Source organism: Humibacillus xanthopallidus (assembly GCF_006716675.1).
GTDB lineage: Bacteria > Actinomycetota > Actinomycetes > Actinomycetales > Dermatophilaceae > Humibacillus > Humibacillus xanthopallidus_B.
Genome location: NZ_VFPM01000001.1, coordinates 1,662,313 through 1,719,762 on the forward strand (window position 1 = coordinate 1,662,313; position 57,450 = coordinate 1,719,762).

At 72.1% G+C, this 57,450-nt stretch carries 50 protein-coding genes (2 of these 50 cut by a window edge); 22 read left to right on the plus strand and 28 right to left on the minus strand.

The window, feature by feature from the left end; all coding sequences use genetic code 11:
* Together FBY41_RS07265 and FBY41_RS07270 are read left to right on the plus strand one after the other, a co-directional pair.
* Positions 1-668, plus strand: the 3' portion of a protein-coding gene (locus FBY41_RS07265) for a GTPase (RefSeq protein WP_260439608.1). Its footprint begins 139 nt before the window's first position; the window shows 668 of its 807 coding nt (coding positions 140-807); its start codon lies off the left edge, out of view; it ends in the stop codon at positions 666-668.
* A gap of 154 nt (positions 669-822) precedes the next feature.
* Positions 823-1,386 (plus strand): GNAT family N-acetyltransferase, encoded by a 564-nt coding sequence (locus FBY41_RS07270; protein WP_141842679.1) that lies wholly within the window; start codon positions 823-825, stop codon positions 1,384-1,386.
* A 124-nt stretch (positions 1,387-1,510) separates the two neighbouring features.
* On the opposite strand, the gene FBY41_RS07275 is transcribed toward FBY41_RS07270, so the two are convergent.
* The 7 genes from FBY41_RS07275 to FBY41_RS07305 all read right to left on the minus strand — a co-directional run bounded on the left by FBY41_RS07275 (position 1,511) and on the right by FBY41_RS07305 (position 8,883).
* Positions 1,511-1,948 carry an iron chaperone gene (locus FBY41_RS07275; protein WP_141842681.1) on the minus strand — a complete coding sequence of 146 codons (438 nt, stop codon included), beginning with the start codon at positions 1,946-1,948 and terminating at the stop codon, positions 1,511-1,513.
* Between the two features lie 140 nt (positions 1,949-2,088).
* Entirely contained in the window at positions 2,089-3,981 is a 1,893-nt protein-coding gene (locus tag FBY41_RS07280; RefSeq protein WP_141842683.1) for an ABC transporter substrate-binding protein, read from the minus strand.
* A gap of 101 nt (positions 3,982-4,082) precedes the next feature.
* Positions 4,083-4,493: a hypothetical protein gene (locus tag FBY41_RS07285; RefSeq protein WP_141842685.1), complete on the minus strand. Its 411-nt coding sequence runs from the start codon at positions 4,491-4,493 to the stop codon at positions 4,083-4,085.
* A gap of 233 nt (positions 4,494-4,726) precedes the next feature.
* Positions 4,727-5,455: an esterase family protein gene (locus tag FBY41_RS07290; protein ID WP_141842687.1), complete on the minus strand. Its 729-nt coding sequence runs from the start codon at positions 5,453-5,455 to the stop codon at positions 4,727-4,729.
* 127 nt (positions 5,456-5,582) lie between these two features.
* Positions 5,583-6,734, minus strand: coding sequence for an alpha/beta hydrolase (locus tag FBY41_RS07295; protein ID WP_141842688.1), 1,152 nt, complete (start codon positions 6,732-6,734; stop codon positions 5,583-5,585).
* Positions 6,731-7,654 (minus strand): Type 1 glutamine amidotransferase-like domain-containing protein, encoded by a 924-nt coding sequence (locus FBY41_RS07300; RefSeq protein WP_260439609.1) that lies wholly within the window; start codon positions 7,652-7,654, stop codon positions 6,731-6,733. Before FBY41_RS07300 ends, FBY41_RS07295 begins: the two co-directional genes overlap by 4 nt.
* Positions 7,654-8,883: an ATP-grasp domain-containing protein gene (locus tag FBY41_RS07305; RefSeq protein ID WP_141842692.1), complete on the minus strand. Its 1,230-nt coding sequence runs from the start codon at positions 8,881-8,883 to the stop codon at positions 7,654-7,656. The genes FBY41_RS07300 and FBY41_RS07305 overlap by 1 nt, the downstream gene beginning before the upstream one ends.
* Before the next feature lie 226 nt (positions 8,884-9,109).
* Here FBY41_RS07305 and FBY41_RS07310 point away from each other — a divergent pair, with 226 nt between their 5' ends.
* The 3 genes from FBY41_RS07310 to FBY41_RS07320 are packed head-to-tail and all read left to right on the plus strand — an operon-like array spanning position 9,110 to position 15,383.
* Complete coding sequence (locus FBY41_RS07310; protein WP_141842695.1) at positions 9,110-10,765, plus strand: NAD(P)-binding protein; 1,656 nt, start codon at positions 9,110-9,112, stop codon at positions 10,763-10,765.
* Between the two features lie 6 nt (positions 10,766-10,771).
* Positions 10,772-14,362, plus strand: a complete 3,591-nt coding sequence (nifJ, locus tag FBY41_RS07315; RefSeq protein ID WP_141842697.1) for a pyruvate:ferredoxin (flavodoxin) oxidoreductase — start codon at positions 10,772-10,774, stop codon at positions 14,360-14,362.
* Positions 14,355-15,383 (plus strand): dihydroorotate dehydrogenase-like protein, encoded by a 1,029-nt coding sequence (locus FBY41_RS07320; protein WP_141842699.1) that lies wholly within the window; start codon positions 14,355-14,357, stop codon positions 15,381-15,383. Before nifJ ends, FBY41_RS07320 begins: the two co-directional genes overlap by 8 nt.
* Positions 15,384-15,407: 24 nt before the next feature.
* Here the strand turns inward: FBY41_RS07320 and FBY41_RS07325 are convergent, their stop codons facing one another.
* From FBY41_RS07325 to FBY41_RS07345, 5 genes are all read right to left on the minus strand, one after another.
* Positions 15,408-15,857 (minus strand): YciI family protein, encoded by a 450-nt coding sequence (locus tag FBY41_RS07325; RefSeq protein WP_260439610.1) that lies wholly within the window; start codon positions 15,855-15,857, stop codon positions 15,408-15,410.
* Between the two features lie 94 nt (positions 15,858-15,951).
* The gene (locus FBY41_RS07330; protein ID WP_141842704.1) at positions 15,952-16,566 is read right to left on the minus strand and encodes a response regulator transcription factor; all 615 of its coding nucleotides are present in this window, start codon (positions 16,564-16,566) and stop codon (positions 15,952-15,954) included.
* Between the two features lie 16 nt (positions 16,567-16,582).
* Positions 16,583-17,713 carry a sensor histidine kinase gene (locus FBY41_RS07335; RefSeq protein ID WP_141842706.1) on the minus strand — a complete coding sequence of 377 codons (1,131 nt, stop codon included), beginning with the start codon at positions 17,711-17,713 and terminating at the stop codon, positions 16,583-16,585.
* A complete protein-coding gene (locus tag FBY41_RS07340) occupies positions 17,710-18,456 on the minus strand; it encodes an ABC transporter permease (protein WP_141842709.1) in 747 nt (248 codons plus the stop codon). Before FBY41_RS07340 ends, FBY41_RS07335 begins: the two co-directional genes overlap by 4 nt.
* On the minus strand, positions 18,453-19,484 hold the full coding sequence (locus tag FBY41_RS07345; protein WP_141842711.1) for an ABC transporter ATP-binding protein: 1,032 nt from the start codon (positions 19,482-19,484) through the stop codon (positions 18,453-18,455). Before FBY41_RS07345 ends, FBY41_RS07340 begins: the two co-directional genes overlap by 4 nt.
* Before the next feature lie 187 nt (positions 19,485-19,671).
* Between FBY41_RS07345 and FBY41_RS07350 the strand changes: the two genes are divergently transcribed.
* From FBY41_RS07350 to FBY41_RS07410, 13 genes are all read left to right on the plus strand, one after another.
* Positions 19,672-20,148 (plus strand): META domain-containing protein, encoded by a 477-nt coding sequence (locus tag FBY41_RS07350; RefSeq protein ID WP_141842713.1) that lies wholly within the window; start codon positions 19,672-19,674, stop codon positions 20,146-20,148.
* A 66-nt stretch (positions 20,149-20,214) separates the two neighbouring features.
* Positions 20,215-20,658 carry an SRPBCC family protein gene (locus FBY41_RS07355; RefSeq protein ID WP_141843261.1) on the plus strand — a complete coding sequence of 148 codons (444 nt, stop codon included), beginning with the start codon at positions 20,215-20,217 and terminating at the stop codon, positions 20,656-20,658.
* 71 nt (positions 20,659-20,729) lie between these two features.
* On the plus strand, positions 20,730-21,377 hold the full coding sequence (locus FBY41_RS07360) for a hypothetical protein (protein WP_141842715.1): 648 nt from the start codon (positions 20,730-20,732) through the stop codon (positions 21,375-21,377).
* A gap of 51 nt (positions 21,378-21,428) precedes the next feature.
* Entirely contained in the window at positions 21,429-22,952 is a 1,524-nt protein-coding gene (locus tag FBY41_RS07365) for a molybdopterin-dependent oxidoreductase (RefSeq protein WP_141842717.1), read from the plus strand.
* A 110-nt stretch (positions 22,953-23,062) separates the two neighbouring features.
* Positions 23,063-23,731, plus strand: coding sequence for a fasciclin domain-containing protein (locus FBY41_RS07370; RefSeq protein WP_141842719.1), 669 nt, complete (start codon positions 23,063-23,065; stop codon positions 23,729-23,731).
* Between the two features lie 55 nt (positions 23,732-23,786).
* Entirely contained in the window at positions 23,787-24,386 is a 600-nt protein-coding gene (gene sigK, locus FBY41_RS07375) for an ECF RNA polymerase sigma factor SigK (RefSeq protein ID WP_260439611.1), read from the plus strand.
* Positions 24,383-25,246, plus strand: a complete 864-nt coding sequence (locus FBY41_RS07380) for an anti-sigma factor (protein ID WP_141842723.1) — start codon at positions 24,383-24,385, stop codon at positions 25,244-25,246. The genes sigK and FBY41_RS07380 overlap by 4 nt, the downstream gene beginning before the upstream one ends.
* Before the next feature lie 384 nt (positions 25,247-25,630).
* Entirely contained in the window at positions 25,631-26,041 is a 411-nt protein-coding gene (locus FBY41_RS07385; RefSeq protein WP_260439612.1) for a hypothetical protein, read from the plus strand.
* Positions 26,042-26,058: 17 nt separating this feature from the next.
* A complete protein-coding gene (locus FBY41_RS07390) occupies positions 26,059-26,712 on the plus strand; it encodes a vWA domain-containing protein (RefSeq protein ID WP_141842727.1) in 654 nt (217 codons plus the stop codon).
* A gap of 64 nt (positions 26,713-26,776) precedes the next feature.
* Entirely contained in the window at positions 26,777-27,400 is a 624-nt protein-coding gene (locus FBY41_RS07395) for a hypothetical protein (RefSeq protein WP_141842729.1), read from the plus strand.
* A 22-nt stretch (positions 27,401-27,422) separates the two neighbouring features.
* On the plus strand, positions 27,423-28,400 hold the full coding sequence (locus tag FBY41_RS07400) for a phosphotransferase enzyme family protein (protein ID WP_141842731.1): 978 nt from the start codon (positions 27,423-27,425) through the stop codon (positions 28,398-28,400).
* Positions 28,401-28,449: 49 nt separating this feature from the next.
* Complete coding sequence (locus FBY41_RS07405; protein WP_141842734.1) at positions 28,450-30,684, plus strand: heavy metal translocating P-type ATPase; 2,235 nt, start codon at positions 28,450-28,452, stop codon at positions 30,682-30,684.
* A 101-nt stretch (positions 30,685-30,785) separates the two neighbouring features.
* Positions 30,786-31,355 (plus strand): DinB family protein, encoded by a 570-nt coding sequence (locus tag FBY41_RS07410; protein ID WP_141842736.1) that lies wholly within the window; start codon positions 30,786-30,788, stop codon positions 31,353-31,355.
* Positions 31,356-31,367: 12 nt separating this feature from the next.
* On the opposite strand, the gene FBY41_RS07415 is transcribed toward FBY41_RS07410, so the two are convergent.
* The 13 genes from FBY41_RS07415 to FBY41_RS07475 form a co-directional block, all read right to left on the minus strand.
* Entirely contained in the window at positions 31,368-33,422 is a 2,055-nt protein-coding gene (locus FBY41_RS07415) for a dehydrogenase (protein ID WP_141842738.1), read from the minus strand.
* Between the two features lie 48 nt (positions 33,423-33,470).
* Positions 33,471-34,562, minus strand: a complete 1,092-nt coding sequence (locus FBY41_RS07420; RefSeq protein ID WP_221629216.1) for an SDR family oxidoreductase — start codon at positions 34,560-34,562, stop codon at positions 33,471-33,473.
* A gap of 116 nt (positions 34,563-34,678) precedes the next feature.
* Positions 34,679-35,920, minus strand: coding sequence for a uroporphyrinogen-III C-methyltransferase (gene cobA / locus FBY41_RS07425; RefSeq protein WP_141842740.1), 1,242 nt, complete (start codon positions 35,918-35,920; stop codon positions 34,679-34,681).
* Complete coding sequence (locus FBY41_RS07430) at positions 35,908-37,227, minus strand: sulfate adenylyltransferase subunit 1 (RefSeq protein ID WP_141842743.1); 1,320 nt, start codon at positions 37,225-37,227, stop codon at positions 35,908-35,910. Before FBY41_RS07430 ends, cobA begins: the two co-directional genes overlap by 13 nt.
* Complete coding sequence (cysD, locus tag FBY41_RS07435; RefSeq protein WP_185748932.1) at positions 37,227-38,225, minus strand: sulfate adenylyltransferase subunit CysD; 999 nt, start codon at positions 38,223-38,225, stop codon at positions 37,227-37,229. Before cysD ends, FBY41_RS07430 begins: the two co-directional genes overlap by 1 nt.
* Positions 38,222-38,971 carry a phosphoadenylyl-sulfate reductase gene (locus FBY41_RS07440; protein WP_141842745.1) on the minus strand — a complete coding sequence of 250 codons (750 nt, stop codon included), beginning with the start codon at positions 38,969-38,971 and terminating at the stop codon, positions 38,222-38,224. Before FBY41_RS07440 ends, cysD begins: the two co-directional genes overlap by 4 nt.
* Entirely contained in the window at positions 38,968-40,695 is a 1,728-nt protein-coding gene (locus FBY41_RS07445; RefSeq protein WP_141842747.1) for a nitrite/sulfite reductase, read from the minus strand. The genes FBY41_RS07440 and FBY41_RS07445 overlap by 4 nt, the downstream gene beginning before the upstream one ends.
* A gap of 195 nt (positions 40,696-40,890) precedes the next feature.
* Complete coding sequence (locus FBY41_RS07450) at positions 40,891-41,880, minus strand: lytic transglycosylase domain-containing protein (protein ID WP_260439613.1); 990 nt, start codon at positions 41,878-41,880, stop codon at positions 40,891-40,893.
* Positions 41,881-41,973: 93 nt separating this feature from the next.
* Positions 41,974-44,961, minus strand: coding sequence for a glycoside hydrolase family 32 protein (locus FBY41_RS07455; protein ID WP_141842750.1), 2,988 nt, complete (start codon positions 44,959-44,961; stop codon positions 41,974-41,976).
* A 163-nt stretch (positions 44,962-45,124) separates the two neighbouring features.
* On the minus strand, positions 45,125-45,523 hold the full coding sequence (locus FBY41_RS07460) for a universal stress protein (RefSeq protein WP_141842752.1): 399 nt from the start codon (positions 45,521-45,523) through the stop codon (positions 45,125-45,127).
* Between the two features lie 146 nt (positions 45,524-45,669).
* Complete coding sequence (locus tag FBY41_RS07465; protein ID WP_141842754.1) at positions 45,670-46,476, minus strand: ATP-binding cassette domain-containing protein; 807 nt, start codon at positions 46,474-46,476, stop codon at positions 45,670-45,672.
* Positions 46,473-47,495 carry an ABC transporter permease gene (locus tag FBY41_RS07470; protein WP_141823901.1) on the minus strand — a complete coding sequence of 341 codons (1,023 nt, stop codon included), beginning with the start codon at positions 47,493-47,495 and terminating at the stop codon, positions 46,473-46,475. Before FBY41_RS07470 ends, FBY41_RS07465 begins: the two co-directional genes overlap by 4 nt.
* Positions 47,496-47,499: 4 nt before the next feature.
* Positions 47,500-48,624 carry a substrate-binding domain-containing protein gene (locus FBY41_RS07475; protein ID WP_141842756.1) on the minus strand — a complete coding sequence of 375 codons (1,125 nt, stop codon included), beginning with the start codon at positions 48,622-48,624 and terminating at the stop codon, positions 47,500-47,502.
* 103 nt (positions 48,625-48,727) lie between these two features.
* On the opposite strand from FBY41_RS07475, the gene FBY41_RS07480 reads away from it, so the two are divergent.
* Positions 48,728-49,894, plus strand: a complete 1,167-nt coding sequence (locus FBY41_RS07480; protein ID WP_260439614.1) for a substrate-binding domain-containing protein — start codon at positions 48,728-48,730, stop codon at positions 49,892-49,894.
* 170 nt (positions 49,895-50,064) lie between these two features.
* Here FBY41_RS07480 and FBY41_RS07485 read toward each other — a convergent pair whose 3' ends face one another.
* Positions 50,065-51,414, minus strand: a complete 1,350-nt coding sequence (locus FBY41_RS07485) for a 6-phospho-beta-glucosidase (RefSeq protein WP_141842758.1) — start codon at positions 51,412-51,414, stop codon at positions 50,065-50,067.
* Positions 51,415-51,572: 158 nt separating this feature from the next.
* Between FBY41_RS07485 and FBY41_RS07490 the strand changes: the two genes are divergently transcribed.
* The 3 genes from FBY41_RS07490 (at position 51,573) to FBY41_RS07500 (ending at position 56,338) form a co-directional block, all read left to right on the plus strand.
* Complete coding sequence (locus FBY41_RS07490) at positions 51,573-52,691, plus strand: carbohydrate kinase family protein (protein ID WP_141842761.1); 1,119 nt, start codon at positions 51,573-51,575, stop codon at positions 52,689-52,691.
* A 139-nt stretch (positions 52,692-52,830) separates the two neighbouring features.
* Complete coding sequence (locus FBY41_RS07495) at positions 52,831-55,884, plus strand: glycine--tRNA ligase (protein WP_260439615.1); 3,054 nt, start codon at positions 52,831-52,833, stop codon at positions 55,882-55,884.
* A gap of 76 nt (positions 55,885-55,960) precedes the next feature.
* Entirely contained in the window at positions 55,961-56,338 is a 378-nt protein-coding gene (locus FBY41_RS07500; protein ID WP_141842784.1) for a hypothetical protein, read from the plus strand.
* A gap of 175 nt (positions 56,339-56,513) precedes the next feature.
* Here FBY41_RS07500 and FBY41_RS07505 read toward each other — a convergent pair whose 3' ends face one another.
* Positions 56,514-57,365: a carbohydrate ABC transporter permease gene (locus FBY41_RS07505; protein ID WP_141842787.1), complete on the minus strand. Its 852-nt coding sequence runs from the start codon at positions 57,363-57,365 to the stop codon at positions 56,514-56,516.
* Positions 57,365-57,450, minus strand: the final stretch of a protein-coding gene (locus FBY41_RS07510; RefSeq protein WP_260439616.1) for a carbohydrate ABC transporter permease. Its footprint extends 790 nt past the window's final position; 86 of the gene's 876 nt are visible here — the last part of the coding sequence; its start codon lies off the right edge, out of view; the stop codon is at positions 57,365-57,367. The genes FBY41_RS07505 and FBY41_RS07510 overlap by 1 nt, the downstream gene beginning before the upstream one ends.

The window sequence follows — 57,450 nt, forward strand, 5'->3', positions numbered from 1 at the left end:
ACCCCATGGTCGCCGTCACCGGCATGACCGGCGTCGGCAAGAGCCAGCTCGTCGACCGGCTGACCCGCCGCTCCACCGACGACGCCGTCGCGCAGGTCGGCTCGGCCGTCATGGAGCGGCGCACCCGCAAGGGCGCCAAGCTGCACGGCTTCCGCTTCCTCGTCGTGCCGGGTGACAACGCCGCGACGCGGCTCGGCGCGCTCGACGAGGTCTTCCACGACGAGCCCGTCGACGGCGTCATCCACGTCGTCGCGAACGGCCACGCCACCCCGCGCCGCGCTGCCGGCACCACGGGCGCGGCCACCGGCACGCGCGAGGAGCAGCTCGCAGCCGAGCTCGAGGACTGGACGATCACCTCGCACCGCATCGCCTCGATGGCCGTGCGCCGCAACAAGCCGATCTGGCTCATCATCGCCGTGACCAAGACCGACCTCTACCCCGACGACATCGACGAGGTCGTGCGCTACTACTCCCCGGGCAGCGGCTCGCCCTTCGCCGAGCGGGTCGACGCGCTGCGCGCCCTGGCCGGCGGCGCCAAGCTCTCGATCGACGTGCTGCCCGTCTCGAGCAGCGGGGGCGACCGCAAGTCCGCCTTCCCCGAGAAGCGCGCCGGCGCCATGGTCGACGCCCTCGCCGACCGGCTGGGCCAGCTGAGCGGCCACGCCTGACGGCATGCGCGGCACGACGGCGTATGCCGTGTGCTGACCTCCCGCGCGCGCCTCCGTTCCATTCGGCCCGGTCGCGGCCCCCGATTCGACCGCCCCGCGGGGCATGCTGGACGAAGAGGCGACGACCGGCCGCCACCGTCGGAGGAGGGGACCGTTGACGGCATACGAGGTCAAGGCGCTGACACCGGAGACGTGGGAGGCCTTCGCGGCGTTGATGGAGCGGCACGGCGGCGTCTTCGGCGGGTGCTGGTGCACGTGGTTCCACACGATGTCGGCCGAGAAGGAGCGCACCTACGAGGCGAACCGGCGGCTCAAGCAGTGCCTCGTCGACGAGGACCGCGCCCACGCCGCGCTCGTCTTCGACGGTGACGAGGCGGTCGCGTGGGCGCAGTTCGGCTCGCCGGCGGAGCTGCCCAACATCCGGCACCGCAAGCAGTACGAGGAGGAGACCGACGTCTTGCCCGACTACCGGGTGACGTGCATCTTCGTCGACAAGCGCCACCGCCGGAAGCACCTCTCGGACGTCGCGCTGCAGGGCGCGGTCGACCTCATCGCGGCGGCTGGCGGCGGCACCGTCGAGGGCTACCCGCACGACAAGGGCGGCAAGCGCGAGGCCGTCCTCTACAGCGGCACGCGCACGCTGTTCGAGCGGGCCGGCTTCGACTACGTCCGCCCGAAGGGACAGTTCAACTGCGTCATGCGGCGCACCGTGCCCTGAGGCTGCGTGGCGCCGGCAGGCCGCTCATCGGACTCACGAAGTCGGCGCCTGCCCCGGTTCTCGTGCTGGGGCAGGCGCCGCGATGGGGGTTTGTGGGTCTGACGGTCGACAGGGCCTGCGCGCGTCAGGAGACGGCGGCCTTGACGAGGGCAGCGACCTTCTTCTCCACGGCCGGGCTCCACTTCACGAGCGCGAACGAGGCCGGCCACATGTCGCCGTCGTCGAGGTTGGCCGCGTCCTGGAAGCCGAGCGTGGAGTAGCGGTACTTGAACTTGCCGGAGTCCTGGAAGAAGACCACCACCTTGCCCTCGGAGTTCGCGTAGGCAGGCATGCCGTACCACGTCCTCGGGATGAGCTCGGGAGCGTTCCGCGTCACCGTCACGTGCACCCGCTCGGCCAGTGCGCGGTCGTCGGGTGCCATCTCGGCGATCTTGTCGAGGACGTCCTGGAGACCGTCGGCCTGCTTGGCGCCCTTCTTGCCCTCGGCGCGCAGCTCGGCCGCGCGCTCCTTCATCGCCGCGCGCTCCTCGGCGGTGAAACCGTCGGACGTGTTCTCGGGCATGCTCGGGATCCTTTCGACGCAGCTGGGCTCGGCACCGGTGCCGACCGCAGACAGGCTAGGCCCGACCGGCCCCGGGGCGCCTCCCGACTCGCGGCCCCGATCACCCAGCAGCCGTATGCCGCTCGCCCCGCAGCCGGCGGTCAGCTGACTCCGGCGAGGTCGAGGGTCCAGACCGGGTTGGTCGGCAGCTCCGTCACCCGCGGACCGTGGGCGAGGTGGCTCGAGGGCTGGAAGAGCGGCACGAACGGTCCGGCCGTGTTGAGCGCGCGCTGCCACGCGGCATACGCGTCCGGTCGGTCGTCGCCGACGGAGGCTCGCGCCGCATCGGTCAGGGTGTCGATGTCGGCGTCGGCGCCGACCGACCACCCGGCCCGCTGGCCGACGAGGCCGCCGGGTGCGAAGGCGAGGTAGTTCTCGGGGTCGGTGTAGTCGGGGTTCCAGCTCCAGAGGCTGAAGGCGTCGCGGCCGGCGCGATAGCGCTCGAGCGCCTGGGCCGCGGGCAGCGGCGTCGGGACGACGTTGATGCCGACGGAGGCGAGCTGGGTCTTGACGATCGCAGCGACCGAGGAGGTCGGCACGCCCTGGATCGGCAGGTCACGCGCGAAGGTCAACGGGATCGGCTGGCCCTTGTAGCCCGAGCGCGCGAGCGCGGCGCGCGCTCCGGCCAGGTCACGCTCCGGCACGATCGGGGCGGGGGTGGCCTCGGGGGTGGCACCGGGTGTCGGCGGGAGGTCGTCCGGCCCGGGCTCCGTCGTCGGAGGTGCGACCGGCGTGGCCAGCGTCGTCGCCAGGGTGGGCGGGACCGTCACGGTGCCGGCGGGCGTGCCGGTGGGCGCGAGGAGCGAGCCGACGATGCCAATCGGGATGACTCCGGCGGCCGGGATCGCGTCGCGGACGGCCGTGCTCACGGCCTGCCGGTCGATGCCGAGACGCACGGCCTCCTCGAAGTCGGGGTTGGCGGTCCAGGCGTTGACGGCCGGGTCACGGTGCAGCATGAGGAAGGCGGTCGTCGACGAGAGGGCCGCCATCACCGCCACCGGTGAGGTGGTCGGTGAGGTCGCTCCCGGCGTGGCCGGCGTGGCCGGAGTCGCCCCCGCCGCCCCCGTCGGCCCGGCGGCCCCCGTGGCTCCCGTGGCCGGCGACGTGCTCGCACTAGCCCCGGTCGCCGCCGCGGCGATGCGGTCGGCCTGCGCCGGCGAGAGGTCGAGCGCGACGTCGGCCCTGCCGGAGGTCAGGTCGGAGACCTGCCGGCCGGGGTCGGCGTCACGGACGATGACCTCGGGGAAGGCGGGCGCGGCGCCGGTCCACGTGGGGCTCACGGTGAGGCGCACCTCGTTGCCGTTGGCGCCGGAGAGGACGTAGGGCCCGGAGCCGGCCGAGTGTGTCGACAGCCACCGGTCGGCCGTGTCACCGGGGCCGATCGCGCCGCCGTTGGCCTTGACGGCCCGCGAGTTGAGGATGCCGAAGGCCGGGTTCGCGAGCATCGCCGGCAGCGCGAAGTTGGCGTCGGGCGAGGTCAGCGTCAGCGTGCGGTCATCGACCTTGCGCGCGGTGACGTTGCCGAGCATGGAGGCCGCGGGTCCCCGCAGGCCCTTGACCCGCTCGAGCGTGAAGACGACGTCGTCGCTCGTCACCGGGGTGCCGTCGGAGAAGGTGCGGCCGCTGCGCAGCCGCAGCGTCAGCCACTTGCCCTCGGGCGACATCGTGTACTCCGCCAGTCCCGCCTGGGGCTTGGTCTGGTCGGCTCCGTCGTAGGTCGTCAGGGTCTCGTAGAGCGCCTTCGACAGGAGGGCGCCGCTGCGGTCGTACTGCCGCGTCGGGTCGAGCGTCGAGTGGTCGAACACGGTCTCGACGACGAGCGGCGCGGGGCCGGCGCTCGACCCCGTGGCCGTCGGCGTCGCCGTCCCTGTCGTCGTCGCGGGCGTCATCTCGGGTGCGGTCGTGCAGGCCGCCGTGCCGAGCACAGCCGCCACCGCGAGCAGGCCCATCGTCCGAGCCGCGCGCTGCGCACGTCGGGCGACGGGACGACGCATGGGGCTCCTCACTGGGCGAGCGCCCCTCGGTCATGAGCGGCGCGACTGGTGCCGGCTGACCACCCGGACGCGTCGAGCGCGCTCCCAGCCGTCGCCGCATTCTATCCAGCAGAGCCCGCGATGCTCGCTGCGCGCTCGACCCCCGGCGCCAGCACGAGGTAGCCCTGCGCCACGAGGACGACGCCGATGGCCACCCACTTGCCCGCCGGCAGCTCGACGCCGTAGCGCCAGCGGTCGATGAGGACGAGCCCCACCTGGAGCATGACGACCCACCCCATCGTGACGAGGGCGAGCTCGGCGTACTTCAGCGACGACGCGTAGACCCAGAAGAGCACGAGGAAGGCCCCGGCACCGAGCACGAGGGCGCGGACGTTGCCGTTCTCGGCCCACTCCTTGGCGAAGAGGGCGCCGGCGAGGTCGAGCCCGGCGAGCAGCACCATCGCCAGCGTCGCGACGACGGGCACGGGCCAGGCCTCGGGGGCCTTGATCAGCAAGACGTCGGAAGTGCTCATGACGGGGACCTCACGGAAGGGGGCCCGCTCAGCGCGAGCCTGTTCCTCTCAGAGCAGCCACGGCCCCGGCGTGATACCCCAGCCCCTCACAGCGCGAGGGCGCCCGGTTCCCCGGGCACGCGGCATACGCCGTCGGGGTATGCCGTCTGGCCGGGTTCCCCAGACCAGGCGGCACCGCGACGCCCGCGGGACACCTGGTGCGGCACCGGTCCCACCGAGCCCGCGGCGGCCGGTCAGGGCAGCAGGTCGTCGAGATAGAGGGGGAGCATCTCCCACCAGGTGGGCCAGTCGTGGTCGTAGGCGGGGCCCCAGTCGTCGACGCGGTTCGGGATGCCCTTGCTGCCGAGCAGGTCGGCAACGGCCCACGACTCCCCGGCGTCCTCCCAGCGGCCGCTGCCCGTGGCGAGCACGATCATCCGGGTGCGCAGGGTGTCGAGCTGCGGGCCCTCGAGGCCGCGCAGGAAGTGCAGCGGGGAGCTGAAGTAGAGGTCGTCGTTGACGTAGCCACCGAGGAACTGCTCGATGGCGTAGGTGCCGCTCATGCAGAGCGCGGACCGCACGAGCTCGGGGTAGCGGCAGGTGATGGCGAGGGCGTTGAAGGCGCCGATCGACGCGCCAGCGACGGTGACGGGGATCTGCTGGCCCCCGAGGTCGGAGTGGATCGCCGGGATGACCTCGCGGGCGATCGCCTCGTGGAAGGCGTTGAACAGGGCGAGCTGGTGCTCGGCAGAGCCCTGGCGCTCGGCCAGGGCGCGCCCCGCGATGCTGTCGACGGAGTAGAGCTTGGCCCGCCCGGCCGCGATGAGCGGCTCGACGTGGGAGATCATCTGGCGTCGCTCGGCCTCCTCGGCGTCGCCACCGGCCGTGGGAAAGAGGAGCACGGGACTTCCGTAGGAGCCCCACCGTGCCACGGTGAGGTCCTGGCCGAGGCGGTCGGAGTACCACCGGTCGGTCACCTTCATCGCGCTACCTGCCTCTCTGTCGCTGGGGCTCACTCAACCACGGGTCATTCCGAGGGTCCACGGGGGTCCACGGGCGTCCACGGGGCTGCGGGCGGGCTCGCGGCCGTGAGCCACGGCGTTGCGTGGACTACTCGTAGACGAACTTCTGGGGGCCGGGGAAGAGCCACGACAGCCCGTCGCCGAGGCGGTCGCGCCAGTTCTCCCAGTTGTGGCCGTCGCGCGACTCGACGTAGCGCACCCGCATTCCGGTGTGGCGGAAGACCGGCACCATCGAGCGGTTCGGCGTGATGAGGGGCTCGTAGACGCCGCACGTCATGAAGATGCGGTCGACGACAGCGGTGGGCCGCTGACGGTAGCGGTTGACGAACTTCACGACCGGGTCGAAGGCCGGCCCCCCGCCGTGGTCGAAGCCGATGTCGGTGAAGACGAGCGAGGCCGACTGGAGCAGCAGCGAGCCGAAGTAGCCGGGGTAGCGCACTGCCGTCGACAGCGAGGCGACGCCGCCGAAGGAGCTGCCCATGAGGCAGCGCGCCTCGGGGGTGTCGATGAGGGGCAGCCGGTCGTTGAGCAGCGGCACGAGCTCGCGCGCGATGAAGCGGGCGTGCGGGGCGTGGTGCGGATACTCCTTGAGCCGGTCGCGTGGCGGCACGAACACGGCGACGAGCGGGTCGACGTCGAGGCGGTGGATGAGGTTGTCGAGCACCGTCTTCATCGCCGCGAACTGGAGGTAGTCGGTGCCGTCGTGGACGATGAGGAGCGGGTAGCGCTGGGCGCTGTTGAAGCGGGCCGGCAGGTAGATCTGCACGGGCTGGTCGCGGCGCAGCGCCTTGCTGCGGATCTGCTCCTCGACGAGCGTGCCCGGGCGGGCCTCGGGGTCGAAGAGCGCCCACTCCGGCACGCGGTAGCCGATCGCGGCGCACACCGACGACGAGCCCATCGGGCTGTGTGCGAGACGGCTGTTGAGCGGGTCGTTGAAGCGCTCGTAGTGCTCGCCCTTGCGGATCTCGATCTGGTACTCGACGCGCGACCCCTCGGGCAGCACCGTCGTCACCGACCACAGGTCGGACTCGCCGATGCGCTTGAGCGGCAACGGATCCGGCAGGCCGACGACACGGTGGCGCACCCAGGCCTCGTCGACGTCGCCGCGGTAGAGGAAGGTGGCGCGCTCGCCCTCGATGATCGGCGATCCGAAGCGGGTGACGAAGCGGTCGATGGCCGGGCCGTCGAGCGGCAGGCTCTCGCGCAGCCGGTTGACGGCGAGGCGCTGGGGCGGGCTCATGCGGCACCCACCACGGCGACGTGGCCGTCGAGGCCGATGTAGCGCGCCCCGGCCGGCAGGTCGGTCGCCCCGTCGGGGAAGCGCACGACGGTGCCGTCGTCGAGCAGGGTGAGGCGGTGGTCGGGGAAGCGCCTGGCCATGATGCTCATCCGGTCGTGCTCCTCGAGCCGCAGCCGCCGCTTCGCGTGGGGCAGGGCGATGATGCCCGGCAGCCGCCCCAGGCCCCGGTCGAAGACCTCGGCCGCGGTGACGCCGTGCGGCGCGTGGTCGTGGAAGAGGACGACCTCGTCGGTGAGCGCCATGGCCCCCGCCGACCAGGCGACGACCGGCAGCTCCGGCCTGATCTCGACGTTGAAGACGCGCAGCGTGCGCAACAGGGTGCGCACGTTGCCGCCGGCGATGACGACGCCGGCACAGCCGTCGAGGACGGCACCGATCTCGCCGCGGTGCCAGCCGATGGTGCCGCTCTCGTCGGGAGGCGCCGTGGCACGGACCGAGCGGTAGAGGTCGTCGAGCTCGGCGGCATACCAGGCGTCGACCGCACGCACCGCCTCGACGGCGGACTCGAGGGCCACCGGCCCGATGGCGTGGAGCGACGAGCGGTGCGCGACCGCCTGCACCGCGTCGATCGCCGCCTGCAGCCGGATGCCGTAGAAGGCGCGCAGCTCGTCCTGCCGGTCGCGGAAGAGCAGTGCTGCCGCGGCGAAGTGCTCGTCCTTCTCGAGGACGTCCATCATCCGGTGGTGCAGCCGGAGGTTCACGCCGCGACCGTCGAGGTGCCCGGCGAGCTCGGCGTCCTCGCTCTCGCGCTCCTCCCACCCGGAGTTGATCATCGCGATCGGGCCGTCGAGGCCGAGGGAGCGCACCGTGGCACCGACGGTCGTCGTGAACCGTTGCGGCCCGAGAAGGATCGTCGTCATCAACGCGCGTGCATGCGGATCGTCTGCCCGACGTCGTCGAGGATGGCCCGTGCGGTGTCGTAGTCGTGGTGGCGCACCCGCACCCAGGCGTTGGCCATGTAGCCGGCCTCGACGGCCTGCGTGCCGTGCCCGACGGGAGGGAAGTGGGCGTCGATGATCGAGGCGCCGTGCCGGGCCTGGATCTCGTCGATGCCGCTGTAGCCCGTCACCACCCCGTCGTGGTCCGGGCGCAGCGCGACGATGCCGGCGGCATACGTGCGTCTCATCGGCTGCTCGGGGCGGCCGTGCGTGATGACGTGCGCCCACTCGCGATAGACGTCGACCTCGTTGGCGGCGGAGTAGAGGTCCCACGCGCCGACGCCGGGCGGCCGGGCGCCGATCTCGCTGAACTTCAGGCCCTTCGGGCCGTAGAACCACTCCATGTGCGTCGCCGACGTCTCGATGCCGAGGGCGTCGATGACGCGGTGGCCGAGCTCACGCACCTCGCGGTAGAACGCGTTGGAGGGATCGTCGATGCGGTTCGTCGTGATGAACTGCGGCGAGATCCAGCGGTGGCGCATGGCCTCGAGGACGTTGGGGTAGTAGTGCGTCGCCCAGTCGTGGGCGACCTCGCCGTCGACGGTGATCGTGTCGTAGAAGCCCTCGTGGCCCTCGACGAACTCCTCGATGGCGATGGAGGTGGCGCCCTCGCGCGCGTAGCCCTGCAGCGCGTGGAGCAGCTCGTGCTCGTCATTGACGCGGACCGTGCCCTGCGCCCCGGCGCCCGCGCGCGGCTTGAGGATGAGGGGGTAGCCCTCGCGGTCGGCGAACTCGTGCGCCTCCGCGGCGGAATCGACCGCAGCGCTCGCGGCAGTCGGCACGCCGGCCTGCCGCAGGGCCTCCTTCATCGAGGGCTTGTCGCGGCACAGCCACGTCGTGCGCACACTCGTGCCGGGGATGCCGGTCGCCTCGCGGACGTGCGCCGCGGGCATCGTGTGCGCCTCGACCGTCGCCTCGAGCCCGTCGATCCACACGCGGCCCTGGAAGTAGCGCACCGCCTCGGTCATCTGGTCGACGTTGGTCACCGAGCCGACGCGGTAGTAGCCGCTCAGCTGCTCGCGCAGCTCGCCGTCGAGGTGCCCCTCCTCCGTCTCGCCGATGCCGTAGACGTTCGCCCCGACGGAGGCGAGCGCGTGCACGAAGCGCCGCTGGTTCGCGGGGAACGAGGGCTCCACGAAGATGATGTTCACGGGCTCGACGCTATCGGTCGACCCGCGGCGACGCCACGGAACGCCGGCGGCGCACCCCGCGCGGTCGTATGCCGTCCGCCCCCTGCGGCCTACCGGTTGAGCCGTGCGTCACGACCGTCACGAACGGCCCCTCATGGTCAACTACCTCTCGTAGTATTCGAAGGACACAGCCGAGCCCTCGGCGTCCCGGCCGGGGACCACTTCGCGGACCACCCAGGAGACGCCGGTGTCCGGACCGCAGCGCGACCTCACCCCGCTCGCCCCGCTCGGGCTCGGTCGCCTCCGCTCCGGGCCGGTGCGCACCCAGCGACCGGTCTACGTCGACCTCCTGCCGCCGTGCAATGCCGGCTGCCCTGCCGGGGAGAACATCCAGGCATGGCTGGCCCTCGTCAAGGCCGGCGACCACGAGGGCGCCTGGCGCCAGCTGACCCGCGACAACCCACTCCCGGCCATCCACGGGCGGGTCTGCTACCACCCGTGCGAGGCGGCCTGCAACCGGGCCGAGCTCGACGGTGCCGTCTCGATCCACGGCGTCGAGCGCTTCCTCGGCGACCTCGCGATCGAGCGGGGCTGGACGTTCGAGCGACCCCCGGCGAGCAGCGGCAGACGGGTGCTCGTCGTCGGCTCCGGACCGAGCGGCCTCTCCGCCGCCTACCACCTGACCCGCCTCGGCCACGCCGTCACGGTGCGCGACAGCGGCGAGCTGCCCGGCGGGATGATGCGCTACGGCATCCCCTCCTACCGTCTGCCCCGCGAGGTGCTCGACGCGGAGGTGGGTCGGCTGGCCGAGCTGGGCGTCACCTTCGAGCAGGGGCATCGCGTCGAGGACCTCGACCTGGAGCGCCGGGAGGGCCGCTTCGACGCGGTCTTCGTCGCCGTCGGCGCACACCTGTCGAAGCACGTCGACATCCCCAACGCCGACGCCGCGCGCGTCCTCGACGCCGTGTCGTTCCTGCGCGAGGTCGAGACGGGCGAGCGCGCCGGTCTCGCCGGACGGATCGCCGTCTACGGCGGCGGCAACACGGCGATGGACGCGGCGCGCGTCGCGAGACGACTCGGCGCCGACGACACGATCATCGTCTACCGCCGAACCCGCGAGCAGATGCCGGCGCACGAGGAGGAGGCCCACGACGCCGAGGAGGAGGGCATCCGGATCAACTGGCTGCGCACGATCTCGTCGATGGGCGAGCACGACCTCACCGTCGAGCTGCAGGAGCTCGACGCGCACGGAAAGCCCCACGGCACAGGGCGGTTCGAGACGCTCGAGGCCGACACCGTCATCCTCGCGCTCGGTCAGGCGAGCGACACGACGTTCCTGCGCGGCATACCGGGGGTGGAGTTCGACGACGACACGGTGCGCGTCGACAAGCGCACCCTCATGACGGGCGCCCCGGGCGTCTTCGCCGGGGGCGACGCGGTGCCGAGCCAGCGCACGGTGACGATCGGCGTCGGGCACGGCAAGCGGGCGGCGCACACCATCGACGCCTGGCTGCACGACACCGAGTGGGCCCCCGCGCCCAAGCACGAGCGCGCCGACTTCGACAAGCTCAACCTCTGGTACTTCGGCGAGCACGAGCGGCGGGAGCAGCACGAGATCGACGCCGCCCTGCGCAGCCGCACCTTCGACGAGGTGCTGACCGGGCTGACCCCCGCCGAGGCCACCTACGAGGCCGGGCGCTGCCTCTCGTGCGGCAACTGCTTCGAGTGCGACGGCTGCCTCGGGGCGTGCCCGGAGGAGGCCGTCATCAAGCTCGGCGTCGGGCAGCGCTACGAGTTCGACCTCGACCGGTGCACCGGCTGCAGCGCCTGCTACCGCCAGTGCCCCGTCCATGCCATCGAGATGGTCGCCGAAGTGGCCCCCGAGCCGGAGCCGGAGGGCTGAGCGGCCATGCGCGTCACCATCGACGGCAACGAGGCGGCGGCCGACGTCGCCTACCGCCTCAACGAGCTCTGCGCGATCTACCCGATCACCCCGTCGTCGACGATGGCCGAGCTCGCCGACGAGTGGTCGAGCCACCGGCGGCCCAACGTCTGGGGCACGGTCCCGACGGTCATGGAGATGCAGAGCGAGGGCGGCGCGGCCGGTGCCATGCACGGCGCTCTGCAGGGCGGCGCTTTGAGCACGACCTTCACCGCGTCGCAGGGCCTGCTGCTCATGATCCCGAACATGTACAAGATCGCCGGCGAGCTGACCTCGACCGTCTTCCAGGTGGCCGCGAGATCGATTGCGGCTCAAGGACTCTCGATCTTCGGTGACCACTCCGACGTGATGGCCGTGCGACAGACCGGCTTCGCCCTGCTGTCATCGGCGTCGGTCCAGGAGGCGCACGACCTCGCCCTCGTCGCCCAGGCCGCGACGCTGCGCACCCGGGTGCCCTTCATCCACTTCTTCGACGGCTTCCGCACGTCCCACGAGATCAACACGGTCGAGCTGCTGCCCGACGAGGTGCTGCGCTCGCTCGTGCCGGAGCAGCTGGTCCGCGAGCACCGGCTCCGGGCCCTCACGCCCGAGCGCCCGTTCGTGCGCGGCACGGCCCAGAACCCCGACGTCTACTTCCAGGCGCGCGAAACGGTCAACCCGTTCTACAGCCGCACCCCGGGCGTCGTGCAGTCCGTCATGGACGAGCTCGCCGCCCACACGGGCCGGGCCTACGGTCTCGTGGAGTATGCCGGCCACGACGCTCCCGAGGTCGTCGTCGTCTGCATGGGCTCGGGTGCACAGACGGTCCGCGAGACCGTGACCCACCTCGTCGGCGGGGGCGCGCGGGCGGGTGCCCTGCAGGTGCGCCTCTACCGGCCCTTCCCGGCGGCCGAGCTCGTCGCCGCGCTACCGGCCAGCGTGCGGCGGATCGCTGTCCTCGACCGGACGAAGGAGCCCGGCTCGCAGGGGGAGCCGCTCTTCCTCGACGTGCTGACCGCGCTCTCGGAGGCTCACCAGCGCGGGGCGATCGAGACGATGCCCCAGGTCATCGGCGGCCGCTACGGCCTCTCGTCCAAGGAGCTGACCCCGGGCATGGTCTGCGCGGTCTACGACGAGCTCTGGGAGGAGCGGCCGCGGTCGCGCTTCACCGTCGGCATCACCGACGACGTCGGCGGCACGAGCCTGCCGTGGGACCCCGACATCGTCGTCGAGGACCCGGCGATGCTCCGGGCCGTCTTCTACGGCATCGGCTCCGACGGGACGGTCGGGGCCAACAAGAACACCATCAAGATCCTCGGCTCGGACCCGAAGGTGCACGCCCAGGCCTACTTCGTCTACGACTCGAAGAAGTCGGGCGGCCTCACGGTGTCGCACCTGCGCTTCGGGCCGCACCCGATCCGGGCTCCCTACCTCGTGTCCAAGGCCCACTTCGTCGGCTGCCACCACCTCGGCCTCCTCGAGAAGATCGACGTGCTCGCGAGCGCCGGCGAGGGAGCGACGCTGCTGCTCAACGCCCCCCAGCCGGCAGACGAGGTCTGGGACGCGCTGCCCCGGCCCGTCCAGCAGGCCGTCATCGACAAGAAGCTGACGGTCTGGGCCATCGACGCCGACGCCGTCGCGCGCGAGGCCGGGCTGCCCGGTCGCACCAACACCGTCCTGCAGACCTGCTTCTTCGCGATCTCGGGCGTGCTGCCGCGCCGGGCCGCCATCGAGAAGGTCAAGGCGGCGATCCGCAAGACCTACGGGCGTCGCGGCTCGGAGGTCGTCCGGCGCAACGAGGCTGCGGTCGATGCGACGCTCGCGGCCCTCCACGAGATCCCGGTGCCCGCCGCGGTGAGCACCGACCGCGAGCCGGAGCCGGCGGTGCCTGCCGACGCACCGGACTTCGTGCGCACCGTCACGGCGGCGATGATGGCCGGCCGGGGCGACGAGATCCCGGTCAGCGCACTCCCGGTCGACGGGACGTATCCCAGCGGCACGACGGCATACGAGAAGCGGCGGATCAGCGACGTCGTCGCCACGTGGGACCCCGACACGTGCATCCAGTGCGGCACCTGCAGCTTCGTCTGCCCGCACAGCGTGCTGCGCGCCAAGTACGTCGGTGAGGACGGCTTGGTGCAGGCGCCCGCGAGCTTCGCCACCGCGCCCCTCGATGCGGTCGGGCTGCCCGACACCCGCTACACGCTGCAGGTCTACGCCGAGGACTGCACCGGGTGCGGGCTCTGCGTCGAGGCCTGCCCCGTCAGCCCTGTCGGCGAGCCGCACCGCAAGGCGATCAACCTCGAGCCGCTCGAGCCGCAGCTGGAGGCGCAGCGAGACAACGTCGCCTTCTTCGAGTCGCTGCCGATGAATGCGCGCTCGCGGGTGGACTTCGGCACGGTGCGCGGCACGCAGTTCCTCCAACCCCTGTTCGAGTTCTCCGGAGCCTGCGCCGGCTGCGGCGAGACCCCCTACCTCAAGCTGCTCACCCAGCTCTTCGGTGAGCGGGCCACGGTCGCCAACGCGACGGGCTGCTCCTCGATCTACGGCGGCAACCTGCCGACGACACCGTGGACGAAGAACGCCGCCGGCCGTGGGCCGGCCTGGTCGAACTCGCTCTTCGAGGACAACGCGGAGTTCGGGCTCGGGCTGCGCCTCGCTGCCGACCTGCACACGCGGCTCGCCCGCGAGCGGCTGCGCGAGGTGCGCGACGTCGTCGGAGCGGAGCTCGCCGACGCGATCCTCGACGCCCGGCAGGTGCGGGAGTTCGAGCTCACGGCCCAGCGCGAGCGGGTCGCCGAGCTGCTGCGACGTCTCGCCGACATCGGCGACGTCGGGGGCCCGGCCGTCGCCGACCTGCGCAGCGTCGCCGACCACCTCCTGCGGCGCAGCGTCTGGATCGTCGGCGGCGACGGCTGGGCCTACGACATCGGCTCCGGCGGCCTCGACCACGTGCTCGCCTCGGGCCGCGACGTCAACGTGCTCGTGCTCGACACCGAGGTCTACTCCAACACCGGCGGCCAGTCGTCCAAGGCGACGCCCCTCGCAGCGGTGGCGAAGTTCGCCTCGGGCGGCAAGGCCACCGCCAAGAAGGACCTCGCTTTGCAGGCCATCGCCTACGGCAACGTCTACGTCGCGCGCGTGGCGATGGGGGCGGACCCGCACCAGACCCTCACGGCGTTCCGCGAGGCGGAGGCCTACGACGGCCCGAGCCTCATCATCGCCTACAGCCACTGCATCGCCCACGGCATCGAGATGAGCAAGGGCCTCGACCAGCAGTACCGCGCGGTCGCGTCGGGGCACTGGCCGCTCGTCCGCTACGACCCGACCGTGCGAGCCCGGGGCGGCAACCCGTTCCAGCTCGACTCGCCGCGGCCGCGCATCCCGCTCAGTGACTACGTCTACAACGAGCTGCGCTACCGGATGCTGCGCAGCTCGGACCCCGCGGAGGCCGAGCGCCTCCTCGGGCTCGCCCAGGAGGCCGTCGACCAGCGGTGGGCGACCTACGAGGAGATGGCAACCCGACCGTCCGAGCGGTATGCCGCCGACGCCCGGAGGAGCCGTGAGCCGCATGCCTGACCTGACCAGCCACTACCTCGGGCTCGCCCTGCGCAACCCAGTCGTCGCGAGCGCCTCACCCCTGTCGCTGCACCTCACCGGCGTGCGGGCCCTCGCTGACGCCGGAGTCGGCGCGATCGTGCTCTACTCCCTCTTCGAGGAGGAGGTGCACCGCGAGCAGCTGCGCGACCTGCAGATCGTCGAGGCCCACGAGGACTCCTTCAGCGAGGCCCTCAGCTACTTCCCCCGCCAGCACACGCCGGAGCCGGGCGCGGCGCACCACTACCTCCGGCAGATCGAGCGCGCGGTCGCCGCCGTCGACGTGCCCGTCATCGCGAGCCTCAACGGCAGCACTCCCGGCGGCTGGTCGACCTTCGCGGCGTCGATGGAGTCGGCCGGCGCGGCCGCGATCGAGCTCAACGTCTATGCCGTGCCGGGCGATCCGCACACCTCGGGCCGGGCCGTCGAGGACCGGCACGTCGAGATCCTCCACGCCGTGAAGGCCGCCGTGACGGTTCCCGTCGCCGTCAAGCTGAGCCCGCACTTCAGCTCGGTCGGCGAGATGGCCCTCCGGCTCGACCAGGCCGGAGCCGACGGACTCGTCCTCTTCAACCGCTTCCTCCACCCCGACATCGACCCCGAGACCCTCACCGTCGAGCCCGGGGTCACCCCGTCGACCACCGCGGAGGCCCGCCTGCCACGGGCCTGGATCGCCATCCTGCACGGCCACGTCACCGGGTCGCTGGCCGCGACGACCGGGGTGGAGTCGGCGGCCGACGTCGCCGCCTACCTCCTCGCCGGCGCCGACGTCGTCATGACGGCCTCGGCCCTGCTGCGCCACGGGGTCTCCTACGCCACCACCCTCGTCGACGGACTCGGCGCCTGGCTCGAGCGCAAGGGCTTCGCGAGCGTCACCGAGGTGCGCGGCCGGCTCGCCGTGCCCCGCCAGGCCGACCCGACGGCATACGAGCGGGCGGGCTACGTCGCCGCCCTCGAGCGGGGACGGGCGGCATACGGCTCCCTCACGGGTCAGGACGGCTAGCTAGCCGGCCGACCTCCAGCGCGCTCAGGGGCGCAGGCCGCCCTGCACGGCCTCGATGTCGTGCGAGCCCTGCTGGGTCTGCACGTCGTCCGGGAGGTCCTCGAACTCCATGACGCGGCGCACCTCGACCGAGACCTCCTCGAAGAGGCCGGCGAAGCGCTGGCCGAGCTCGATGGCCTGCTCGCGCGAGTCGACCTGGAGCACGGCGAAGCCGCCGATGACCTCGCGAGCCTCCGTGAAGGGACCGTCGGTGACCGACGTGCCCGACCCGGTCTTGCGGATGATCGCCCCCTCGGAGCTGTCGTGCACGCCCTCGGCCGCGAGCAGCACGCCGGACTCGGCGCACTCGGTCATGAACGCGCCCATGGCCTCGATGAACTCAGGGCTCGGGTTCCAGGCCTCGGGGCGGCTCTCGTCGAGCTTGTGGATGAGCAGGTAGCGCATGTCGTCTCCTCGGACGGTCGATGGTGCCATGGTGGCCGATCCCAATCGAAAGAGCAGTTCGTCGCCGTCGAGCGGCCTCGCACGCCTACGCGAAGGGCGACGAACTGCTCTTTCGATTGGCGGGTCAGAGCCAGCCGCGCTCCTGTGCGACTCGGGCCGCCTCGGCGCGGGTCGACGTGCCGGTCTTGCCGATGGCCGAGCTGAGGTGGTTGCGCACCGTGCCGGCCGAGAGGTGGACGACGCCCGCGATGGCCGCGACCGTGCCACCGCCGAGCGCCACGGTCAGCACCTCGCGCTCGCGCTCGGTCAGGGGGTTGGCGCCGTCGAGCAGGGACTCGGTGGCGAGCGACGGGTCGACGACCCGCAGCCCGGCGTGGACCTTGCGCACCGCCTCGGCGAGCTGCCGTGCTGGCGTGTCCTTCACGACGAACCCCGAGGCGCCCGCCTCCAGGGCTCGCCGCAGATAGCCGGGCCGTCCGAAGGTCGTGACGATGAGGGTGCGCACACCCGGCAGCGCATCGCGCACGGCAGCCGCCGCCGTGATCCCATCCGCACCGGGCATCTCGATGTCGAGGAGGCAGACGTCAGCCCGGCTCTCGCGCGCCCGCGCCACCACCTCATCGCCGCGCCCCACCTCGGCGACGACTTCGAGGTCGCTCTCGAGGGCGAGGAGCGCGGCGAGCGCGCCACGCACGAGCGCCTGGTCGTCGGCGAGCAGCACCCGGATGCTCGGGCTCACAGGACCATCGCCGGCCTCACAGGACCACCTCCACCACCGTGCCGTGCCCGTCGTCCCCGGACGCGAGCGACAGTCGCCCACCGGCGGCCTCGACCCTCTCACGGATGCCGCGTATGCCGTTGCCCTCCGGCCGGTCCTCCAGGCCACGTCCGTCGTCGCGCACGACGAGCCGGTTGCCCTCGAGCTCGACCCGGCACTCGTCGGCGTCGCTGTGCCGCACGACGTTGGTCACCGCCTCGCGCAGCACCCAGGCGAGCACCGTGCGGTGACGCGGGTCGACGACATCGACGGCGTGCTCACCGTCCGGCAGGTGAGCCTCGATGCCTGCCCCAGCGAGCGCCCTTGCCGCAGAGTCGATCTCGTCACCCAGCCGGGCCACTCGCAGGCCACCGACGGTTGCCCTGATCTCGGCGAGCGCCTGCCGGCTCAGCGCCTGGATCTCAGCGAGCTCCGCCTTGGCGCGCTCCGGGTCGAGGTCGACGAGTCGCTCGGCGAGCTCGGCCTTCACGCTGACGACCGTCAGGGAGTGCCCGAGCACGTCGTGGACGTCGCGCGCCACCCGCTCGCGCTCGGCGACGAGCACGAGCTCTCGCGACATCGCCTCGTACTGCCCGCTGCGGTCGCTGACGACGCGGATGCCGGCGGTCATCGCACCGACCGCGAAGACGATGATGACGACGACCCACGTGCCCTCGCCGTCAGCGACGAAGAGCGCAACGGCAACTGCCGCAAGGACGCTCGCCACTCCGAGGCCAGTCGCCCAGCGCAGCGGCAGCGCGAACATCCCGAACGACACGACGAAGGGCAGGAAGCTGAGCGCCCCGACCCCGATGAGCGGCACCGTGGCCAGGGCGCTGACGACGAGGGCCACCGTGTAGGCCGCGCCCCACCGCACGTCGGGCTCGCAGTGGCGGCGCCGGCGACGGTCGAGGTGCTCGGTCCCCAGCACGTAGACCGCACCGAACCCCGCGACGAGCAGCAGACCGAGCGCGACCTGCCACCACGGCAGGCCCGAGCCGACGACGGCGATGAGGGGAAAGACGAGGAAGACGAGCCAGACGGCGCGGATGCCCCACCCGTAGCGCTCCCAGGGGTCGCGTCCGTGGGACCCCTCGCGGGTCGCCACCGCCGTCGCCGCCTCGGTCACTGCCGCTCCCGCCCCCGGCGCACGAAGTGGACCGCGCCGAGGCCGAAGACCGTCAGCCACGCGACGACGTTGAGCACCGGCACCCACAGCGGGTCCTGCGACCCGTCGGTGAGGTAGCCCTCCGTCAGCGGATAGCGCGCCAGCGCGGCATACCCGTAGAGCGGGGTGAACTTCGCGATCGTCAGCAGGACGCCGGAGAGCGGGATGAAGAGGTTGCCGAGGAAGGCGAAGATCACCATGGTGCCGCTCGTGGCGCCGACGGCGGCCTCGGATCGGAAGGCCGTGCCGATGAGCAGGCCGTAGACGGCGAAGACGGCCGAGCCGACCAGGCACAGCAGACCGCTCAGCAGCCAGGCCGACGCGGTGCCGCGGGCGCCGGTGGCCACGCCCAACGCATACGTGAGCAGGATGGGCACGGCGGCCACGGTCATCGCGATGAGCGCCTTCATCGCGATATAGGAGGAGTCAGGCAGGGGCGTGAGCCCGAGCTGGCGCCCCCAGCCCTGCTGGCGCTCGAGCGCCGCCTGCCCGCCGATGCTCGTCGTCGCGGTGACGGCGCCGTAGGCGGCCATGCTGATCATGACGTACATCGCGACGTTGCCGTTGCCGATGCTCTCGCCCTTGGCGTCGACCGTCGCGCCGAAGATGAGGTAGAAGAAGGCCGGCAGCACCGCGGTGAAGAACATCCCGCTCCAGTCGCGGGTGATCCGGCGCATCTCGAGCAGGGTGAAGGTCGCGTTCATCGCACGACCTCCGCGGGCACGGCGCCCCGCCGAGCCGGTATGCCGTCCGGCGGGCTCCCGGCGGACGGCTCCCCGGGCGACCGGCCGGTCAGCGCCATGAACGCCTCCTCGAGGCCGGCCGTCGTGATCTCGAGATCGCGGCCGCCGAGCTCACCGAGCAGCAGTCGGGCGACGGCGTCGGAGTCGCTCGCGGTGACGACGAGGCGCTCGCCGCGGCGCTTGACGTCGGTCACTCCCGGCAGGCGGAGGAGCGCGGCGGTCGCCGGAGCCGCGGCGTCGTCGGAGACGACCGCCGTCACCGTGCGGCCGCTGGCCCGCGACCGGATCTCGGCCGTCGGGCCGTCGGCGACGACGCGACCGCCCGCGACGAGCACGATCCGGTGGGCGAAGGCGTCGGCCTCCTCGAGGTAGTGCGTCGCGAAGAGGACGGTGCGCCCGGCACTCGCATCGGCGTGCATCGTCTGCCAGAACTCGTGCCGTGCGGTGACGTCCATCCCCGCGGTCGGCTCGTCGAGCACGAGCAGTCGCGGGTCCGGCAGCAGGGCGAGGGCGAACCGCAGCCGCTGCTGCTCGCCGCCCGAGCACTTCGAGACGCGACGGCCGGAGAGCGCAGCCAGCCCGGCGCGGTCGATCACCTCGTCGACCGGGGCGGTGGCGGCATACGTCGACGCGATCATGCGGACGGTCTCGCGCATGGTGAGGTCGCGCAGCAAGCCGCCCGTCTGGAGGACCGCCGAGACGTGGCCGCCGATGACGGCGCTGCGCGGCGGCCGGCCGAAGACGCGGGCGGTTCCGCTCGTCGGCTCGGTGAGGCCGAGCACCATGTCGAGCGTGGTCGTCTTGCCGGCGCCGTTGGGGCCGAGGAAGGCGACGACCTCGCCGTGGCCGACCGTGAGGTCGATGCCGTCGACGGCGGTGACCACCGTGTCGGTGGACCCGCGCAGCGGTTGGAAGGTCTTGACGAGGTCGCGCAGCTCGATCGCCGGCTCCCCCGAGGAGTCGGCGGTCGGGGACGGTGTGGTGTGCATGCGACCAGCCTGCCCGGCGACGCCCCTCCGTGTGGGGCGCAGACGTCACGACCCGCCCATGACAGGTGTCACGGCCACGCGGGTCCGCGGGGATGTGGTGGATCGCCAGACCGCAGGGCAGGAGCGCCGCTAGTGTCCCGACCAACCTCCCCGTCGAGCAGTCCTCTACCCCGATCGAGAGAGCGCCATGACCCGCAACCTGCCCGAGGCACGCACGACGTCGACCGCCCCGACTGGTCGTCGACGACCTGGGGCGCTGCTCTGGGTGCTCGTCGCCCTGGTGGCCGGCCTGCTGCTCGGCGGCTGCGGGAGCTCGAGTGGCGCCGGCGGCACGCCCGACCTCGCCGGAAAGACGTTCACCTCCACGGAGGTTCGCGGGACCGAGCTCGTCTCCGGGAGCTCCGTGACGCTGTCGTTCGAGGACGGGCGCATCTCCGCGAACGCCGGGTGCAACACGATGAACGGCGCGGCGACGTGGGACACCGGCAAGCTCGTCGTCACCGGGCCGATGGCCTCGACGATGATGGGCTGCAGCGAGGCCCTCACCACGCAGGACCAGTGGCTGAGCTCGTTCCTCACGTCGTCGCCGGCGCTCACGCTCGACGGCGACACGCTCACGCTGGGTGACGCGACCTCCGGGATGACGCTCACCGCGAAGACGTAGCAGCAGGTCATCCGCTGCCACGGGCTGCCCCTGACGATCGCTCGGCGGAGGGGCATGATGTGGCGCATGGCGGCCTTCGACGTGCATCTCGAGACGGACCTGCCCCCCGCCGAGGCGTGGCGGCGGGTGCTCGACCTGCGTGCGCACAGCGAGGTCATCCCGCTGACCACGGTGACCGGCGACCATCTCGAGGCCGCAGCCCTCGCACCGGGCTCGCGCTTCGTGGCCCGCACGGCGCTGGGCCCGATCGGCTTCGACGACGTCATGGTGATCGACTCGATCGAGCAACCGGTGGACGGCTCTGGTGCTCGAGCCCGAATCCACAAGGAGGGCAAGCTGATCGGCGGCACGATCGACTTCCGGGTGACTCCCACGACCTCGGGCTCGACCGTCGACTGGGTCCAGCAGATCAGCGTGCGAGGGGTGCCCCGGGCGGCCGACCCGGTGGTCGCCCGAGTGGCGCGGACGGCATACGGCAAGGCTCTCCGCGATCTGTTGCGGCGCGGCTGACGCCTCCGAAGGGCGAGGGCGTTTCGCCCGAAACGGCCCGGTCGACTCTGCGGCGCTGCCACGATGGGCGGATGAGCGACGACTCCGTGGAGGGCGACCGAGCCATCGTCCGGTTGGGCCAGGGGGCCGGCGGGCAGGGAGACCCGGCAGCGCCGCCGGGCGCACCGCCTGCCGGGCCTGCTGCGCCTCCCGCACCTCCTGCGCCCCCGGCGGCACCGCCTGCGGCGCCTCCAGCCGCACCCCCGGCCGCGCCGTCGGAGCCGGCGTCCATCTGGCACAAGGGTTTTGCCATCGTGGCAGCCATCGTGCTCGGGGTGCTGCTCGTGGCCTTCGTGTTCGTGTCGCAGCTCTTCGCCGACAACCTGGGGCTCGACGCGGCCCAGTCCGCGAGGCTCGACGGCCGGGCGCTCATCGGCGCGCAGGTCATCGGCCCGGTCACCGTCGTCGGCGTCGCGGTGACGCTCATCGGCGTCTGGATGGCGGCGACCGAGTGGCGGGGACGCTTTGCCACACCGGTGGACACGACGGGTGAACGCGAGATCCCCGACCCGACCAAGATCATCGAGGCGCTCGGCAAGCTGCGCGGCGCCGCGCTCGTGCTCGTCAGCGGCGTCGTCATCCTCCTCGGCGTCGCGTGGATGACGAGCGCGACCGCCTCCGCGCCACCGGCGCCCACACCGAGCTCGACCCCGACCTCCACGGCCAGCCCCACCACCTGAGGCTGGGCGGCAAACCCAATCCGCCGGGCGGCGGGGCGACGAACCCCGCCCATGATCCGCATCAGACTCGCCCTGAGCGGCATCCTCGCCGCCGTCGCCGGGATCGCTGTCGGCCACCTCGTGGCCGGCTTCGTCGATCCTGCGACGTCGCCCGTGCTCACCGTCAGCTCGACCGTCATCGACCTCACACCCACCCCGGTCAAGGAGTGGGCGGTCGCGCGCTTCGGCACGGCCGACAAGGCCATCCTGCTCGGCTCGGTCGTGCTCGTCACGCTCGTGGCGGCGGGGGTCATCGGGCTGCTGGCCCGCCATCGGCGCACCCTCGCGACGGCACTGCTCGGCGTGCTCGTCCTCGCCACGGTGGCTGCCGCCGTGACCCGACCGGCGTTCGCCGCGGTCGACGTCCTGCCCTCGCTCGCGACCCTCGTCGTCGGGCTCGCGGCCTTCTGGTGGCTGACCGGCCTCGCCCTCGCGGCAGACCCTGAGGGAGAGCACGGCGCTGCCCGACCGGCGCGTGTGGGCACGGCGCGGCGCGAGTTCATCGGCGGCGCCCTCGGTGTCGCCACGCTGTCGGTGCTCGCCGCCGTGGGTGGCCAGCTTCGCGCCGGCGCCCAGGCGGCCAGGCGGCTGGTCCTGCCCCGACCGGCGGACCCGGCGCCCGCCTTCCCCGCGGGTCTCGAGGCGACGGTGCCCGGCATCACGCCGCTGCGCACCCCCAACGACACCTTCTACCGCGTCGACACCAACCTCGCCGTCCCGCGGGTCGACGTCGACCGCTGGACGCTCGAGGTCGACGGCATGGTCGAGCGGCCCTTCAGCCTCACGTTCGACGAGCTCGCCGCCATGCCTCTCATCGAGCGGGACATCACGATGACTTGCGTCTCCAACGAGGTGGGCGGAGGCTACGTCGGAGCCGCCCGGTGGCTCGGCGTCCGCCTGAGCGACGTCCTCGACCGGGCCGGCATCACCGGCGCCCCGGACCAGGTGCTCAGCACGGCGGTCGACGGCTTCACCATCAGCACGCCGCTCGACGTCGTCCGGGACGGGCGTGACGCGATGATCGCCATCGGCATGAACGGCACCCAGCTGCCCGAGGCGCACGGTTTCCCGGCTCGCCTCATCACCCCCGGCCTCTACGGCTTCGTCGGCGCGACGAAGTGGCTGACCAAGCTCACCCTCACGACGTATGCCGCGGAGCAGGCCTACTGGACCAGGCGCCAGTGGGCGACCGACGCCCCCATCAAGACGAGCGCCCGTGTCGACACGCCTCGGCCCCTGTCGACCATCGCGGCGGGCAGGACCGCCATCGGCGGGGTCGCCTGGGCGCAGCACCGGGGTGTCGGCAAGGTCGAGGTCCGCATCGACGGCGGCGACTGGCAGCAGACCGAGCTCGGGCCTGACGTCGGCATCGACTACTGGCGTCAGTGGTACCTGCCGTGGGACGCGAAGCCCGGCCTGCACCGCATCGCGGTCCGCGCCGTCGACCGCTCCGGGCGACCGCAGCTGAGCGAGCGCGCCACGCCCTTCCCGAGTGGCTCGAGCGGCATCCAGGAGGTCGTCGTCACCGTCGAGTGACGGCGACCTCGGTCGCGAAAATATCTGTCCCCCAATCCAATCCGGGTCCTGGTTCGCTCCGAACCACTGATGACCGTGAACACACCAGCCGCACACAAGGAGTGACTGACATGAAGAGCATGAAGACGCGCACCACCTTTGTCGCCCTCGCGATTGCCCTGCCCCTGAGCCTCGCCGCCTGCGGCAGCTCGTCCGACACGACGACCACTCCGGCGGCCGGCTCGACGCCTGCGGCCACGAGCTCCGACTCGATGACGAGCTCCATGCCGTCCGACACCATGACGTCGTCGGAGTCGATGGGCGCCGCCTCGGCCGTCTTCGGCGAGGGCTGCGCGGCGGTGCCGAAGGACGGCAAGGGCTCGTTCACCGGCATGGCGACCGACCCGGTCGCGACCGCGGCGAGCAACAACCCGCTCCTGTCGACCCTCGTCACGGCCGTCAAGGAGGCCGGACTCGTCGACACCCTGAACTCGGCCCCCGAGATCACCGTCTTCGCGCCGACGAACGACGCCTTCGCCAAGATCCCGGCCGCCGACCTCAAGAAGGTCCTGGCCGACAAGCCGACCCTCACCAAGATCCTCACGAACCACGTCGTGGCCGGCAAGCTCTCGCCGGACCAGCTCGCGGGCGACCACAAGACGCTCGCCGGCACGACGATCACGGTCAAGGGCTCGGGTGAGAACTTCACGGTGGGCACGATGGACGCCAAGGTCATCTGCGGCAACGTGCCCACGGCCAACGCGACCGTCTACATCGTCGACTCCGTGCTGATGCCCTGATCACCGGCACCCCTCACTGACGCAGACTGACGGCCTGGGCGACACAATGGATCCCATGTCACGGTTCTCGGTGGTCCCCTCCGGCGACACCTCGCCGGAGGGGCCCGCCCGCATCGACCTCGAACGGCTGCTGCGGCGGTCGGCGGCGGGCGACGAGGATGCCTTCGCGGAGCTCTACGACGCAGTCTCGTCCCGGCTCTACGGCCTGGTTCGCCGCGTGCTGCGCGACCCGGCCCAGTCCGAGGAGGTGGCCCAGGAGGTCTTCCTCGACATCTGGCGCCAGAGCGCCCGCTTCGACCCGGCCCGTGGCAGCGCGCTGTCGTGGATGCTGACCATCGCGCACCGCAGGGCTGTCGACCGGGTCCGCTCGGCGGAGGCCTCCCGGCAGCGCGACGACACCTATGGCACGAGCAACCAGGACGTCGACCACGACTCCACGTCGGAGGCCGTCGTCGAACGGCTGGATGCGGAGCGGGTTCATCGGGCCCTCGCGACCCTGACCGAGGCGCAGCGCCAGGCCCTCGAGCTCGCCTATCTCTCGGGATACACGCACACGGAGGTGGCAACGATGCTCGACCTCCCCCTCGGCACGGCGAAGACCCGCATCCGAGACGGACTCATCAGACTTCGGGACACGTTGGGGGTGACCTCATGAGCGACGACATCCACGCGCTCTCCGGCGCATACGCCGTTGACGCCCTCGACGACGGCGAACGGGCCCGGTTCGAGCAGCACCTCGCCGGCTGCTCCGCCTGCCAGGCCGAGGTGGCCAGCCTCGTGGAGGCAGCCACCGCCCTGTCGTCGCTGAGCGACACGGCACCGCCGCCGGCCCTGCGGGCCAAGGTACTCCAGGGCATCAAGACCGTCCGTCCGCTGCCGCCCATCGTGTCCCGCGACGGCGAGCCGGGCGATGACGCCCGACGCGCACCGGCTCCCTCGGCCGCCCCTGCGCCCGTGCCCTCCGAGACGACGGCCCCCGCGGTCGCTAACCCGCCCGCGGCGCCGCAGGCGACACCCGACGAGCTCGCTGAGCGTCGAGGCGGTCGTCACGCCGACACCCGCCGAGGGGGCCCGCTGCGCTGGCTCGTCGCGGCGGCCACGGCTGCCATCCTCGCCATCGGGGGCTTCGCGGTCTGGCGCAGCACCGACACCGGGTCGACGACGCCCCCCACCGTCGCGGAGCAGGTGCGCAACGCACCCGACGCCAAGACGTCCTCGGACGTGGCGCTCCCGGGAGGTGGCACGGCGACCGTCGTCCGGTCGGCCTCGCTGGGCAAGGCGGTCGTCATCACGTCCGACCTGCCGAGCGCCCCGGCGGGCAAGGTCTACCAGCTGTGGCTGCAGGACACGTCCGGTCACTTCACCTCGGCCGGCCTCATGGCCGCGTCGGGCGACCAGACGGTCGTGCTCCAGGGCGACGCGGCCGACGCCCAGGCGGCCGGCATCACGATCGAGCCGGCCGGAGGCTCCGAGCAGCCGACGTCCAACCCGATCGCGTTCTTCTCCTTCGCCTGACCGTCGCCCCACCCCCGTCGAGTGCCCAGTTCCCCACGCCGTATGCCGTCCCGAAAGTGGGCACTCGACCTTCCCTTCCCGTCGAGTGCCCAGTTCCCCACGCGTATGCCGTCCCGAAAGTGGGCACTCGACCTTCCCTTCCCGTCGAGTGCCCAGTTCCCCACGCCGTATGCCGTCCCGAAAGTGAGCACTCGAGCTTCCCTTCCCGTCGAGTGCCCAGTTCCCCACGCCGTATGCCGTCCCGAAAGTGGGCACTCGACCTTCCCTTCCCGTCGAGTGCTCACTTTCCGACGATCGGGGCGTCGGGAACTGGGCACTCGATGAAGCGGGGGGAGGGGTGCGCGGGTATTGCGTTGCCGCAGTTAGTGCGGCACGATGGATGGCATGGAAACCGCGCACGAGAGCACGCGAAGCACGATCGACGCCGCCATCGCAGCGGCGTCGGCGGCGCTCTCGGCTGCCGACCCTGCGGCGCCCGCCGCAGCGTTGCCGCTGCTGCGCGAGGCCCAGCAGCACCTCACCGTCGCCATCGACGAGGCCATGGCCGCCGTCCTCGTGACCGAGGGCGGTTCGATCCGCACGACCGGGGCCCTCGCGGGCCTCTCGGAGAACGCCGTGGGGCCGCGCCTCGCCCGCACGAGGCTGCTCGCGGCATACGGCTCGGAGACGGGGCGCGTCACCGCCGCCGGCGTCGAGCGGGCCCGCTACGACCTCGAGGAGGGCCGCCACCGCGACGGCACCGACCTGCCCGAGCCACCCCCGCCGATGCGCTTCCGCGCCCGGCGGCCCACCTGAGCGAGAGAGGCACCCCCATGACCGACCCGAACCTCACGCACCTCTACTTCCTGCTCGACCGCAGCGGCTCGATGCAGTCGATCAAGGACGACACCGAGGGCGGCTTCGACGCCTTCATCGCCGAGCAGCGCTCCCAGCCGGGTGAGTGCCGGGTCACGCTGGCGCAGTTCGACGACACCTACGAGCAGGTCTACGCCGACCTCCCCGTCGCCGAGGTGCCGCCGCTCCAGCTGCACCCCCGCGGCACGACGGCACTGCTCGACTCCATCGGCCGCCTCATCGGTGAGGCCGGCGCGCGACTCGCGGCACTCCCCGAGGAGCGGCGCCCCGGAGTCGTCATCGTCGGCATCATGACCGACGGTCACGAGAACGCCTCACGCGAGCTCACGCACCCCCAGGTCAAGGCCCTCATCGAACGCCAGACCCACGACTACGCCTGGCAGTTCCTCTATCTCGGAGCCGACCAGGACGCCATCGAGGTCGGCGCGAGCATCGGTGTGGCAGCGGCCAATTCGATGACCTACAGCCGTGGCAAGGTTGCTGCCGCGATGGCGGCGACGTCGCGCAACATCGGGCGCACCCGCTCCGCCGTCGCGGCCGGTGCGACGCCCGCCGAGGCCGCCAGCCAGATGGCCTTCGACGACGACCAGCGCGCCGCAGCCGCGGAGTGAGCCACGTGGACGCCGCGCCGCGAAGTGCGGTGTGGCCGACACCGGGCGGGGGTACGTTGTCGCCATGAGCGACGACGCGGGCCTGCGCCCCGACCCGACCTCGGACGAGCAGCAGTTCACCGTGCCCATCCCCAGCATGCCTGCGCCCCAGTCGGTCTCGGGTCCCGCCCCCTCGGCTCCGCCCGTGGCCGCCCCGCCACTGTCCTACCCGCCGCCGACCTCGCCGCCGGTGCCACACCCCCCGCGCTCCGTCGACCGCCAGCAGACGCAGGTCCTGCCGGTGTCCGAGCCGACCCGCGCGCTGCCGCCACCCCCGTGGGCAGGCGGCCCGGCGCCCGTCCAGCCGTATGCGCCGGCCCCGCCCCCGACCGCAACGCTCGAGGCTCCTCCCGACCCGCTGCTCGCCCAGATCGGCGCCGCCCTCTTCTGGATCACCGTCGGCTGGTGGGTCACGGTCCTCGTGCGGCTGCTCGGCACGCTCGTGCGCGAGGGCGCCATCTCGACCCTCTTCCTCGAGAGCCTCGGCCGGTGGCCCGAGGAGACGATCGTCGCCGCCGTCATCTCCGTGCTCGCAGCGCTCGTCCTCCTGCTCGGCCGCGGCTCCCGGGGCCGCGACCTCCTCGGGTGGGCGTCGGGCGCCCTCGCACTCGTCACCGTCGCCGTCGCGATCTGGCGCATCCTGCCGTGAGCCCCGGCCGCCACCGCAGCCCGTGCTGAGTCCCACGGACGCCGACGCGGTCGCTGCCGCCTACGGGTTGAGCCGCCCGGCAACCCTCACCGGCCCGGTCGCCCGCGGCCAGCTCGGTCAGGTGTGGCGACTCGACACCCCTGAGGGGCCGTATGCCGTCAAGGAGTGGTTCGCCGAGCCCGACCTCGCCGACGTGGCCCGGGATGCCGACCTCGTGGTGGCCGCGCGCGCCCAGGGGGTGACCACTCCAGAGATCATCCGGACGCCCGACGGTGCCGTCGCGACCGTGCTTCCCGGCCGAGGTGACTCAGGCGGCTCAGGCAGCTCAGGGGGCACCGCGATCCGTGTCTTCGAATGGGTCGACCTCCGGCCGCGCACGCGCCTGCTCGACCCGGCCGCCGTCGGCGCGATGCTCGCCGGGCTGCACCGCGCGGGTGCGCCCACTCGCGAGTCCGTCGACAACTGGTTCTCGACCGGTGTCGGCGAGACGACCTGGGTCGCCTTGCAGCAGAGGGTGGCCCGTGAAGGGGCACCCTTCGCCCCCGTACTCGGGTCCTTGCTCGGCGACCTCGTCGCCGTCGAGTCGGTGATGGAGCCGCACGAGGCACCGATCGTGTGCCACCGGGACCTCTGGGCCGACAACGTGCTCGGCACCGTCGACGGTGACGTCTGTGTCATCGACTTCGAGAACCTCGGGCCCGCCGATCCGAGCCAGGAGCTCGCCATGGTGCTCTTCGAGTTCGGTGACGACGACCCCGCGCGGGCACGGACGATCCATACGGCATACCTCGACGGGGGTGGGCCCGGACGGGTCACGCGGCGCGGCCACTTCACGATGCTCGTCGCCGAGCAGGCGCACATCGGCCAGCTCGCGTGCTCGCGCTGGGTGGGCGCCTCCGACGAGGCGGAGCGCGAGCGGCTCGCAGCGTGGTTTCTCGAGATCCCCGAGGACCCGGTGACGCTCGCCCGCATCGACCGGATCCTCGCTGCCGTCACCTGAGGCGCGATTCCTGGGAATACCCCATGGGGGTATGTACGTTGACGGCTTCATGGACACGTCACTGCAGCACTCCGGTCACGCCCACCCGGACACCGACCCCGGCTCGACGCACGCCGCCGACGGTGCCCACGGAGCCCACGCGGCTCACTCCACCCACGCGAGCCACGCCCCCACAGGGCAGGACGCCCACCAGGACCACCAGAACCACGGGGGCCACCAGAACCACGGGGGCCACGGGGGCCACGGGGGCCATGGCGGCCACGGGGGCCATGGCGGCGACCATGCCGCGATGTTCCGCCGGCTCTTCTGGCTGATGCTCGTGCTCGCCGTGCCGGTCGTCGCGACCTCCGGGATGTTCGCGATGGTCGCCGGCTACTCCGTGCCCGACACCGGCTGGGTGCCGTGGGTCTCCCCGGTGCTCGGCACCGTGATGTATCTCTGGGGCGGCCGGCCCTTCCTCAGGGGCGCCGTCAGCGAGGTCCGCGCGCGCCGACCGGGGATGATGCTCCTCGTCGGGCTCGCCATCACGGTCGCGTTCGTCGCCTCGTGGGGCGCCACCCTGGGCGTGCTCGACCACCAGCTCGACTTCTGGTGGGAGCTCGCCCTGCTCATCGTCATCATGCTGCTCGGCCACTGGCTCGAGATGCGCTCGCTCGCGCAGACCTCCTCGGCCCTCGACTCCCTGGCGGCGCTGCTTCCCGACGAGGCGGAGCGTGTGGAGGACGGCCAGATCGTCAGCGTGCCCCCGACCGCGCTGCGCGTCGGAGACGTCGTCGTCGTGCGCCCGGGCGGCAGCGTGCCGGCCGACGGCGTCGTCGTCGACGGGCGCGCCGAGATGGACGAGTCGATGGTGACGGGCGAGTCGCGCACGGTGCTCCGCAGCGCCGGCGACCGCGTGACCGCCGGGACCGTCGCCACGGACTCGGGCCTGCGCCTCGAGGTCACGGCCGTCGGCGACGAGACCGCCCTCGCCGGCATCCAGCGACTCGTCGCGGCGGCCCAGAGCTCGTCGTCGCGCGCCCAGCGGCTCGCGGACCGGGCCGCGGCCTGGCTCTTCTGGTTCGCCCTCGGCGCCGCGGCCATCACGGCCCTCGTCTGGTCGGTGGCGGGGAGCCCGGACGACGCCGTCGTGCGCACCATCACCGTGCTCGTCATCGCCTGCCCCCACGCCCTCGGCCTCGCGATCCCGCTCGTCGTCTCGATCGCGACCGAGCGAGCCGCCGCGGCCGGCGTGCTCGTCAAGGACCGGCTGGCACTCGAGAGCATGCGCACCGTCGACGTCGTCCTCTTCGACAAGACGGGAACGCTGACCACCGGCGAGCCCACGCTCACCGAGATCGCGGCCACCGACCCGGTGCACCTCGACGACTCAGCCGTGCTGGCCCTCGCCGCCGCGGCGGAGACCGACAGCGAGCACCCGCTCGCGAGGGCGATCGTCCGAGCAGCCCGCGAGCGCGGTGTCGCCGTGCCCGAGGCGACCGGCTTCACGTCGTCGCCCGCCGTCGGCGTCAACGCAGTGGTGGACGGACGCGAGGTGCGGGTCGGCGGGCCCCGGCTGCTCGAGGAGGCCGGCGCCGCCGAGGTCGCAGCGGCCGAGGCCTGGCGCAGCCACGGCGCGATCATCCTCCACGTCCTGCGCGACGGAGCGGTCGTCGGGGCACTCCGCCTCGAGGACGGCATACGGCCCGAGTCGCGTGAGGCCGTGGCAGCGCTCCACGGGCGCGGGGTCGAGGTCGTCATGATCACCGGGGACGCCGAGGCGGTCGCGCGCTCGGTGGCCGAGGAGGTCGGCGTGCGCCGCTGGTTCGCCGGAGTCCGCCCCGAGGACAAGGCCGCGACGGTCGCGCAGCTGCAGTCCGAGGGCAAGCGTGTCGCCATGGTCGGCGACGGCGTCAACGACGCGCCCGCCCTGGCCCAGGCCGACGTCGGCATCGCCATCGGGGCGGGCACCGACGTCGCGATCGCCTCGGCGGGTGTCATCCTCGCCAGCGACGACCCGCGCTCGGTGGTCTCGGTCATCGACCTGTCGACGGCGAGCTACCGCAAGATGGCGCAGAACCTCTGGTGGGCAGCCGGCTACAACCTCGTGTCGGTGCCGCTCGCAGCCGGTGTCCTCGCTCCTGTCGGCTTCGTCCTGCCGATGTCGGTCGGTGCCGTGCTCATGTCGGTCTCGACCATCGTCGTGGCCCTCAACGCCCAGCTCCTGCGGCGCCTCGACCTGCGACCGGGGGCACGCCCGTCGTCCGAGCGGTCGCGCCCGTCCAAGGCGGCGTCGAATCGCTGATGAGCCGGCGATGAGCCGGCGAGCCGAGACGGCATGAGCCGGCCGTGCTCCGCCCGGAAATGCCCGGGCGGAGCACGGCCCATGGCTGAGAAGGTGACTGCATGGACATGAAGGCGACCCTCCACGGCTACCTCGACGGGCAGCGCCAGACGGTGCTCTGGAAGGTCGACGGACTCTCGGAGCGCGACCAGCGCATGCCGCTGACGGCCTCGGGCACCAACCTGCTCGGGCTCGTCAAACACCTCGCCAGCGTCGAGGCGGGATACTTCGGCGACTGCCTCGGCCGCCCATGGCCCGAGCCGATGCCGTCCTGGGACGACGACGCGGAGCCCAACGCCGACATGTGGGCGACGGCGGACGAGTCACCCGCGGACATCGTCGACCTCTATCGCCGCGTCACTGCTCACGCCGACGCCGGCATCGCCGAGCTGTCCCTCGATGCGCCGGCGACCGTGCCGTGGTGGAACCCGCAGGACACGAACCTGCACCGGCTGCTCGTCCACGTCATCGCCGAGACGGCCCGTCACGCCGGGCACATGGACATCCTCCGCGAGGGCCTCGACGGTCAGCGCGGCATGCTCGCGGGCAGGCCCAACCTGCCGGACGTCGACGCGGCCTGGTGGAGCGCCTACGTGGAGCGCCTCCGGCTCGTGGCCGAGCAGTCGGGGTGACCCACGTCGGGCTCAGGGCCGCGCCGGCCCCCCGGCTCGCGCGACGAGCGCCAGCTCGCGGATCTTCGCGATGTCGTCGTCGGTGAAGACCCCGCCCACGCCCGAGATGGTCGCCAGCTTCATCCCGTGCTTGCGGCCGAGCTTGTAGATCTCCTTGACCTTGGGCCACTCGATGTTGCGCCCCACCGTGAACGACTCGTAGCGGCCCTCGAGGGCGAGCACGACCGTCTCGGCGAGGCACGCATACGCGACGCCCTCGGGCAGGCCGATGTTGCGCATCCTCACCTCGCCCGGCAGCTCGATCTCGCCGGACTGCACGACGAGGACGTCGGGGCGCCTGGCCACGTCGTCCGCGGAGAGGTCGAGCGGCCGGGCCACGTCGGTGATCACCGCCCCCGGCTTGACCGCCATGATGTCGAGGACCCTCTTGCCCGCGCCCGAGGTGGCGGTGACGACGAGGTCCATCTCGCCGAGGTGCCCGTCGGGGGTCGCCGCGACGTGCACCTGCGCCCGGGGGTGCTCGCGCTCGATGTCGTGCTTGAGGTCGAGCAGCTTCGCGGCCTCGGGCGAGACGAGCCAGAGCTCGTCGCTCGACAGCGCGAGGAGGCGCGCGCAGACCGAGCCGATCGCTCCGGTCGCGCCCACGACCATCGCGGCGCCCCGGAGCCGACCACCCTCGTCGACCTCGACGAGACCGAGCCGCTCCAGCGCGTCCTGGGCCGCCCAGAGCGCCCCCGATGCGCTGTAGCTGTTGCCCGTCGTGATCGGCAGCGGCGCGCGCTTCGCGACGGTGACCCCGGCATCACCGACGACCTTGGTGAAGGCTCCGAGGCCCATGACCTGCGCCCCGAGCTTGCGGGCGGTCTCGGCAGCTGCGAGCAGCCGTGAGTAGGTGAACTCCGGGCTGTGCGCCATGAGCTCCTTCGGCGTGCCGCCCACCGTGATGAGCCAGCCCTCAGCCTCGGCGCCCGTCGGCGAGCGTATGCCGGTCACGTGGCTGTAGGTGAAGGGCGGGGTGTAGGCCATCGCCTTCTCGAGGACGTCCATCACCGGCCCCGGGGCCACCTTAGAGATCGTCGCCAGCGGCTCGACCTTGCGGAAGTACTGCTGCGACAGCGGGTGGATGACGAAGGCGAAGCGACTCTTGCGGCGAGGGCCGTTGGGGTAGAGGAGACGCGGCTCCAGCCCGGCGGCGATGATGAGGTCGAGGAGGTCGTCGTCGGCGAGGCGACCCGACCGGTCGACGGTCGCAAGCATCATCGCCTCGAGCGCCGCCGCCTCCACCGTGACGTCGAACGGCTGGGGTGTGGCGTCGAGGACGAGGTCGACGCCGCGGCTGCCGAGCTCTGCGAGCTGCTCGTCCGAGATCGCCGACGTGACGACCGTCTTGCCGGCGAGGTCCTCGAGGCCGAAGCCGGTGAGCTCGTCGTAGGTGGCCACGACGACGTCGCAGTCCCGAGCCGCGCGTCGGGCAAAGGCGCGGCTCACCGGCCCGGGCGCCTTGAGCAGCGACTGCACGCTGTCGGGCAGCTGTCGCACCGGCCACAGCCCCAGGTCTGCGGCCTTCCCCACGAGCGGGACGGACACGAGCCGCTCCAGGAGGTCGAGCAGGGCCGGGTCCGCGGACTCCATGTTGGGAGTGAACTCGCGCAGGATGCGGATGGAGCGGGCGTGGTTGAGGCCGCCGAGCACGACGGTGCGCGCGTTGTTGAAGAAGCCGGGCATCTCCGTCTGGACACGGCGGATCGCCCACTCCTGCAGCACGTTGCGTAGTGCGACACCGTCGGTGACGGGAACCGTCGGGATGGCGCGCTGGATCCTCTCGAGCAGCTGGGGGTCGCCGTCGTAGAGCCCGAGCACCTGGGCCTCGTGGACGCCGGTGACGGCGATGGCCGCGGCCTGCTCCGACCAGGCCTTGGCGAGCGACTCGGCCGCCTCGGCGTCACCGCTCGTGCCGACCCGCACGATCCGGAAGCGGCGCTCGAGGAAGGTCACCTCGGCGTCGTAGTCCCGCTCGGGCCCCATGAGGCTCACGTGGACGACGACGAGTGGCGCTTGTCGTGCCATCAGGCCTCCTCTGTCTCAGGGGCCGGTTGCCCGGCCCTCGGGCCGCGCTCAGACCATGGCGGCCGAGTCGACCTCGGGGTGGTGGGTCATGAAGTCGAGCAGTCTCCCCGCGTAGGACTCGAAGGGCGGGCACTCCAGTCCCGTGCCCTCGAGGTCGGCAAGGGTGTTGCCGGTCGAGTAGGTCGTCGGCGACGCGAAGTAGTCGAGGGCCTCGGCGGGCAGTCCGAGGAGGCGCTCGGCTCCCGGCACGTGCCCGACGGCGACCCGGGTCATCCCGAGCGGCAGCCTGGCCCACACGACGCGCCGACCGAGGTGCCGTGCGAAGGTGTCGACGAGCTCGCGGACCGTCGGCGGCGCCGGGTCGGTCAGCGCATACGTCCGGCCGAGTGATCGCTCGAGACCGGAGAGGACGTCCATCGCGTCGATGACGAAGTCGCGCGGGACGAGCGAGACCCGCACCCGGTCCACGTCACCCACCGCGGGCACGATGGCGACGCCGAGCTGCCGGCGCAGGAAGGCCGCGAGGAAGTAGGGCCCGTCGTACTTCTGTGTCTCACCGGTCGTCGAGTCACCGACGACGATGCCGGGGCGGTAGACGGTGGCCGGCAGGCCGCCCGCCATCGCCGTCCGGACGAGGGCTTCGGCGTCGAACTTCGTCGCCTCGTAGTGGTTGAGGAAGGTCTGGCCCTCGTCGAGGTGCTCCTCGGTGAACTCCCCCTCGTAGCGGCCGCTGACGTAGCACGTGCTCACGTGGTGCAGTCGCTGCAGCGCGGGCCGGGTGGCGCAGAAGTCGAGGACGTTGCGCGTTCCCTCGACGTTGACCCGCCGTGCGAGCCCCTCCTCGACGGCGAGGTCGTAGACGGCGGCAAGGTGCCAGATCTCGTCGACGGCGGCGAGGGCATCGGAGTGCGCCGGGTCGAGGCCGAGGTCGGGCACGGTGATGTCGCCCTCGACGAGCCTGACCCGGCCGGCCGTGTGCGGGTGCGCGGCCTCGATCTCGTCCACGCGGCGTCGCGCCGTCTCGAGGTGGCGGCCCTGCACGAGGCAGAAGGCCTCGTCGCCCTCGCGCCGAGCCAGCAGCCGGGGCAGCAGGGCGGAGCCGAGGAAGCCGGGGAATCCGGTCAGCAGGAGTGCACGCACGCGAACCGCCTCATCGAGTCGGCCCGGTCGCGTCGCCGTCGGGCAGCCTCTCCGGGTCCGACCACTTCATGGTGGACACCTCGACTCTATCGACGGTCGGTGCGATGCCCTACGGATCAGGAGGCTGCGGGGGTGTGACGTTGGCGCCACTCCGGGCTGAGGCGCACGACGTCACCGACGACGATGACAGCCGGCGACTCCACACCCCGCTCGACGGCCAGGTCGGCGATCGTCGCGACGGTGCCGAGGGTGATCCGCTGGTCGGGCGCGAAGCCGCGCTCGATGATCGCCACCGGGGAGTCGGCACTGCGCCCGTGCTCCATGAGCAGGGTCGCGGTCCACCGCAGTCCGCCCACCGCCATGAGCAGGACAAGCGTGTGGTCGCCTCCCGTGGGCAGCACGGGGATCTCCTCGTGGCCCGTGACGACGGTGAAGCCGCGCGCGACGCCGCGATGGGTGACGGGGATACCCGCTGCCGCCGGCACGCTGACCGCGCTCGTCACGCCGGCCACCACCTCCACCGGTATGCCGTGTGCCTCGCACGCGTCGCGCTCCTCGCCTCCGCGCCCGAGCACGTAGGGGTCACCCCCCTTGAGCCGCACGACGCCGAGACCGAGCTGGGCCTGCTCGACGAGGATCTCGTTGATCCGCCACTGGGGCACGGGATGGTGACCCGAGGTCTTGCCGACGTCGATGACCTGCACAGAGGCCGGCAGGCGGTCGACCGCCGCGCGGGGCGCGAGCCGGTCGAGCACGACGACGTCGGCCGCCGCGAGCAGCTCGCGGCCGCGGGTCGTGAGGAGGCCGTCGGTGCCGGGACCGCCGCCCACGAGGGCGACCCAGCCGCGGCGGTCGTGGGAGCGGGTGCGACGCAGGTCGAGCGCCCCGGACCCGATGGCCCTCTCGACCCCGTCGACGACGGTCGCGGCAGTGCCGGGGTCGCCGGCGGCATACGCCGCGATGGTGACCCGGCCGTCGGGGGTCGTGACGTCGGTGCGGGCGGCCGCGGCGGCCGAGGAGGCGGCGGGGTCGGTCGCGTCGATGCACCAGAGGCGCCGGGCGTCGGCGTCGGCGGCGACCTCGCGGTCGACCGACGGCTCACCGGAGGCGGTGTGGACGAGCCAGGCCCCGTCGAGGTCGGAGCCGCCGACGTAGTCGCGCTGGACCCACTCGATGCGGCCTGCGGCAACGAGCTCGCGCAGGTCTTCGCAGAGCCACGGCGCGACGACCCTCACGACGGCACGCTCGTCGAGGAAGGCGCGCACCTGGCGGGCCGAGACGGGCCCACCGCCGACGGCGACGACGAGCCGGCCGCTCAGGTCGAGGACGACCGGCAGCGTCGACCTCAGATCTCCCATTCCTCGTCACCTTCCGGCTCGGTGGGCGCGGGTGCTCCGCTCGGCAGGGTCGCCCCGACCATTCCGGCGGCGACGGTGCGCCCGTCGTGCGCGTCGATGAGCAGGAAGGAGCCTCCGCGCCGCGAGACCGAGTAGTTCTCGACGGGCAGGGGAGCGGCGAGCCGCAGCGTCACGAGCCCGATGTCGTTGAGCGACAAGGAGTCCGCCGGCACGGCGTGGAGGTTGTCGAGGTCGAGCGCCCCGTTGAGGGAGCGCACCGCGGTCTGCACCGTGCGGGAGCCGTGCTTGAGGAGCAGGCGCTGCGCGGGCCGGAGGGGGGCGTCGCCCAGCCAGCAGACGACGGCCTCGATGTCCTGCGTGGGCACGGGCGCGTCCGCGGCGGCAGCGATGACGTCGCCCCGGGAGATGTCGATCTCGTCGGCGAGCCGCAGCGTCACCGACTGGGGGGCGAAGGCCTCGTCGAGCGAGCGCTCGCCGAGGTCGATCCCGACCACGGTCGTGCGGCGGCCCGACGGGAGCGCCACCACCTCGTCACCGACGCGCACGACACCCGAGGCCACCTGGCCGGCATACCCCCGGTAGTCGCGGTGCGCCTCGTCGCGGGCGGCACCCTGCGGGCGGATGACGAGCTGCACCGGCAGGCGGAAGGACTCGTGCGCGGGGTCGTCGGAGGGCGGCAGCGCCTCGAGCAGCTCGAGGAGGCTGGGGCCGGCATACCAGGGCGTGCGCTCGGAGCGCTCGGCGATGTTGTCGCCGTCGAGCGCACTGACCGGGATGGTGGTCGCGTCGACGACGCCCAGCTCGCGGGCGACGGCCCGAACCTCGGCCTCGACCCGCTCGTAGACCTCCTGCGAGAAGTCGACGAGGTCGATCTTGTTGACGGCGACGACGACGTGCGGCACGCGGAGCAGGGCCGTCACCGCGAGGTGGCGACGCGTCTGCTCGAGCACCCCCTTGCGGGCGTCGACGAGGAGCACGACGACGTCGGCGGTCGAGCTGCCGGTCACCGTGTTGCGGGTGTACTGCACGTGACCGGGGCAGTCGGCGAGCACGAACGAGCGGTTGGCGGTCGCGAAGTAGCGGTAGGCGACGTCGATCGTGATGCCCTGCTCGCGCTCGGCCCGCAGGCCGTCGGTGAGCAGCGCGAGGTCGGCGGCCGTGAGCCCGCGGTCGCGGCTCACCCGCTCGACGGCGGCGAGCTGGTCGGACAGGACCGACTTCGTGTCGTGCAGCAGGCGGCCGACGAGCGTGGACTTGCCGTCGTCGACGGAGCCGGCCGTCGCGAGGCGGAGCAGCGTGGCAGCCATCAGAAGTATCCCTCTTTCTTGCGGTCCTCCATGGCGGCCTCGGAGATCCGGTCGTCGGCGCGGGTGGCGCCGCGCTCGGTCAGGGTGGACGCGGCCACCTCGAGGGCGATCTCGGCGTTGGTGCGCGCCGGAGACTCGACGGCCCCCGTGCACGACATGTCGCCGACGGTGCGGTAGCGCACGAGGCGCGTCTCGACCGGCTCGTCGTCGCGCGGCTGGCTCACCGGGCCGACCGCGAGCCACATGCCGTCGCGGCGGAAGACCTCGCGCTCGTGGGCGTAGTAGAGCGGCGCCAGCGGGATGTCCTCGCGGTCGATGTAGCGCCAGATGTCGACCTCGGTCCAGTTGCTGATCGGGAAGACTCGGACGTGCTCGCCGGGACGGTGCCTGGGGTTGAAGAGGTTCCACAGCTCGGGGCGCTGGTTCTTGGGGTCCCACTGGCCGAACTCGTCACGGAGGGAGACGATGCGCTCCTTGGCGCGCGCCTTCTCCTCGTCGCGCCGCCCCCCACCGAAGACGCCGTCGAAGCGGTTGTCGTTGATCGCGTCGAGCAGCGGGAGGGTCTGGAGCGGGTTGCGCGTGCCGTCGGCGCGCTCGCGCAGCCGGCCGTCGTCGATGTAGTCCTGCACGCTCGCGACGACGAGGCGCAGGCCGAGCCGCTCGACCGTCTCGTCGCGGTAGGCGAGCACCTCGGGGAAGTTGTGCCCCGTGTCGACGTGCAGCACCGGGAAGGGGATCGGCGCCGGCCAGAAGGCCTTCGTCGCGAGGTGGAGCATGACGACGGAGTCCTTGCCGCCGCTGAAGAGCAGCGCCGGCCGCTCGAGCTCTCCCGCCATCTCGCGGATGACGAGGATCGCCTCCGCCTCGAGGGCGTCGAGCTGGCTCAGCCGTCGGTCGTCGGAGTCGTCGCCGCTGCGGTGTGCCGCAAGGCCCGTCGCGCCCTCGTCGCCAGTCGTCGAGATGGCTTGGGCCGCAGTCACGTTCGTCGTCGTGGTCATGTGTGGAGTCCGCACTCGGTCTTGGCGAAGCCGGCCCAGCGGCCGGCTCGGGGGTCCTCACCGGGCTCGACCCGGCGCGTGCACGGCTCGCAGCCGATGGACGGGTAGCCGTCGGAGAGAAGGGAGTTGACCTCGACACGGTGCTCACCGGCATACGCGAGGACCTCGTCGAAGGTCCACGCTGCGAGCGGGTTGATCTTGACGAGACCGTTCTTGGCGTCCCACGTGACGAGCGGGGTGTCGGCCCGGGTCGGACCCTCGTCGCGCCGCACACCCGTCACCCACGCCTCGTAGAGCGGCAGCGTGCGGGCGAGGGGCTCGACCTTGCGCATCTGGCAGCAGAGCGCCGGGTCGCGCTCGTAGAGGCGGGGGCCGTACTTCTCGTCCTGCTCGGCGACCGTGAGCTCGGGCATCACGTTGACGAGGGTGATCGGCAGGTCCTCGGCGACGATGTCGCGCGTGACGATCGTGTCGGAGAAGTGGTAGCCGGTCTCGAGGAAGAGCACGTCGACCCCGGGTGCGAAGCGTGAGACGACGTGCGGCAGCACGGCGTCGGCCATGGAGCAGGCGACCGCGAGCGTGCCGTCGAAGTGGAAGGCCGCCCAGGCGGCCACCTCGTCAGCGGTCGGCTCGTGCTCGGGGTCGGCAGCAAGCGTCGCGTTGAAGTCGTCGACGATCGCCTTGAGCTCGGCGTCCGAGCGCCGCTTGCGCGGGACCTTCGGGGTGGCGAGGGGGACTGCGCTCACAGGAGTGCTCCTTCGTCTGCTCGGCGGGTCCATGACGAGAAGGTCTCGCCGGGCTCGCGCTGGTCGAGGAAGGTCCGCACGACGCGCTCGACGTAGTCGGGCAGGTCGTCGGCGGTGACCTTGAGGCCGCGGACGGTGCGGCCGAGGCCGGCCTCGTCGCGGTCGACGGAGGCGAGACCGCCTCCGAGGTGCACCTGGAAGCCGGGCACCTGCTCCGAACCGTCGGGGCCGTCGATCGTCACGAGCTGCCCCTTGAGGCCGATGTCGGCGACCTGGATGCGGGCGCACGAGTTGGGGCAGCCGTTGACGTTGAGGCTGATCGGGGTGTCGAGCTGCGGTGCCACGTCGGCGAGGCGCTGCTCGAGCGCGGCGATCGTCGTCGCCGCCGTCGCCTTGGTCTCGACGATGGCGAGCTTGCAGAACTCGATGCCGGTGCAGGCCATCGTGTGGCGGCGGAAGGGGCTCGGCGCCGTCGTCAGGCCGAGCTTCTCGAGCCGGCTGACGACACCGCGCACCCGGCGGCCGGGCACGTCGAGGATGACGAGCTTCTGGTGCGGCGTGAGGCGCAGCCTGTCGGAGCCGACGGACTCCATGATGGCGGCGAGTCCGGCGAGCACCTCGCCGCTGATGCGCCCGACGGTGGGAGCGGCCCCGACGTAGCGGTTGCCGTCCTTCTGCAGGTGCACGCCGAGGTGGTCGCCGGGCCCGCTGGCCGGAGCCGGTGCCGGCCCGTCGGGCAGCTCGCGGCCGAGGTACTCGTCCTGAAGGACCTGGCGGAACTTCTCCGGACCCCACTCGGCGAGGAGGAACTTGAGGCGCGCCTTGTTGCGCAGCCGGCGGTAGCCGTAGTCGCGGAAGACGCGGATGACGCCGTGCCAGACCTCGGCGGCCTCCTCGGGACGCACGAAGACGCCGACGCGCTCGGCGAGGCGCGGCGCCGTGGAGAGCCCGCCCCCGACCCAGAGGTCGTAGCCGGCGCCCAGCTCGGGGTGCACGACCCCGACGAGGGAGATGTCGTTGATCTCGTGCACGACGTCGAGACTCGGGTGACCGGTGATGGCGGACTTGAACTTGCGCGGGAGGTTGGCGAGCTCGGGATCACCGATGTAGCGCTCGAGGATCTCGTCGATGACCGGCGTCGGGTCGATGATCTCGTCCTTGGCAACCCCGGCGAGCGGGCTGCCGAGGATGACGCGAGGGGTGTCGCCGCAGGCCTCCGTGGTCTGCAGCCCGACGGCCTCGACGCGGCGCCAGATCTCGGGCACGTCCTCGACCCGGATCCAGTGGTACTGGATGTTCTGGCGGTCGCTGATGTCGGCCGTGCCCCGGGCGAACTCCTGGCTGATCTCGGCGAGCACCCGCAGCTGCGCGAGCGAGACCGCCCCGCCGTCGAGCCGGACGCGGAGCATGAAGTACTCGTCGGACAGCTCGGTGTCGTCGAGCTGCGCCGTACGACCGCCGTCGATGCCCGGCTTGCGCTGCGTGTAGAGGCCCCACCAGCGGAACCGGCCCGAGAGGTCCTGCGGCGGGATGGACGCGAAGCCCTCGCGGGAGTAGATCTGCTCGATCCGCTCACGCACGTTGAGGCCGCCGTCCTCCTGTTTCCACGCCTCGTTGGCGTTGAGCGGCTCGACGCCGTCGACCTTCCACTGCCCGTTCGAGCGGCCGGCGCGCGGTGGTCGGGTCTGCGCGCGCGCAGGCGCGGTCTCGTCGGTGATGGTCATGTAATCGAATGTATAACCGTCACTTATCGGCGCCCAGTCGGGTCCGACATCCGGCCCTTTCCCACCGCCCGCGTGGGATTTGCCGCCCCGGCCGCCACCAATCGAAAGAGCAGTTCGTCGCCCTTCCACGAGACCGCGCGGTCCCGCGCGACGGCGACGAACTGCTCTTTCGATTGGTCTGGGCACGCAAGCCGGTCAGGGAGCGGCGGAGGCTCCCGAGGTCACCGCGTCCATGAGACCGGTCACCGTGGCGAGGTAGCGCTGCGAGCCGTTGTAGGACAGGACCGCGCTCGCGAGGTCGCCCGCGCGGGAGAGGTCGCGACCGTTGGCGCAGAGGTAGCGAGCCGCCGTCAGGGTCGCGTCCTCGATGTTCTGCGGGTCGGCCACCCCGTCGCCGTTGCCGTCGGCCCCCCACGCCCGCCACGTGCCGGGGATGAACTGCATCGGGCCGACGGCGCGATCCCAGACCGGGTCGCCGTCGAGGCGCCCGCCGTCGGTGTCGCGGATGGCCGCGAAGCCGTTGCCGTTGAGCGCCACCCCGATGACCGGAGGCACGACGTCATGGCGGGCGTCGAGCGAGCGCCCTCGGAGGGAGGACGACTCGACCTCACCGATCGCCGCGAGCAGCGTCACGGGCAGGTGGCACGACGCGGGAACACCCTTGGCTGCCGAGACGTATGCCGCCCACAGCAGCTGGTCCGTCGTCAGCGCCGCCGGGTTGCCGGCCGCACCGCCAGGCGCGGCGACGGCCTTGGGCGCGCGCAGGTCTGACGGGGGGCGCCACGCGGACCCACCGGCGCCCGTGGCACCGATCGGGGTCGATGCCCCGGCGGATCCCCCGGTGGATGCGCCACCTGACGCGGCGCCCGGCTCGCTCGAGCCGACGACATAGGCGGCCGCGAGCCGCAGGCGGTCGAAGAGGGGCGCGACGACGGCTCCGGTCACCTCGCCGACCGTGGACCCCCCGTCGCCGGCCGAGCCGCCGCCGGAGCCGGGTGCCGGCCCGAAGGGGTCGGCGGGGTCACCTTGGAGGGTCGGCGTCGGCGCGGGCGTCGGACCGTCGGGGCTGCTCGCAGCCATCGCCGGTGCGACCGCGAGGACGACGCTCGCGGCCATCGCGGCACACGCGAGCGTCACCCCCGTCGCGGCTCTGCCGCCACGCCTCATGCCCTCACCACGCCTCATGCTCCGGTCCCCGGGTCCGTCACCCACCAGTAGAACCCCGATCGGCGTCCCGCGCGCGCGGAATCCACGGACCGGTCACGCCTCAGTCCCCGCTCACTCGACGAGTGGCGTGATCGTGGCCTTGAGCTGGGCGGCCGCACCTCCCGTCGTCACGAGGCTGACGGTGCGACCCCCGCCGGGCTGGAGCACGAGGTCGGTCACCGAGACCCGGCCTCCGTCGGCGAAGACCTCCACCGAGTTCCGGTCGATGACGATGCGCAGCCGCTGCGCAGGTGTCGAGAGGGGCGCCGACTCGACGCTCGGGAAGCGATCGTGGAAGCCGACGACCCCGGCCTGTCGCCGGTCCACGACGAGGCGCGCCGCGCCGTTCGGGCCGTCCCGCCGCACGACGACGCGCAGCGGGTTGTCTCCGGCCGCGTCGCCGATGACGACCCCCGCCTCTGTCGCCGTGCCGGGGTCGACGTTGACGTCGATGACAGCGACGTCGGGGGACGCCATCGCTGACCCGCCGGAAAGGCTGCGCGCGGTCGACTGCGTCGGCTTTGCGGCCGCCTTCCACAGCGCCGGCACGGGCTGCTGCGCCAGGCGTATGCCGTCCGGCGACGTCACGAGCGACAGCTCCCTCGGCAGGGTCATCTGTCCGCGCCACGGTGAGGTCGGCACGGCGCCCGCGTAGTCCCAGTTGCTCATCCACCCGACGAGGATCCGCTTGCCTGCCGGAGCGTCGTTGAACGTGACGCCGGCGTAGTTGTCGCGCCCGAAGTCGACCCAGTGTGCGCGTTGCACCGCGCTGAGGGCCGGGGCGCCGGCGAGGGTGAACTGGTCGGCGAGCACGTGGCCCCAGCCGCCCCGGCCCGCGTCGACCACCTCGAGGCGAGCCGTGCGACCCTGGAGGTCCGCGAGGTCCCACGAGGTCCAGTCGAGCGACTCCGAGTCCTGGCCGGTCGCGCTGCGCACGACCTGCCCGTCGACGACGAGGTTGACCGCGGTCGCCTGGGCGACCCTGTCGGCGGGCCGGCTCGAGAAGACGAGGTGGTCGACCATGAGGTGGCCCCAGTCGCCGCCGGCGTTGTCGTCGACGATCTCGAGGTGGGCGTCTGCGCCGGCCAGGTCACGCACGTCCCAGGCGACCCAGTCCATCGCACCCGAGGCGGGCCCGGTCGCGGTGCGCACGACCTGTCCGTCGACGACGAGGTTGACCGCCGTCGGTGCGGACGACCCCCACGGGTGGTTGCCACCCGCGATCAGGAAGTTGACCCAGCCGTCCTCGATCCGGAAGGTCGGGGACAGGAAGCGTCCGGTCGCTGCGTCGCACCGGTCGGGCACGATGCACGTGTCGATGACGCGCAGCCCCTCCTGGTTCGGCAGCCCGGGCTCCGACGTGTGGGGGTGGGCCGCGAAGTCGCCGTCGGCGCTCCAGCCGGCCGGGAGGTCCCACGTGTGCCCCTCGAAGTCGGCGTAGGAGCGCACGCTGTCGTCGGAGGCCGTCACCTCGTCGAGCAGCACGTGACCCCAGCCGCCGGTGTTGTCGTCGACGACCTCGATGCTCGCCTGCCGTCCGACGAGGTCTGCGACGTCCCACGTCTGCCAAGCGAGGGTCTCGCTGTCGCGGCCGGTCGCGCTGCGCACCACCTGGCCGTCGACCTTGAGCACGACCGCGGTCGGGTTCGCCTCTCCCCACGGGTGGTTGCCGCCGCCGACGAGGAGGTTGAGCCACGACCGGCTGATCGTGAAGGGCGGCGATGCCACCGTCCCCGTCGTCGCGTCACCGTCGAGGAATGTGTTGGCCAGGCGCGCGCCGCGGAACTCGGTGACCGGCGCCTGCCCCGGCGCCGCGCCGGCGGTGGGCCCGCGGCCGGCGAGACCGCCGGACGCCGCCCAGTCGCCCCAGCCGGTGGACTCGAAGCCGGCGAGCACGGTGCCCACGGGGTCGACGCCCCGTGTCGAGGTGCCCGGCGCCCACGGGTGCCGGCCGCCGCCGACGAGGAAGTTGAGGTAGCGCTGGTCGACCGTGAAGGCGGGCGAGGTCAGCGTGCCCGTCGAGCCGTCACCCCCGAGGAAGCTGTTGACGAGCCCCGAGCCGAGCTGACCCGACACCACCTGCTGGCCGGGGAGCGTGCCGCCGGCAGGAGCGGTGCCGAACGCGGTCCCGGTCGTCTGCCACCCGGCATACCCCTGCTCGAAGTCCTGGAGGACGCGGCCGGACGGTGCGCTGTAGGCGCCCGGGTCGTCGGCCGTGAAGGTGGTGCCGTCGAAGTCGCCGACGAAGTACTGCGTGCCCGAGCCCCCGGCGATGGACCCGGGGTTGAGGCTGACGAGCATGACCCACTTCGTGCGGCTGGAGTCGCCGTCGACGGGCAGCGGGAAGAGGTCGGGGCACTCCCAGATGCCCGAGGTGGCACCGAGCGGCCCGAAGGTCGAGAGCTGTTGCCACTGCGTGAGATTCGTCGACCGGTAGATCGCGATGCGGTGCTCGGTGGGCAGGGCGACGACCATGCGCCACTCGTTGCCGTAGCGGAAGACCTTGGGGTCACGGAACTCTCGCGAGCCCCGGTCGAGCACCGGGTTGCCGGCGTACTTCGTCCACGTCAGTCCGTCGTCGAGCGAGAAGGCCAGTGACTGCGCCTGGATGCCGTCGCGGCCCGATGCCGCCGTGTAGGCGCTCGTGTAGATCGCGACCATGGGCGGGTTGGTCGCCGTGCCGAGCCCGGAGCTGTTGGTCTGGTCGACGACGACGCTGCCGCTGAAGACGCCCTCGGTGGCGTCGTAGGGGATCGCGACCGGCTGCTCGGTCCAGTGCACGAGGTCGGCGCTCGTCGCGTGACCCCACGACATGTTGCCCCACTGGTCGCCGAGCGGGTTGTACTGGAAGAAGAGGTGGTAGACGCCCTTGCTGAAGACGAGCCCGTTGGGGTCGTTCATCCAGTTCTGCGCCGGTGAGAAGTGGTATGCCGGCCGGTAGGGCTCGGCGGTCGCCGCGCCGGCCGCTGCCGGCGTCCACAACGCTGCGCCGATGAGCAGAGCGGCTGCGGCGAGCGCCGGGATGACAGGGTTCCGCGGGTCTTTCGGGGTAGCGGGCATGGCACGACGTCCTTGTCGCTCGGGAGTGTTCGGTCGCGAGGGGTGGTGGTGCGGTGTCGCGGGGGACGCGGCCGGGCGGAGCCGGCGGCGCTGGAGTCAGGGGTCGAGCGGTGTGGCGTCGAGCGGTGTGGCGTCGGGCGGTGAGGGTGCGGCGGACCTCGGGTCAGCGGGCCTTGACGGCGAGGACGGAGCAAGGGGCCTCGAGGAGCACCTGCTGGGCGGTGCTGCCCGTGACGAGCTTGCCGACGGGCGACCGGCGTCGCACCCCGATGACGACGAGGTCGGCGCCCACCTCCTCGGCGGCGCTGAGGATCTCGTCGGCTGCGACCCGGCCCGACGTCGGCTGGCGCACGTCGTGCGCGACGTCGGCGTTGGCGAGCTGGAGGTCGATGGCGTCGATGTCTTCCGCCGTGGCGAAGGTGGGGTCGGCGTAGTTGCCGGCCCGACCGGTGTTGACGACGGTGAGGTGCGCGCTGCCCCGCTTGGCGAGCTCGATGGCGCTCTCGAGGGCCGCCAGACCCTCCGGTGTCGGGATGTAGCCGACGACGATCTGGGTGAACATGTCTCTCCTGGTGTCGGGTCGGGTGCGGAGTGCAGCCGTCGCACAGTCTTGCGGTCCGGGCGGTGCGACGTGCTGATCGGATGGAGCGGGTGGAGCGGGGCCGCCGCCTCGGTCGGCGACCCCGCGGTCCAGAGGGCGGCTCGAGGTCAGCCCTCGAGCTTCATCGCTCCTGTCATGATGCCCACCCCGTCGGTCATCGAGTGAGACTGCGGCGTGATGACGCCGGCCCGGCCGCCGAGGCGCTGGATGTGGATGCGGTCGGCGACCTCCCACACCTGCGGCATGTTGTGCGAGATGAGGATGACGCCGAGGCCCTTGGCCCGGAGCGACTTCACCATCTCGAGGACCTGGTTGCTCTCCTTGACGCCGAGGGCCGCCGTGGGCTCGTCGAGCACGACGACCTTGCCGCCGAAGGCCGCTGCCCGGCTCACGGCGACGGCCTGGCGCTGCCCACCGGAGAGCGTCTCGACCGCCTGACCCATGTTCTGGATCGTCTGGATGCCGAGCTCCTGCACCGCCTTGCCCGCACGCTCGCGCATGCCCTTCTTGTCGAGCATCCGCAGCACCGAGCCGAGGGGCCCGGCCCGGCGCTCCTCCCGGGCGAGGTAGAGGTTGCTCGCGATGTCGAGCGCCGGGATGACGGCGAGCTGCTGGTAGACCGTCTCGATGCCGGCGTCGCGGGCGTCCTGGGGTCGCTGGAAGTGGACCCGCTTCCCGTCGAGCTCGAGGGTGCCGGCGTCGGGCACGAGCGCCCCGGTGAGGCACTTGATGAGCGTCGACTTGCCGGCGCCGTTGTCGCCGATGATGGCGAGCACCTCACCCCGGTAGAGGTCGAGGTCGACGCCGTCGAGCCCGACGACCCGGCCGAAGGTCTTGATCAGGCCCCTGGCGGAGAGGATCTGCTGCTGCGTGCCGCCTGCCGCTCCCGTGGAGTCCGGTGCCACTGCGGTCATGACTTCACCTTCCTGATCCACTGGTCGATCGCGACGGCCACGATGACGAGGACGCCGACCGCCAGCAGGCGGTACTGCTGGTCGACCCGCGCGAGGCTGAGGCCGACGTAGAAGGCCTGGACGATGAGCGCACCGATGAGCGTGCCGATGAGCCGGCCGCGGCCACCGAAGAGGCTCGTGCCACCGATGACGACCGCCGTGATGCTCTGGAGGTTCGCGTCGGTGATCGCGTTGGGGCTCGCCGCGCCCGCACGACCGATGAGCACCCAGGCCCCGATGCCGTAGACGAGACCGGCCACGACGTAGACGCTGAGCAGGACGCGCTTGCTCGCGATGCCCGCGAGGCGAGCGGCCTCGGGGTCGTCGCCCACGGCATACACGTGCTGTCCCCAGGCCGTCTGGCTGAGGGCGAAGCCGACGATCGCGTAGAGCACGAGCACGATGACGACGCCGACCGTGAGCCGGAACGGGCCGACCGGGAAGCTCGTTCCCGTCCAGTTGAGCAGGTCGGGCAGCTCGTTGTTCTGGAAGCTCTTGCTGCCGGAGTAGAGCAGCGCGATCGCCGTGAAGATGCTCAGCGTGCCGAGCGTGACGATGAACGGCGGGAGGTTGACCCGCGTCACGAGCAGGCCGTTGAGGGCCCCCGCCCCGACGCCGAGCGCGATGCCGATGAGCAGGGCGAGCGGAGCCGGCACACCGTTCTCGACCGCGAGCTTGGCCATCACCATCATCGAGAGGATGACGATGGCGCCGACGGAGAGGTCGATGCCGGCGGTGAGGATGATGAGCGTCTGCCCGATCGCGAGGCACGCGATGACGGCCGTCTGCTGGATGAGCAGCGAGAGGGCGGACGGGTTGGAGAACCGCGGGTTGACGATGGTGAAGACCACCATCGTCAGCACGAGGATGACGAGTGGGCTGATCCACGGGTAGCCGTGGAGCAGGTGCTGCACGCGCTGCAGGGGGCTGTGTCGACGACGCGCCAGCTCCGCCGCAGCGGCCGAGGTGCCAGCAGTCATCTCATCAGCCCCAGCAGATCTTGGAGGCCGCGTCGCTCGTGATGCTCTCGACGCCGTCGACCGGCTTGTCGGTCACGAGGGCGACACCGGTGTTGAAGAAGTCGAGGCCCTCGGAGGTCGTCGGCTTCTCGCCGCCGCGCGCGATCTTCGCGATGGCCTCCATGCCGAGCGTCGCCATCTTGAGCGGGTACTGCTGGGCGGTGGCGCCGATGATGCCGTCCTTGACCGACTTGACGCCGGCGCAGCCACCGTCGACCGACACGATGATCGCGTTCTTCTCCTTGCCGGCTGCCTTGAGGGCGTTGTAGGCGCCGACGGCCGCCGGCTCGTTGATCGTGTAGACGACGTTGATGTCGGGGGTGTTGGTCAGGCAGTTCTCCATCGCGGTGCGCCCGCCGTCCTCGGAGCCCTGCGTGGGCTCGTTGCACGCGATCGCGTAGTCGCCGCCGGCGTACGTACCGGTCTTGTCCTCGTCGCCGTTCTTCTGCTTGTCCTTGGTGTCGATGCCCATGCCGGTGAGGAAGCCCTGGTCGCGGTTGTAGTCGACGGAGACAACCTTGTCGTTGAAGAGGTCGAGCAGCGCGATCGTCGCCTTCTTGCCGGCGAGGGTCTTGTTCGCCCACTGGCCGATGAGCTCGCCGGCCTTGAAGTTGTCGGTCGCGAAGGTGATGTCGACGGTGTCGGCGGGGTCGGGCGGGGTGTCGAGGGCGATGACGAAGAGGCCGGCGTCGCGGGCCTTCTTGATCGAGGCGTTGACGCCCGGGCCGTTGGGGGTGATGAGGATGCCCTTGTCGCCCGCGGCGATGGCGTTCTCGATGGCCTGGACCTGGCCCTGCTCGTCACCGTCCTTGGCGCCCGAGGCGATCGTGAGGTCGACGTTGTTCTTCGCGGCCTCCGCCTGCGCGCCCTTCTGCATGGCGACGAAGAAGGGGTTGGTCGAGTCCTTCGTGATGAGGGCGATGCCGACGGTGTCGCCGCCCGCCGCCGCGCCACCGGTGCCTCCGCCGGATCCGGTGTCCGAGCTGCTCCCGCACGCGGCGGCTCCGAGGACGAGGGTGCCTGCGGCCACGGCGACGAGCGCGCGACGGGCCGTCGTGCGCGGTGCGGAAAGGTTGGAGCTGGGCTGCATGGACGTGACCTCTCTGTCTGGCGTCGTCGACTGACAACGTTGTCAGGTCTGGTTATAGAGGGCCACTTGCCTTGACGTCAAGACATGGGTTACACCTCGTGTCGTGAAAGAGACAACGGTGTCCCCGTCGGAGCAGGGGGAGGTGCCCGGCACAGCCGGGTCGTCCGGACCCCCCGCGCCGCCCGGGGCCGTCGGGTCTCCCGGCTCCGTCGGGCCTGCCGGCCCCATCGGCTCCACCGGCTCTGGGCGACCCGTCGCGCGCGCCACGATGAAGGACGTCGCGGCCCTGTCGGGCGTCAGCCTCAAGACCGTCTCGCGCGTCGTCAACCGCGAGGCGGGGGTCTCTCCGGAGGTGCGCGAGCGTGTCGAGCGCGCCGTCGTCAGGCTCGACTACAGCCACAACGTCCATGCGAGCAACCTGCGGCGCTCCAGCGGGCGCACCGGAACCGTCGGCGCCCTGCTCCAGGACATCAGCAACAGCTTCTCCGCGAGCCTGCTGCGCTCGCTCGAGGACGTCGCCCGTGACCATCGCACCGCCGTCCTCGCCGCGAGCCTCGACGAGGAGCCGGAGCGCGAGATCGCCCTGGTGCGGGGCCTCGTCGCGAGGCGCGTCGACGGGCTCGTGCTCATGCCCGCGACCGCCCGGCAGGAGTACCTCCTGCCGGAGCTGCGAGCCGGGCTGCCGACGGTCTTCGTCGACCGCCTGCCCCACGGCGTCGACGCCGACTCGGTGACCGTCGACAACCTCGCCGGCTCACGGCACGCGGTCCGGCACCTCGTCTCGCACGGTCACCGCCGCATCGTCGCCCTCGGCGACCTCCGGACGATCCAGACCGCCGAGCTGCGCCTGCAGGGCTACCGCGAGGCGATGCAGGCCGCCGGCCTCGGCGGCGAGATCCTCGAGCGCGCCGACCTGCGCACGTCGGAGGCGGCGGAGCAGGCCGTGAGCCGGCTCTTCCGCACCGGCACCGGTCCGCGCCCGACCGCGATCTTCGCCGGGCGCAACGACCTCGCCGTCGGGGCCGTGCGCGCGCTCCGCGCCCTCGGCCTCGTCCACCGCGTCGCCGTGGTCGGCTTCGACGACTTCCCCCTCGCCGACCTGCTCGACCCCGGTCTGACCGTGATGCGTCAGAACGTCGGGCAGATCGGCGCAGAGGTCGGCCGGCTGCTCTTCGCCCGCATCGCCGGCGACACCGCACCGCCGCGCCGGGTCATCATCGAGCCGACACTCATCCCCCGCGGGTCCGGCGAGATCCCGCCGCACGAGTAGCCACCGAAAGTCCCCGGGTACGCCGTCCGGTCCTGTGACGGCAGCCGTTCAGACCCACAGACTGCTCAGTCCGATGCGGGCGCCGCGCGGGCCGGGCGGCATACCTGAGGTTTGTGGGTCTGACGCGCAAGTGGACGTTCTGCCGCGGGGTCTCGTGCTCATCGGACCGGCTACCGGAACACCGAGTAGTGGTCCGGCAGCGCGCGCTCGTAGCCGGCCAGCACCTCGCGCGCGACGGTGACGGAGTCGACGAGCGGGTGCAGGGCAATCGCCTGCACCGCAAGGGATCTCGACCCCGCGTCGACTGCGCGGATGACGAGCTCGTCGACCGCCTTGACCTGTTGCGCGAGGCCGAGCGCCGACCCGGTGAGCGGGCTCACCGGCAGGGGTGTCGGCCCCGACGCATCCACACGGCACGGCACCTCGACGACGGCGTCGGCGGGCAGCCCGGGGATCGCACCGCCGCCGCGCACGTTGAGGATGAGGTGGGCCGGCTCGTCGCGCGCGATCGCCGCCATGAGCGCGAGCGCGACGCCCTCGTAGCCGCCGCCCTCGACATCGGCCTGCGACCGCTCGGCGGAGCCGTCCTCGGTCGACTCGCGGGTCTCCTGCATGTAGGTCGCGTTGCGCTCGCGGCGCACCGCATCCCACCGCTCGAAGGCGCCTGCCGGCGAATCCGACACTGCTGCATAGAAATCCGTCTGCTGGGTGAGGAGGAACTCGCCGCGCGTGCGCTCCCCGGCAGTGATCTGGGCGATGGCGTCCCGCGTGAAGTAGTAGTAGTAGAGGTACTCGTTGGGCAGCACCCCGAGCGACTGGAGCCAGTCGGTGCCGAAGAGGTGCCCCTCCTCGATCGAGGCGAGCGCCGTGGTGTCGGCGATGAGGTCGGGCAGCAGGTCGCGACCGTCGTCACGCAGTCCCGACAGCCAGCCGAGGTGGTTGAGCCCGGCGTAGTCGATCTCGAGGTCCGCGAGGTCGCGACCGAGCGCGCCGGCAGCACGGCGAGCCAGACCCAGCGGTGAGTCGCAGATGCCGACGACGTGGTCACCGAGCACCGACTGCATCGCCTGCGTGACGAGCCCGGCCGGGTTGGTGAAGTTGATGACCCAGGCGTCCGGCGCGAGCTCCTGAACCCGGCGGGCGATGTGCAGCGCGGCCGGCACGCTGCGCAGCCCATAGCCGACCCCGCCGGCACCGGTCGTCTCCTGCCCGAGCAGCCCGAGCCCGAGCGGGAGCCGCTCGTCGACGGTGCGGCCCACGAGCCCGCCCACCCGGATCGCCGAGAAGACGAAGTCGGCGCCATCGAGCGCCCGGTCGAGGTCGGTCGTGACGCTCACCGCTGGAGCGTCCGGGTGCCCCGCGCCGGCCGCGTCGAGCACGTGCGCCATGACGGCGAGCCGGCCGGCGTCGGTGTCGTGGAGCACGACCTCGGTGACCCGCCGCGTCGACCGGTCACCGAGCAGCGCTCCGTGGACGAGCGGCACGCGGAAACCGCCGCCGCCGAGCACGACCAACCTCATGGCGCGACCACCCTCGTGACGGTAGCAAGGGGCGGCACCCCGCCGGGCGGCATACGGGCTCGGCGTTGTGCGGCATATGTGCTCGATGTGGCGACGCATACAGGCGGGCGCCCGATAATCCGGACGTCGGGAGGTCGCGGGTGCGCGATCATGGGGGCGTGCCGCACCACAGCTTCGACCCGCTCGCGGGCCGGCGGACCGCCGCCGACCCGGAGGTCGACGTGTTCGTGTGGGGCACGGTCTTCCTCGACATGATCTTCGCGGGCTTGCCCCACGCGCCCCAGCCCGGCACGGAGGTGTGGGCCGACGGGCTGGCCTCGTGCCCCGGTGGCATCGCGAACCTCGCCGTCGCGACCCGACGCCTCGGCCTGCGCACGTCGCTCGCGGCGGCCTTCAGCGACGACGACTACGGCGACTTCTGCTGGCGCACCCTCGAGGAGCAGGAGCACATCGACCTCGGGCGCAGCCGGCGCTTCTCCGACTGGCACAGCCCGGTGACTGTCTCGATGTCGGTCGACCACGACCGCAGCATGGTCTCGCACGGGCACCCGGCGCCGGTGTCGGCGAGCGAGCTCATCGGCACCCCGCCGCGCTCGCGGGCCGTCATGGTCGACCTCGCGGAAGACGAGGCCTTCGGGGGCTCGTCGCCGACATGGGTCGACGTCGCCCGCTCCCAGGGCGCGCTCGTCTTCGCCGACGTCGGGTGGGATCCGCACCAGCAGTGGCCGATTCACGTGCTCGAGCGCCTCGCGCGGGTCGACGTCTTCATGCCCAACGCGGTCGAGGCGATGGCCTACACCGGCACGACGTCGCCGCTCGAGGCCGTCTATGCACTCGCCGACCGCGTGCCCGTCGCCATCGTCACCGACGGCGCCAACGGGGCCCTCGGCATCGACGCGCGCACCGGCGAGGAGGCGCGCGTGCCGTCGTTGCGCGTGCACGAGGTCGACCCGACCGGCGCGGGCGACGTCTTCGGGGCGGCCCTGCTCGTCGGCACCCTCGCCGAGTGGCCGCTCGAGCAGCGGATGACCTTCGCGAGCCTGTGCGCCGGGCTCGCCCTGCAGCAGTACGGCGGCTCGCTCGCGGCCCCGGGCTGGGGCGACCTCTCCGACTGGTGGACGGCGCTCGTCGCCGACACGAGCAGCGACGCCTACCACCGCTCCCTGCGGCGCCGCTTCGCGTTCCTCGACGACATCGTGCCGCGCGTGCCCGTCAGCGCCTGCCGGCGCGCGAGCGCGACGATCGCCCGCCGGGCCGACGTGCCGGCTCTCGACTGAGCGCTCGCCCGAGGCGGCGGGCCACGACGACGGCCCCGGGGCGGTATGCCGTCCGGGGCGGTATGCCGTCCGGGGCAGTATGCCGTCCACGGGAACTAGGGTGGTGGCCGCGCAACGCACCCCCTCCCGGATGAGAGACATGACCTCAGAGCACCAGCCCCCGACCCTGCCCGCCGCTGTCGACCGGGCGCCCGGATCGCCGACGATGCAGGAGGCGATCCTGCGCCTCCAAGAGTTCTGGGCCAGCCGCGGCGCCCTCGTCATGCAGCCGTTCAACACCGAGGTGGGCGCCGGCACGGCGAACCCCGCCACCTCGCTGCGCGTCCTCGGCCCGGAGCCGTGGCAGGTCGCCTACGTCGAGCCGAGCGTGCGCCCCGACGATGCCCGCTATGGCGAGAACCCCAACCGCCTCCAGACGCACACGCAGTACCAGGTCATCCTCAAGCCGGCGCCGGACAACCCGCAGGAGATCTACCTCGAGAGCCTCGAGGCCCTCGGCATCGACACCCGCGCCCATGACATCCGCTTCATCGAGGACAACTGGGCCTCACCGGCGCTCGGCGCCTGGGGCCTCGGCTGGGAGGTCTGGCTCGACGGCCTCGAGATCACCCAGTTCACCTACTTCCAGCAGGCCGGCGGCCTCGTCCTCGACCCGATCGCGGTCGAGATCACCTACGGCCTCGAGCGCATCCTCATGGCGCTCGAGGACGTCCGGCACTTCTCGCAGATCCAGTACAACGACACCGTGACCTATGGCGAGGTCTTCGCCCAGGCCGAGTACGAGATGAGCCGCTACTACCTCGACGACGCCGACGTCGAGCTCAACCACCGCCTCTTCCAGCTGTACGCCGACGAGGCGCAGCGGATGCTCGACCGCAAGCTGCCGGTGCCGGCCTACAGCTACGTCCTCAAGTGCAGCCACACCTTCAACGTCCTCGACGCACGCGGGGCGATCAGCACGACCGAGCGAGCCCGTTCCTTCGGCCTCATGCGCCGCCTCACCCGCGCGGTGTCCGAGCTGTGGGTCGCCCGCCGCGAGGAGCTCGGCTTCCCCCTCGGCCAGTGGACCCCGCCGACACCTGCGAGCGCCGGACCGCTCCCCGAGGTCAGCGGGGCCCAGCCCCTCCTCATCGAGATCGGCGTCGAGGAGCTGCCGCACGTCGACGTGCGCCGCGCGACCGAGTCGGTGCGCGCGGCGGTCGAGGAGCGGCTCGCGGCCACCACGCTCGACCACGGTGCCGTCGCGGTCAGGGCAACCCCGCGTCGCATCGTCGTCACGGTCGAGGACGTGGCGCAGGCGGAGGCCGACTCGACCCTCACGGTCCGCGGTCCGCGCGCCTCCGCGGCATACGGCGACGACGGCGAGCCCTCCAAGGCTCTTCTCGGCTTCCTGCGCGGCCAGGGCAAGACGCCCGAGGACGTCACCCGTGTCGATGTCGACGGGGTCGACTACGTCGCGGTCGAGCGCTTCGTGCCGGGGCGCACGTCGCCGTCGATCGTCGCGGGCCTCGCCGACGCCGCCGTCCGCTCGCTCCACGCGGAGCGCAACATGCGCTGGGGCGACCCGGAGCTGTCCTACTCGCGCCCGGTGCGCTGGCTGCTCGTGCTCCTCGGCACGACCCACATCCCGGTCGCGGTCTCCGCGCTCGTGTCGGGCACCTCGACGCGGGTGCTCCGCTCGGCCGACGAGCCCGTCGTCGAGGTGGGCGACGCCCGCGGCTTCGGCGCGCTCCTCGCCGAGGCCGGCATCGTCCTCGACCGCGACGAGCGTCGCCAGCGTGTCGTCACGTTGGCGACCGCGCTCGCTGCCTCGGTGGGCGGCACGGTCGACGTCGACGGCGAGAGCGACCTCGTCGACGAGATCACTGACATCGTCGAGGACCCGCGCCCGATCCTCGGGTCGTTCGAGCAGCGCTTCCTCGACCTGCCGCCGCAGATCCTGCGCACCGTCATGCGCAAGCACCAGCGCTACCTCCCGGTCGTCGGCGACGACGGGCGCATGCTGCCGCACTTCATCACCTTCGCCAACGGCCCCCACGACACCGACCTCGTGCGCGCCGGCAACGAGTCCGTCATCCGGGCGCGCTACGAGGACGCCGCGTTCTTCTGGCGCGCCGACCTCGAGGTCTCCCCGGAGGAGTTCCGCAGCCGCCTCGGCGCCCTCACCTTCGAGGAGCGGCTCGGCTCCTTCGACGACCGCGTCAACCGGATCGCCGACCTCGCCGCGACGTTCACCGCCGCCTACGGCCTCGACGACAAGGACGCCGAGACGGTGCGCCGCGCCGCCGCGCTCGGCAAGTTCGACCTCGCGTCGCAGATGGTCGTCGAGCTGTCGAGCCTCGCTGGCACGATGGCGCAGGAGTATGCCGTCCGGTCCGGCGAGAGCCCGGCGGTCGCCCAGGCGCTCGCCGAGATGGAGATGCCGCGGTCGTCGGCGTCGGCGGAGCCGGCCAGCGTGCCGGGTGCCGTCCTGTCGCTCGCCGACCGCTTCGACCTGCTGACGAGCATGTATGCCGTCGGGTCCGTCCCGACCGGCACCTCCGACCCGTTCGGGGTGCGTCGGACGGCTCTCGGCCTGGTCCGCGTGCTGCGCGCCTTCCCGATGCTGTCGGCGGTCTCGGTGCGCGACGGCGTGCGCGCCGCTGCCGAGCGGCTGGCCGAGCAGGGCATCGAGACGAGCGCAGCGGTGCAGGAGCAGGCCATCGAGTTCGTGCGACAGCGCTACGAGCAGCAGCTGAGCGAGTCCGGACACCCCCACTCCGTCGTGCGCGCGGTCCTGCTGGCGGCGGACCGCCCGGCGCGTGCCGACGAGCTCGTCGCGGTGCTCACCGACGCGCTGGACGACGAGCAGGCCCGGTCGATCGTCGCGGCGCTGCAGCGCAGCATGCGGATCCTGCCGGCCGGGTTCAGCGCGGGGACGGGTGGCTCGCTGCCCGGGCTGCCCGACACCGCCGAGCCCGCCGAGCGAGAGCTCGAGGCCGTCGTCGCGGCGATCGAGAGCGCGATGGCCGGCCACGAGGGAGACCTCGCGCGGCTCTTCTCGGTCGGTGGTGCGCTGCCGGCCGCTGCCGAGCGCTTCTTCGACGAGATCCGGGTCATGCACGACGACCCCGCGATCCGGGCGTCGCGGCTCGGGCTGCTCGCCCGCGTCGCCGCGCTCGGCGGTAGCGAGGTCGACTGGCTCGCCCTCTGACGAGGCGCCGGGGCAGGGCCGGGCGCGCGGCCGGGCTCGGGTCGTGGCGCGGGGCGGCACCGGTCAGGATGGTGTCGTGACCGCGACACCCCCTGACCTGCCCGTCGACGTGCTGGCGCTGGCGGCGGTCGACCTGCGCGGGGCGCAGGTGCAGGACTGGAGCCAGGAGCGCGACGCCTTCTCCTGGACGCTGCTCGCCGGCGATGCCGACCGCGGGCACGAGCTCGTCGCCATCACCTACGTCGGAGCGGTCGTGCTGCACGTCAACCGGCGAGAGCTCGATGCCGCGGTTCGTGACGCGGCCGAGGTGGCGCAGTCGCAGGTGGTGCCCGCCGCGCAGGGAGGTTACGAGCACCACGTGACGTTGCGGGCGGCATACCGCCTCGTCGTGCGCTTCTGGAGCGTCGACCTGCGACGGATGCCCGCCCCCGACCACCTCCGCCGCCACCCCTGAAGACGAAGCCACCCAGCCCAATCGAAAGAGCACTTCGTCAGGTGCTTCACATTTCACACACCAGACGGATTGCTCTTTCGATCGGGAATTCGCACTCCGCACCCAATCGAAAGAGCACTCCGTCGGGTGCTCAACAACTCAAGCACCTGACGGACTGCTCTCTCGATCGGGGCGGTCAGTCGCCGGCGATGCCGGTGCGCTCGACGCCCTCGACGATCCAGCGCTGGAGGAAGAGGAACATCAGCAGCAGCGGCACGATCGCGACGAGCGCAGCCATGAAGAGCTGGCTGACCTGCACCGACTGGGCCGTGAGGAACGTCGACACGGCGATCTGCACCGTCCACGACTCCTGGTCGCGGCCGATGACGAGAGGCCAGAGGAAGGCGTTCCATGAGCCGATGAAGGTGATCGTGCCGATGGCGGCGACGAAGCCCATCGAGTTCGGCACGACGATGCGCCAGAACGTGCCCCAGTAGCCGAGGCCGTCGATGAAGGCTGCCTCCTCGATCTCCTTGGGGAAGCCGAGGAAGAACTGCCGGAAGAGGAACGTCGCGAGCGCCTGGAAGAGGCCGGGGATGATGAGCCCTCGCAACGTCGAGATCCACCCGAGGGTCGACACGAGCACGAAGCTCGGCACGAACGTCACGGCCGCGGGGATCAGCAGCGTCGCCGTGATCGCGTAGAAGACGACGTTGGACCAGCGGTAGGGGATGCGCGCGAGGCCGTAGCCCGCGAGGCCCGAGACGACGAGCACCGCGATGGTCTGCGTCACCGCGATGACCCCGGAGTTGAGCAGGCTGCGCGCCATCGGGATGGCCGGGTTGTCGAAGAGGCCGGTGAGGTTGGCGGTCTCCCACACCGGCGGCAGCCAGTGGAAGTCGGGGGAGCTGAGGTCCTGCTCGCGCATGAAGGCGCTGCGCACAAGCAGGTAGAACGGGACGAGGAAGAGCAAGGCCGCCACGAGCAGCGCTGTGTAACGGACGAGTCCGGTCAGCCGTGACTGCCGCCGGCTGCGCACGATCGCCATCAGTCGCCCCTGTCCCCGAGCCGCAGGAGGCGGCTTTGGCCCACCGCGACGATCGCGATGATGAGGGTGAGGATGACGGCGCCGG

Excerpts from the sequence above, each read along its gene's own strand:
- FBY41_RS07275 (WP_141842681.1), bottom strand. The coding sequence starts at position 1,948 with ATGCCCGAGAACACGTCCGACGGTTTCACCGCCGAGGAGCGCGCGGCG.
- FBY41_RS07280 (WP_141842683.1), bottom strand. The coding sequence starts at position 3,981 with ATGCGTCGTCCCGTCGCCCGACGTGCGCAGCGCGCGGCTCGGACGATG.
- FBY41_RS07285 (WP_141842685.1), bottom strand. The coding sequence starts at position 4,493 with ATGAGCACTTCCGACGTCTTGCTGATCAAGGCCCCCGAGGCCTGGCCC.
- FBY41_RS07290 (WP_141842687.1), bottom strand. The coding sequence starts at position 5,455 with ATGAAGGTGACCGACCGGTGGTACTCCGACCGCCTCGGCCAGGACCTC.
- FBY41_RS07295 (WP_141842688.1), bottom strand. The coding sequence starts at position 6,734 with ATGAGCCCGCCCCAGCGCCTCGCCGTCAACCGGCTGCGCGAGAGCCTG.
- FBY41_RS07300 (WP_260439609.1), bottom strand. The coding sequence starts at position 7,654 with ATGACGACGATCCTTCTCGGGCCGCAACGGTTCACGACGACCGTCGGT.
- nifJ (WP_141842697.1), top strand. The coding sequence starts at position 10,772 with ATGCGCGTCACCATCGACGGCAACGAGGCGGCGGCCGACGTCGCCTAC.
- FBY41_RS07320 (WP_141842699.1), top strand. The coding sequence starts at position 14,355 with ATGCCTGACCTGACCAGCCACTACCTCGGGCTCGCCCTGCGCAACCCA.
- FBY41_RS07325 (WP_260439610.1), bottom strand. The coding sequence starts at position 15,857 with ATGGCACCATCGACCGTCCGAGGAGACGACATGCGCTACCTGCTCATC.
- FBY41_RS07340 (WP_141842709.1), bottom strand. The coding sequence starts at position 18,456 with ATGAACGCGACCTTCACCCTGCTCGAGATGCGCCGGATCACCCGCGAC.
- FBY41_RS07345 (WP_141842711.1), bottom strand. The coding sequence starts at position 19,484 with ATGCACACCACACCGTCCCCGACCGCCGACTCCTCGGGGGAGCCGGCG.
- FBY41_RS07350 (WP_141842713.1), top strand. The coding sequence starts at position 19,672 with ATGACCCGCAACCTGCCCGAGGCACGCACGACGTCGACCGCCCCGACT.
- FBY41_RS07355 (WP_141843261.1), top strand. The coding sequence starts at position 20,215 with ATGGCGGCCTTCGACGTGCATCTCGAGACGGACCTGCCCCCCGCCGAG.
- FBY41_RS07360 (WP_141842715.1), top strand. The coding sequence starts at position 20,730 with ATGAGCGACGACTCCGTGGAGGGCGACCGAGCCATCGTCCGGTTGGGC.
- FBY41_RS07365 (WP_141842717.1), top strand. The coding sequence starts at position 21,429 with ATGATCCGCATCAGACTCGCCCTGAGCGGCATCCTCGCCGCCGTCGCC.
- FBY41_RS07370 (WP_141842719.1), top strand. The coding sequence starts at position 23,063 with ATGAAGAGCATGAAGACGCGCACCACCTTTGTCGCCCTCGCGATTGCC.
- sigK (WP_260439611.1), top strand. The coding sequence starts at position 23,787 with ATGTCACGGTTCTCGGTGGTCCCCTCCGGCGACACCTCGCCGGAGGGG.
- FBY41_RS07380 (WP_141842723.1), top strand. The coding sequence starts at position 24,383 with ATGAGCGACGACATCCACGCGCTCTCCGGCGCATACGCCGTTGACGCC.
- FBY41_RS07385 (WP_260439612.1), top strand. The coding sequence starts at position 25,631 with ATGGAAACCGCGCACGAGAGCACGCGAAGCACGATCGACGCCGCCATC.
- FBY41_RS07390 (WP_141842727.1), top strand. The coding sequence starts at position 26,059 with ATGACCGACCCGAACCTCACGCACCTCTACTTCCTGCTCGACCGCAGC.
- FBY41_RS07395 (WP_141842729.1), top strand. The coding sequence starts at position 26,777 with ATGAGCGACGACGCGGGCCTGCGCCCCGACCCGACCTCGGACGAGCAG.
- FBY41_RS07405 (WP_141842734.1), top strand. The coding sequence starts at position 28,450 with ATGGACACGTCACTGCAGCACTCCGGTCACGCCCACCCGGACACCGAC.
- FBY41_RS07410 (WP_141842736.1), top strand. The coding sequence starts at position 30,786 with ATGGACATGAAGGCGACCCTCCACGGCTACCTCGACGGGCAGCGCCAG.
- FBY41_RS07415 (WP_141842738.1), bottom strand. The coding sequence starts at position 33,422 with ATGGCACGACAAGCGCCACTCGTCGTCGTCCACGTGAGCCTCATGGGG.
- cobA (WP_141842740.1), bottom strand. The coding sequence starts at position 35,920 with ATGGGAGATCTGAGGTCGACGCTGCCGGTCGTCCTCGACCTGAGCGGC.
- FBY41_RS07430 (WP_141842743.1), bottom strand. The coding sequence starts at position 37,227 with ATGGCTGCCACGCTGCTCCGCCTCGCGACGGCCGGCTCCGTCGACGAC.
- cysD (WP_185748932.1), bottom strand. The coding sequence starts at position 38,225 with ATGACCACGACGACGAACGTGACTGCGGCCCAAGCCATCTCGACGACT.
- FBY41_RS07445 (WP_141842747.1), bottom strand. The coding sequence starts at position 40,695 with ATGACCATCACCGACGAGACCGCGCCTGCGCGCGCGCAGACCCGACCA.
- FBY41_RS07450 (WP_260439613.1), bottom strand. The coding sequence starts at position 41,880 with ATGAGGCGTGGTGAGGGCATGAGGCGTGGCGGCAGAGCCGCGACGGGG.
- FBY41_RS07455 (WP_141842750.1), bottom strand. The coding sequence starts at position 44,961 with ATGCCCGCTACCCCGAAAGACCCGCGGAACCCTGTCATCCCGGCGCTC.
- FBY41_RS07460 (WP_141842752.1), bottom strand. The coding sequence starts at position 45,523 with ATGTTCACCCAGATCGTCGTCGGCTACATCCCGACACCGGAGGGTCTG.
- FBY41_RS07465 (WP_141842754.1), bottom strand. The coding sequence starts at position 46,476 with ATGACCGCAGTGGCACCGGACTCCACGGGAGCGGCAGGCGGCACGCAG.
- FBY41_RS07470 (WP_141823901.1), bottom strand. The coding sequence starts at position 47,495 with ATGACTGCTGGCACCTCGGCCGCTGCGGCGGAGCTGGCGCGTCGTCGA.
- FBY41_RS07475 (WP_141842756.1), bottom strand. The coding sequence starts at position 48,624 with ATGCAGCCCAGCTCCAACCTTTCCGCACCGCGCACGACGGCCCGTCGC.
- FBY41_RS07485 (WP_141842758.1), bottom strand. The coding sequence starts at position 51,414 with ATGAGGTTGGTCGTGCTCGGCGGCGGCGGTTTCCGCGTGCCGCTCGTC.
- FBY41_RS07495 (WP_260439615.1), top strand. The coding sequence starts at position 52,831 with ATGACCTCAGAGCACCAGCCCCCGACCCTGCCCGCCGCTGTCGACCGG.
- FBY41_RS07505 (WP_141842787.1), bottom strand. The coding sequence starts at position 57,365 with ATGGCGATCGTGCGCAGCCGGCGGCAGTCACGGCTGACCGGACTCGTC.